This window comes from Massilia glaciei, from assembly GCF_003011895.2.
Lineage (GTDB): Bacteria > Pseudomonadota > Gammaproteobacteria > Burkholderiales > Burkholderiaceae_D > Telluria_A > Telluria_A glaciei.
Window position 1 is genome coordinate 1 of the sequence record NZ_PXWF02000247.1, and the last position, 41,814, is coordinate 41,814.

General features: G+C 67.3%; 37 protein-coding genes and 1 pseudogene. 26 read left to right on the forward strand and 12 right to left on the reverse strand.

The genetic code is table 11. The annotated features are described in order from the left end of the window. The coding region (locus C7C56_RS16870) for a glycoside hydrolase family 1 protein (protein WP_146204524.1) at positions 1-1,343 on the reverse strand (1,343 nt) is incomplete at its 3' end. A gap of 187 nt (positions 1,344-1,530) precedes the next feature. On the opposite strand from C7C56_RS16870, the gene C7C56_RS16875 reads away from it, so the two are divergent. The 3 genes from C7C56_RS16875 to trpS all read left to right on the forward strand — a co-directional run bounded on the left by C7C56_RS16875 (position 1,531) and on the right by trpS (position 3,754). Then, a complete protein-coding gene (locus tag C7C56_RS16875; protein ID WP_106758541.1) occupies positions 1,531-2,061 on the forward strand; it encodes a hypothetical protein in 531 nt (176 codons plus the stop codon). A 17-nt stretch (positions 2,062-2,078) separates the two neighbouring features. After that, positions 2,079-2,498 carry a hypothetical protein gene (locus tag C7C56_RS16880; RefSeq protein WP_106758542.1) on the forward strand — a complete coding sequence of 140 codons (420 nt, stop codon included), beginning with the start codon at positions 2,079-2,081 and terminating at the stop codon, positions 2,496-2,498. Between the two features lie 221 nt (positions 2,499-2,719). Then, on the forward strand, positions 2,720-3,754 hold the full coding sequence (gene trpS / locus C7C56_RS16885) for a tryptophan--tRNA ligase (RefSeq protein ID WP_106758543.1): 1,035 nt from the start codon (positions 2,720-2,722) through the stop codon (positions 3,752-3,754). 486 nt (positions 3,755-4,240) lie between these two features. Here trpS and C7C56_RS16890 read toward each other — a convergent pair whose 3' ends face one another. Continuing rightward, on the reverse strand, positions 4,241-4,624 hold the full coding sequence (locus tag C7C56_RS16890) for a DUF3597 domain-containing protein (protein WP_106758544.1): 384 nt from the start codon (positions 4,622-4,624) through the stop codon (positions 4,241-4,243). 205 nt (positions 4,625-4,829) lie between these two features. Next, a complete protein-coding gene (locus C7C56_RS16895; RefSeq protein WP_181373213.1) occupies positions 4,830-5,354 on the reverse strand; it encodes a hypothetical protein in 525 nt (174 codons plus the stop codon). Positions 5,355-5,500: 146 nt separating this feature from the next. On the opposite strand from C7C56_RS16895, the gene C7C56_RS16900 reads away from it, so the two are divergent. The 8 genes from C7C56_RS16900 (at position 5,501) to C7C56_RS16935 (ending at position 16,167) form a co-directional block, all read left to right on the forward strand. After that, complete coding sequence (locus tag C7C56_RS16900; RefSeq protein WP_106758545.1) at positions 5,501-5,869, forward strand: DUF1294 domain-containing protein; 369 nt, start codon at positions 5,501-5,503, stop codon at positions 5,867-5,869. Between the two features lie 11 nt (positions 5,870-5,880). Then, positions 5,881-6,666, forward strand: a complete 786-nt coding sequence (gene ugpQ, locus C7C56_RS16905) for a glycerophosphodiester phosphodiesterase (RefSeq protein WP_106758573.1) — start codon at positions 5,881-5,883, stop codon at positions 6,664-6,666. Positions 6,667-6,741: 75 nt separating this feature from the next. Further along, the gene (alaS, locus tag C7C56_RS16910; protein ID WP_106758546.1) at positions 6,742-9,351 is read left to right on the forward strand and encodes an alanine--tRNA ligase; all 2,610 of its coding nucleotides are present in this window, start codon (positions 6,742-6,744) and stop codon (positions 9,349-9,351) included. Positions 9,352-9,720: 369 nt separating this feature from the next. Continuing rightward, positions 9,721-9,948, forward strand: coding sequence for a sulfurtransferase TusA family protein (locus C7C56_RS16915; protein WP_106758547.1), 228 nt, complete (start codon positions 9,721-9,723; stop codon positions 9,946-9,948). 205 nt (positions 9,949-10,153) lie between these two features. Next, a complete protein-coding gene (locus C7C56_RS16920) occupies positions 10,154-10,903 on the forward strand; it encodes an electron transfer flavoprotein subunit beta/FixA family protein (RefSeq protein WP_106758548.1) in 750 nt (249 codons plus the stop codon). A 51-nt stretch (positions 10,904-10,954) separates the two neighbouring features. Further along, entirely contained in the window at positions 10,955-11,887 is a 933-nt protein-coding gene (locus tag C7C56_RS16925; protein WP_106758549.1) for an electron transfer flavoprotein subunit alpha/FixB family protein, read from the forward strand. Between the two features lie 84 nt (positions 11,888-11,971). Beyond that, entirely contained in the window at positions 11,972-13,762 is a 1,791-nt protein-coding gene (locus C7C56_RS16930) for an acyl-CoA dehydrogenase (protein ID WP_106758550.1), read from the forward strand. A 461-nt stretch (positions 13,763-14,223) separates the two neighbouring features. After that, positions 14,224-16,167, forward strand: coding sequence for a hypothetical protein (locus C7C56_RS16935; RefSeq protein WP_106758551.1), 1,944 nt, complete (start codon positions 14,224-14,226; stop codon positions 16,165-16,167). 136 nt (positions 16,168-16,303) lie between these two features. On the opposite strand, the gene C7C56_RS16940 is transcribed toward C7C56_RS16935, so the two are convergent. Continuing rightward, positions 16,304-16,726: an NINE protein gene (locus C7C56_RS16940; protein ID WP_106758552.1), complete on the reverse strand. Its 423-nt coding sequence runs from the start codon at positions 16,724-16,726 to the stop codon at positions 16,304-16,306. A gap of 324 nt (positions 16,727-17,050) precedes the next feature. Here C7C56_RS16940 and rpsP point away from each other — a divergent pair, with 324 nt between their 5' ends. The 11 genes from rpsP to C7C56_RS16995 all read left to right on the forward strand — a co-directional run bounded on the left by rpsP (position 17,051) and on the right by C7C56_RS16995 (position 28,563). Then, positions 17,051-17,305, forward strand: a complete 255-nt coding sequence (gene rpsP / locus C7C56_RS16945; protein ID WP_106758553.1) for a 30S ribosomal protein S16 — start codon at positions 17,051-17,053, stop codon at positions 17,303-17,305. Then, positions 17,262-17,870, forward strand: a complete 609-nt coding sequence (gene rimM / locus C7C56_RS16950; RefSeq protein WP_370660218.1) for a ribosome maturation factor RimM — start codon at positions 17,262-17,264, stop codon at positions 17,868-17,870. The genes rpsP and rimM overlap by 44 nt, the downstream gene beginning before the upstream one ends. A 23-nt stretch (positions 17,871-17,893) precedes the next feature. Continuing rightward, complete coding sequence (gene trmD / locus C7C56_RS16955; RefSeq protein ID WP_106758555.1) at positions 17,894-18,652, forward strand: tRNA (guanosine(37)-N1)-methyltransferase TrmD; 759 nt, start codon at positions 17,894-17,896, stop codon at positions 18,650-18,652. A 108-nt stretch (positions 18,653-18,760) separates the two neighbouring features. Further along, complete coding sequence (rplS, locus tag C7C56_RS16960; protein WP_106758556.1) at positions 18,761-19,147, forward strand: 50S ribosomal protein L19; 387 nt, start codon at positions 18,761-18,763, stop codon at positions 19,145-19,147. Positions 19,148-19,238: 91 nt separating this feature from the next. Then, on the forward strand, positions 19,239-19,901 hold the full coding sequence (locus C7C56_RS16965; protein WP_106758557.1) for a CoA pyrophosphatase: 663 nt from the start codon (positions 19,239-19,241) through the stop codon (positions 19,899-19,901). 113 nt (positions 19,902-20,014) lie between these two features. After that, complete coding sequence (locus C7C56_RS16970; RefSeq protein ID WP_106758558.1) at positions 20,015-20,974, forward strand: CobD/CbiB family protein; 960 nt, start codon at positions 20,015-20,017, stop codon at positions 20,972-20,974. Positions 20,975-21,130: 156 nt separating this feature from the next. Then, positions 21,131-21,472 (forward strand): DUF3579 domain-containing protein, encoded by a 342-nt coding sequence (locus C7C56_RS16975; RefSeq protein WP_106758559.1) that lies wholly within the window; start codon positions 21,131-21,133, stop codon positions 21,470-21,472. Between the two features lie 122 nt (positions 21,473-21,594). Further along, positions 21,595-22,044 (forward strand): CBS domain-containing protein, encoded by a 450-nt coding sequence (locus C7C56_RS16980; protein WP_106758560.1) that lies wholly within the window; start codon positions 21,595-21,597, stop codon positions 22,042-22,044. Positions 22,045-22,442: 398 nt separating this feature from the next. Further along, positions 22,443-24,941, forward strand: a complete 2,499-nt coding sequence (locus C7C56_RS29970) for a PAS domain-containing hybrid sensor histidine kinase/response regulator (protein WP_106758561.1) — start codon at positions 22,443-22,445, stop codon at positions 24,939-24,941. A gap of 32 nt (positions 24,942-24,973) precedes the next feature. Continuing rightward, the gene (locus tag C7C56_RS16990; protein WP_106758562.1) at positions 24,974-25,429 is read left to right on the forward strand and encodes a response regulator; all 456 of its coding nucleotides are present in this window, start codon (positions 24,974-24,976) and stop codon (positions 25,427-25,429) included. Beyond that, positions 25,426-28,563, forward strand: a complete 3,138-nt coding sequence (locus tag C7C56_RS16995; protein WP_181373214.1) for an EAL domain-containing protein — start codon at positions 25,426-25,428, stop codon at positions 28,561-28,563. Before C7C56_RS16990 ends, C7C56_RS16995 begins: the two co-directional genes overlap by 4 nt. Before the next feature lie 51 nt (positions 28,564-28,614). Here the strand turns inward: C7C56_RS16995 and C7C56_RS17000 are convergent, their stop codons facing one another. From C7C56_RS17000 to C7C56_RS28945, 8 genes are all read right to left on the reverse strand, one after another. Then, positions 28,615-29,355 (reverse strand): GntR family transcriptional regulator, encoded by a 741-nt coding sequence (locus C7C56_RS17000; protein ID WP_106758563.1) that lies wholly within the window; start codon positions 29,353-29,355, stop codon positions 28,615-28,617. A gap of 208 nt (positions 29,356-29,563) precedes the next feature. Next, complete coding sequence (locus C7C56_RS17005) at positions 29,564-30,889, reverse strand: hypothetical protein (protein WP_106758564.1); 1,326 nt, start codon at positions 30,887-30,889, stop codon at positions 29,564-29,566. A 210-nt stretch (positions 30,890-31,099) separates the two neighbouring features. Beyond that, complete coding sequence (gene nagZ, locus C7C56_RS17010) at positions 31,100-32,590, reverse strand: beta-N-acetylhexosaminidase (RefSeq protein ID WP_106758565.1); 1,491 nt, start codon at positions 32,588-32,590, stop codon at positions 31,100-31,102. A gap of 66 nt (positions 32,591-32,656) precedes the next feature. Further along, entirely contained in the window at positions 32,657-33,667 is a 1,011-nt protein-coding gene (locus C7C56_RS17015) for an SIS domain-containing protein (RefSeq protein WP_181373217.1), read from the reverse strand. Beyond that, complete coding sequence (nagA, locus tag C7C56_RS17020) at positions 33,660-34,835, reverse strand: N-acetylglucosamine-6-phosphate deacetylase (RefSeq protein WP_106758566.1); 1,176 nt, start codon at positions 34,833-34,835, stop codon at positions 33,660-33,662. The genes C7C56_RS17015 and nagA overlap by 8 nt, the downstream gene beginning before the upstream one ends. A gap of 3 nt (positions 34,836-34,838) precedes the next feature. Further along, positions 34,839-35,711 (reverse strand): glucosamine kinase nucleotide-binding domain-containing protein, encoded by an 873-nt coding sequence (locus tag C7C56_RS17025; RefSeq protein WP_106758567.1) that lies wholly within the window; start codon positions 35,709-35,711, stop codon positions 34,839-34,841. Positions 35,712-36,011: 300 nt separating this feature from the next. Continuing rightward, entirely contained in the window at positions 36,012-37,358 is a 1,347-nt protein-coding gene (locus tag C7C56_RS17030; RefSeq protein WP_106758568.1) for a GIN domain-containing protein, read from the reverse strand. A gap of 217 nt (positions 37,359-37,575) precedes the next feature. After that, complete coding sequence (locus tag C7C56_RS28945; RefSeq protein WP_181373215.1) at positions 37,576-37,848, reverse strand: hypothetical protein; 273 nt, start codon at positions 37,846-37,848, stop codon at positions 37,576-37,578. A gap of 191 nt (positions 37,849-38,039) precedes the next feature. Here C7C56_RS28945 and C7C56_RS17040 point away from each other — a divergent pair, with 191 nt between their 5' ends. From C7C56_RS17040 to C7C56_RS17055, 4 genes and pseudogenes are all read left to right on the forward strand, one after another. Beyond that, a complete protein-coding gene (locus C7C56_RS17040; protein WP_106758570.1) occupies positions 38,040-38,957 on the forward strand; it encodes a LysR family transcriptional regulator in 918 nt (305 codons plus the stop codon). 489 nt (positions 38,958-39,446) lie between these two features. Continuing rightward, entirely contained in the window at positions 39,447-39,959 is a 513-nt protein-coding gene (locus C7C56_RS17045) for a hypothetical protein (RefSeq protein ID WP_106758571.1), read from the forward strand. Between the two features lie 27 nt (positions 39,960-39,986). Beyond that, positions 39,987-41,609 carry an ExeA family protein gene (locus C7C56_RS17050; RefSeq protein WP_106758572.1) on the forward strand — a complete coding sequence of 541 codons (1,623 nt, stop codon included), beginning with the start codon at positions 39,987-39,989 and terminating at the stop codon, positions 41,607-41,609. A 1-nt stretch (position 41,610) separates the two neighbouring features. Next, a pseudogene (locus C7C56_RS17055) lies at positions 41,611-41,814 on the forward strand (general secretion pathway protein GspB); the annotation flags it as partial.

Here is a 41,814-nt window from a genome sequence, read left to right on the forward strand (position 1 = left end):
GCGCCGCCGATGCCCGCGGGCGCGGCCTGCGTGGCCACGGGCGGGCACAGCAGGCGGCCCGGGCGGCGCCACCAGCCCTGCCCGTGCAACACGGGGTGGGACGGGGCGCGCCCGGCGGCCAGTTCGCGCATCATGGACGCCACCGCGGTCGGGCGCGGCAGCGGCGAGCGCAGGTCGAACGGTCCCGGCTCGTAGTAGCCCCTGGCCTCGGTGACGAGGCTGTTCCAGTCGTACGAGCCGAGCAGCGACCAGACCGTGACCGCGCGCAGGTCGATGCCGTCGGCCCGCGCCTGGGCGCCGGCCTGCCAGATCTCGAGCAGCCAGCGCAACTGGTCTTCGCGGTTGGCGGCGAGGTGGGCCTCGGTCACGGCCAGCGGCAGCCGGTAGCGCTCCCAGATCTCGCGCAGCAGCGGGCCGATGCCGGGTGTGGGCGTGGCCAGCGCGCGCGCCGTCTCGAGGTCGGCGCAGGCGCGCCCGCCGGCCTCGCCGCGGAAGTGGCCGGGGTAGCGTCCGGGCCGGTGGTCGAGCCAGCGCTCGCTCGTGACGTAGTAGTTGACGCCGACGATGTCGGGCGCGCAGGGGTGGTCGCGGAACCAGAGCACGGCGCCCGGATCGGTGCCGTGCTCCATCAGGTAGTCCCACATCGGGTGGCCCTGGTCGACCATGCCGCACAGCAGGTCCCAGGCCAGCCAGCGCCGCTCGTTGTAGAACTGGGCCACGCCGGCCATCTCGGGCGTGCTGTAGGTCTTGCCCAGGTCGTCCGTCTGCACCAGCGCGGCCTGCGGGTTGACCCGCCGGATCGCGCGCATGGATAGCACCACCGCCTTGCATTGGGTGAACAGGGCGGCGATGAAGCAGCGGTCGTCGCGCCCGTGCGGATACCACAGCCCGTACAGGCCGCTGAAGCGGGCGGTCGTGAGCGTCTCGTTGACGGGGGTGTAGTGGCTCAGCCAGGGGTAGCGCGCGGCGACCGCGCCGGCGAATTCGGCCAGTTGCGCGGGGAAGGCCGGGTCGACCAGGCTGGTGTGGGGCGGGCCGCTGCCGTGGTGCACCAGCCCGGCGATCGGGGTGATGCCGGCCGCGCGCAGGGCGGGCAGGCGGGCGTCGGGCCAGGACCAGTCGGCGGAGGCGACGCCGGCGGGGGCGGTGCGCTCCCACAACACCGGATAGCGGATGGCCGTGATGCCGAGCGAGGCGAAGCGGGCGATGTCGTCGTCGCGCGTGGCATGGCCGTTGCGGTCGAGCTGGCTGAAGTAGTTGTCGCCGACGCGGTTGACCGTGCATTCGAGCCCGCCCCACAGCGCGGGCGGCCCTTTGGGGAAAGTGCCGTGTTGTTTATCCATGAATTCCACCAATTTTTGTTAGTTCATAGGGAACTTGTTGGAACAGAAACGGAACATCTTGCCCGGTTAGAGGTGGATGCAAACTGAAAAGTTCGCTTGGCGATTGCGGCGGCACGGATTCGGCTTCATACTCTCGAGAAACATTGCCTCGGCGTCAGGGCCGAGCGTGTCAACAAAAAGGAAAAAAATGATCATTCAAAGCGTGCGCGGCGTGGCGGCCGGATTGTCCCTGTTGGTGTGCGCAGGGGTCCAGGCCGGCAACAATCCGGCGTGCGACGACGCCGCGTTCGCCGAAAAATTCGCGGCCGCCTACCGGACCGACTACAAGGCGATAAGCGCCAAGATGGAGGGCGACGAACTCGGCCATGCACAACAGGTCGAAGCATTCACCGCCGCGCTGATCAAGGGGGGCGCGTGGAGCTCGCCCGAGGCGGCGGCGCAGTACCTGGCCAATGCGCGCAACGTCGACGCCGATGCCGTGGAACTGGCGGCCGCCAAGAAAAAGCACGAGCGCGATATCCTGCTGCAACTGACGGTGCTCGATTCATTCGAATTCATCGCCAGCGCAAACAAGGAGGTCGCTGCGCGGGCGAGGTGCAATCTGGCGGACGGATTGATCGCGCACGCGCGGCTGCTGGCCGACGCCACCGGACGCGCCTCGGCGCTGCTCGAGACGAAGTTGCGCCAGGTCGCCAAAGAGAAAAAAATTCCTTTATAGTGGGCAGTTGCCAGGACATGAAAGAAAAGATTTTCGCCAACGCGGCGCTGGTGCGCAGCGTGGCCGCAGAACAACTCGGCGTGGTGGTCGGCTACGACGCGCGCGGCGTGCAATGGCTCGACCGTTACATCGACGGCCAGCACGCGCAGGCCACCCCCGAGGTCAAGGAAAAGCTGGTGCACACGCTCGGATCGTTCCTCGGCGAATGCATCCGGCAAACCTATGGCGGCCAGTGGGTGGTCGAGCCCGAATCGCCGTACTGGTTCATCCGCTTCTCGGACGACAACGCGGCCTACCCGTTCAGCAAGGTGAGCAAGCAGTTGCGGCATGGCGCGGACGAGTCGGTGCTCGGTTTCTTTGTGGCGATCGGGGCGATGGGGCTGACCGGCCCGAAAGCGGCCGCGCAGGCGGCCAAACCGTGGTGGCGTCCGTGGTGACGCCCGCCCCGGCCGGCCAAGCAAAGTAGTTGACAGAGCGCGGCTTAACTGTGACCATGCGGCATGAATTTTTCGTCATTCCATAACGCACGTTCGAATTGGTGGCACTGCTAAAGCAAGCGGCCAGGAACAGTCATGTAGTTTGAATTGTCAACGCCGCCCCGAATCAGGTGGCGTTTTTGCTTAACGGCCACCCTCGGGGCGCACACCCGGAGTCCCCGATGAGCATGTCAACACCCAGCACCGCCCCAGCCCCGTCCCCGGGCGTGATCCTGACCGGCGACCGTCCGACCGGCCCGCTGCACCTCGGCCACTATGTCGGCAGCCTGTGCAACCGCGTCAAGTTCCAGCACACCCACCGCCAGTTCATCATGCTCGCCGACGCCCAGGCGCTGACCGACAACATGGACGACACCGGCAAGGTGCACCGCAACGTGATGGAGGTCGCGCTCGACTATCTGGCGGCCGGCATCGACCCGTCGCTGTCGACCATCCTGATCCAGTCGCAGATCCCGGAGCTGGCCGAGCTGACCTTCTATTACCTGAACCTGGTCACGGTGGCGCGCCTCGAGCGCAACCCCACGGTCAAGCAGGAGATCGCGCTGCGCGGCTTCGAGCGCGACATTCCGGCCGGCTTCCTGACCTATCCGGCCAGCCAGGCGGCCGACATCACCGCGTTCAAGGCGACGTTGGTGCCGGTGGGCGAGGACCAGATCCCGATGATCGAGCAAACCAACGAAATCGTGCGCCGCTTCAACCGCGTGGCCGGGCGCGAGGTGCTGGTCGAGGCGAAGGCGCTGGTGCCCGAGGTGGGGCGCCTGCCCGGCATCGACGGCAAGGCCAAGATGAGCAAGTCGCTTGGCAACACGATCAACCTGGGCGCCAGCGCCGACGAGATCCGCGCCGCCGTCAAGAAGATCTACACCGACCCGCTGCACCTGCGCGTGGCCGACCCCGGCCATCTGGAGGGCAACGTGGCCTTCATCTACCTCGACGCCTTCGACCCCGACCAGGCGGGCCTGGCCGAGATGAAGGCGCACTACGTGCGCGGCGGCCTGGCCGACAGCCTCGTCAAGGCGCGCCTCGAAGCCTGCCTGCAGGAACTGATCGGACCGATCCGGACGCGCCGCGAGGCGCTCGCGCAGGACCGCGGCCACGTGCTCGATCTGCTCAGGGCGGGCACCGCCGCGGCGCGCGAGGTGGCCGCGCGCACCGCCGACGAGGTCAAGGCGGCGCTCGGCCTGCGCTATTTTTGAATGGAAAATGCCCTTGGTGTAATTCAAAACAGCCGCGTACGAAACTAAAAGTAACAATCAATTAAAAATCGGGGTCTGACCCCGATTGTTAAATTATTTGGTATTAATCAACGTCGTAGCCCTTGCGGGGGCCAAAAATTTGCAAAAATTCCGCTAACCGGGGTCAGACCCCGGTTACGAAATTTTTCTAATTGGAAATAAATTTTCGGGCGATGGTCGCGTTGCTGGAAATGGCGATAGAAAACGGGGAATTGGTGGTAATCCGGGGCAGGGGGGCTGAACCATGCAAAATTGTATGAGCAGAACTCGGCTATACATTTTTGAATGGCAGGGGCGGGCCCGGCGTCGCGGGGACGAGGTAGACGATACGGCGACCGCAAAGATGGAGCGCAAAATTTAAAAACCCGTAACGTCCCGGCGCAGGCGAGGACGATACAGGTTTGATGTCCCGCTCAGGGCGAGCAGGGACTGGGGAGCAGGGACGGATTAGTCCTTGAGGTCGGCCGGCACTTTGCCGCCGTTGGCCGCGAGCTTGTTCATGACCTGCCGGTGCAGCCAGATGTTCATGCTGGCCGAATCGCTGGTGTCGCCCGAGTAATTGAGCTCCGCAGCCAGCTCCTTGCGCGACTGCAGGCTGCTGTCGAGGTCGAGCAACTTGAGCAGGTCGACGATCGAGCTGCGCCAGTTGAGCGGCTGCCCGGCCGACGCCGCCATGTTGTTGAGGATCGCCTCGACATCGACTTCGGAAATGGCTGCCGGCCTGGTGATTTGCGTCGGCGCATTAACCGACCCTGGCGCTGGCGCCGGTGCGGCTTCGGCCGTTTTGGACGATGGAAAGATTTTGCGGAAGATATTGGCCAGAATGCCCATGGAATGCCTCTTTTTAGTGTTGTAACGGTTGGAATGAGGGGCGTGCGTGTAACTGTGCTTCGACGCGCGCTTTGCTGTGCGCTTTAACGTGCGTTTTAACGTGCGCTTTTACGTACGCTTTTTTACGTGCGTTTTTACGTGCATTTTTACGTGCATTTTTACGTGCGTTTTTACGTGCATTTTTACGTGCGCTTTTACGTGCGTTTTAATGGCGCTGCCGGATGCCCTGCGCGATGCGGCTCAGGGCGAACGCGAGCGCGGCGCCGCCGATGGCCTTGACCAGCGCCGGGTTCTCGGCGTAAAAATCGCCCATGCGGTCGACGATGCCGGGATTTTCTTGCTCGGCCTTTTCGGCGATCTCGCGCACCTGCTCGGGCGTCATCGTGGCCGCCTGCTCGGGCGTGATCGGCGCCGGCGTGTCGCGGCCGCGGAACAATGAGCCGAGGGTGCCGCCGGCGAGCGAGGTCAACAGCGTGGGGCCGAGTCCGGCGATCAACTGGTTGAGCATGCCGGCGCGCTGGGCAGGGTCGCTTTTGTCGAACATCTGGCCGACCATTTCGGGGAACGGCGGGGTCTGGTCCGAGCGCAACGCCTCGGTCACGCCCCGCGCGACGGTGGCGCGCGGCGCGTTTTGGGCGACCTGGTCGAAATCGTCCTCGGCGCGATCGTGTTTGAGGGCGCCGTCGCCACCGAGGTACTGCTGTAAGAGTGAACCTAAATCAAATGCCATTTCGGACTCCGTGGGGTGGGGAAGGTGTAGCTGTCAAGATTAGTGGCGCACGCGACGATGGTCTGTTCGGCATCGCACGGTGGATGAATCAAAGCATCGGGCGGCCATCGACTGGCACGATGCGCCGCCGCCCGGTATGATTCCGCATGCCCTACATTCCAATCGCCGTCCTCGTGCTGTGCTACCTCGCCATCGGGGCCACCCTCGGCATCTCCCATCTCGTCGGCGCGCTGTATTTGCTCATGAGCGTGGCCTGTTTCGCCGCCTACGCGCGCGACAAGGCCGCGGTGAGGGCGGGCGCCAGGCGCACCAGCGAGGCCGTGCTGCTGATGTTGGGCGCCGGCTGCGGCTGGCCGGGCGCGGTGCTGGCCCAGCAATGGCTGCGCCACAAGACGAGCAAGGCCTCGTTCCGGCTGCGTTTTTTCGCCACCGTCGGCGCCAACCTTGCCGGCTTCGTGCTGCTCGCGACGCTGCCGGCGTCGCGCGCGCTGTTCCGGCTTCTTCCCACACCATGACCGGGCGCGCCATGTGGCCCTATCCCAAAGTGGTGGCCCACCGCGGCGGCGGCAAGATGGCCCCCGAAAACACGCTCGCCGGCTTGCGCGCCGGTTTGGCGCACGGCTTCCAAGCGGTCGAGTTCGACGTCATGCTGGCGCGCGACGGCGTCGCCGTGGTCATGCACGACCCGCATCTGGGGCGCACCGTGGCCGGGGCCGGCAATGTGTTCGACTACGACGCGGCCGAGCTGGCGCGCATGGACGCCGGCTCCTGGTTCGGCCCGCGCTTCGCCGGCGAGACGGTTCCCCTGTTCACCGACTTCGTGCGCTTTTGCCGCGACCACGCGATCTGGATGAATATCGAGATCAAGCCGGCGCCCGGCTTCGAGGCCCGCACTGGCGCCGTCGTGGCCAGGCTGACCGGCGAGCTGTTCGCGCGCGAGGCCGCCGCCGGCGACCCGGCGCGCCTGCCGCTGCTGTCCTCGTTCAGCATGGAGGCGCTGGCGGCGGCCCGGGCGGCGGCGCCGGACGTGCCGCGCGCCTGCCTGTTCGAGCGCGTGCCGCCGGACTTCGCCGCGCAGGCGCGCGCGCTCGGCGCGCTGGCGGTGCACACCAACCAGAAGCACCTGGGCGCGGCGCAGGCGCGGGCGGTCCGCGACGCCGGATTCGGCCTGTTCTGCTACACCGTCAACGATCCGATCCGCGCGCGCGAGCTGCTGTCGTGGGGCGTCGACGGCTTCTGCACCGACCGCATCGACCTGATCGGCCCCGATTTCGCCAAACGCGCGCCCGGCGGGCCGGCCGCCCCCGTATAGCCGGGGAATGTCGACGCGAATGACTACGCTATAATCGTTCTTTAAGCATGCCGCCCCTCTACGCCCAACCACAACATGAAATCATCCGAAATCCGCGACAAATTCCTCAAGTTTTTTGAATCGAAGGGGCACGCGGTCGTCCGCTCGAGCTCCCTCGTTCCCGGCAACGACCCGACCTTGTTGCTGACCAACAGCGGCATGGTGCAGTTCAAGGACGTGTTCACCGGCACCGACAGCCGCCCGTACGCGCGCGCGACCTCGGTGCAGCGCTGCGTGCGCGCCGGCGGCAAGCACAACGACCTCGAGAACGTCGGCTACACCGCGCGCCACCACACCTTCTTCGAAATGCTGGGCAATTTCAGCTTCGGCGACTACTTCAAGCGCGACGCCATCAACTACGCCTGGGAGCTGCTGACCAAGGTCTACGGCCTGCCGGCCGACAAGCTCACCGTCACCGTCTACTTCGAGGACGACGAGGCCTACGACATCTGGGCCACCGAGATCGGCGTGCCGCGCGAGCGCATCATCCGGATCGGCGACAACAAGGGTGCGCGCTACGCGTCCGACAATTTCTGGCAGATGGCCGACACCGGCCCGTGCGGACCGTGCACCGAGATCTTCTACGACCACGGCACCGACATCGCCGGCGGCCCGCCCGGCTCGCCCGACGAGGACGGCGACCGCTTCATCGAGATCTGGAACCTGGTGTTCATGCAGTTCAACCGCGACGACGCGGGCGTCATGCACAAGTTGCCCAAGCCCTGCGTCGACACCGGCATGGGCCTCGAGCGCCTCGCCGCCGTGCTCCAGCACGTGCACTCGAACTACGAGATCGACCTGTTCCAGGCCCTGATCAAGGCCGCCGCGCGCGAGACCGGCGCGCCAGACCTCGAAAACAAATCGCTGCGCGTGATCGCCGACCACATCCGCGCCGCCGCATTCATGATCGTCGACGGCATCATCCCCGGCCCCGAGAGCCACGGCTACGTGCTGCGCAGGATCATCCGGCGCGCGCTGCGCCACGGCCACAAGCTGGGCCAGACCAAGCCGTTCTTCTACAAGCTGGTCGAGGACCTGACGATCGAGATGGGCGCGGCCTATCCCGAGTTGGCGGCGGCCAAAGACGGCGTCGCCAAGATGCTGCGCACCGAAGAGGAGCGCTTCGGCGAGACGCTCGAAAACGGCATGAAGATCCTCGAGGCGCAACTGGCCAGGGACAGCAAAAAGCTCGACGGCCGCACCGCCTTCCTGTTGTACGGCACCTACGGCTTCCCGCTCGACCTGACCGCCGACATCTGCCGCGAGCGCGGCATCGAACTCGATCTCGCCGGCTTCGAGGCGGCCAAGAAGGAGGACCAACTGCTCGGCAAGGCCGGCAGCGGCTTCAAGCATCTCGACACCATCGAGTACAAGGGCGAGAAGAACAAGTTCGTCGGATACGACAGGCTGGCGCACGCCAGCGAGGTCGTCGCGATCTACGTCGGCGGCGTCTCGGCCCGACAGATCGAGGCGGGCCAGCACGGCATCGTGGTGCTGGACACCACGCCGTTCTACGCGCAGTCGGGCGGCCAGGTCGGCGACCAGGGCGTCCTCACGAGCGGCGCGGCCCTGTTCCAGGTCGACGACACGCTCAAGGTCCAGGCCGACGTGTTCGGCCACCACGGCACGCTCGCCTCGGGCGCGCTCAAGGTCGGCGACTGCGTCGAGGCCAATGTCGACGAGGCCAAGCGCGGGCGCACCATCCGCAACCACTCGGCGACCCACCTGATGCACAAGGCCCTGCGCGAGGTGCTCGGCGCCCATGTGGCGCAAAAGGGTTCGCTGGTCGACCCCGACAAGACCCGCTTCGACTTCTCGCACCACGCGCCGCTCACGGCCGACGAGATCGCCAGGGTCGAAACCATCGTCAACCGCGAGATCCTGCAAAACCAGGCGGTGGTGGCGCACAACATGTCGTTCGACGCCGCCGTCAAGCACGGCGCGATGGCGCTGTTCGGCGAAAAATACGGCGACGAGGTGCGCGTGCTCGACATCGGCTCGTCCAAAGAGCTGTGCGGCGGCGTCCACGTGGCCCGCACCGGCGACATCGGCCTGTTCAAGATCGTCGCCGAGGGCGGCGTGGCGGCCGGCATCCGGCGCCTCGAGGCGGTCACCGGCGAGGGCGCGCTGGCCGTGGTGCAGTCGCTTAACCGCCGCCTGCACGAGGCGGCCGCCATCCTCAAGACCAACCCTGACGAACTGACCGCCCGCGTGGCCCAGGTCCAGGACCAGCTCAAGGCGATGGAGAAGGAGCTGGCCACGCTCAAGTCGAAGCTGGCCTCGGGGCAGGGCGACGAGCTCGTCACGCGCGCGGTCGAGGTCAACGGCATCATGGTGCTCGCGGCCACGCTCGAGGGCGCCGACGTGGCGCGCCTGCGCGAGACCATGGACAAGCTCAAGGACAAGCTCAAAACCGCCGCCATCGTGCTCGCCAGCGTGGCCGACGGCAAGGTGAGCCTGATCGCCGGCGTCACGGCCGACGCCACGGCCAGGGTCAAGGCGGGCGAGCTGGTCAACTTTGTGGCCCAGCAGGTGGGCGGCAAGGGCGGCGGGCGTCCCGACATGGCGCAGGCGGGCGGCACCGACCCGACCAACCTGGCCGCGGCGCTCGCCGCCGTGCCGGCCTGGATCGGCGCGCGCGCTTGAGCCAACGCGCCTCGCCGCCGCCGCGCGGCGCAGGCGCCAACATCTACACTCAAGAAAATTAAACCAACATCGTCCCCGCCTGTGCGGGGACGATGTGGTGGTTTATATGCCGCGCGTTCACTGTCCGCGCGTTCCGCGCCATCGCAAGTATGGCGTGATGTAACACTTGCCGCGGTTTCCCGCGAGTGCCCCATACCTGAATGTTGAAGATTGCACCACTACTATTTTGGTTGCGGCAACGCAACACAAAAGAAAAATTTTGGTGCGGTGCGTCAAATTTGTCGATTTGGAGTAGACTCATAAGTCGGTGAGCACAACAACCAACAAAGCAGGTATTTGATGAGCAGCATTACACTCGACAGCGAAACCATGGACTTCGATAAAGATCTCGACGCGCGCGGCTTGAACTGCCCCTTGCCCATACTGAAGGCCAAGAAAGCCCTGGCCGAGATGGCGACGGGCGAGGTGCTGCGCATCGTGGCGACCGATTCGGGCTCGGTGCGCGACTTCCAGGCCTTTGCCAAGCAGACCGGCAACGCCCTCGTTTCGCACACCCAAAACGGCTACGAATTCGTATTTTTGATGCGCCGCAAATAAGAAAAACATAAGAAAAACAACACCGGTCGGGCCGCGCAGCGCGGCGCCGGTCCCGAAATTACTACATCAACAGTGCCGTTCTTTAGGCGGTTTCCTCTAACTAAAAATCGCACGATCGTGCTTAAATTCAGTGGGGAAGGCGTTTTTCTCATATAATCTAGGCCACTTTAAGCCACCCCATTCCACTTTTTCCAAAGGCACCCCCATGAAAGTCTTGGTACCCGTCAAACGCGTGGTCGACTACAACGTCAAAGTGCGCGTCAAAACCGACGGCAGCGGCGTCGATATCGCCAATGTCAAAATGTCGATGAACCCGTTCGACGAGATCGCGCTCGAGGAAGCGATGCGCCTGAAGGAATCGGGCAAGGTCACCGAGGTGGTGGCGGTGTCGTGCGGCGTGACCCAGTGCCAGGAGACCCTGCGCACCGGCATGGCCATCGGCGCCGACCGCGGCATCCTGGTCGAGACCACCGCCGAACTCGAGCCGCTGGCCGTGGCCAAGCTGCTCAAGGCGCTGGCCGACAAGGAGCAGCCGCAGCTGATCATCCTCGGCAAGCAGGCGATCGACGACGACTCCAACCAAACCGGCCAGATGCTCGCCGCCATGCTGGGCTGGCCGCAGGCGACCTTTGCCTCCAAGGTCGTGCTCGAAGACGGCAAAGTGACGGTCACGCGCGAAGTCGACGGCGGCCTCGAGACGCTCGCGCTGACCCTGCCGGCGATCATCACGACCGACCTGCGCCTCAACGAGCCGCGCTACGTGACGCTGCCGAACATCATGAAGGCCAAAAAGAAGCCGCTCGAGGTGGTCAAGCCCGAGGACCTCGGCGTCGACGTGAGCGCGCGCCTCAAGACGCTCAAGGTGGTCGAGCCTGCGAAACGCTCGGCCGGCATCAAGGTGCCCGACGTGGCGACCCTCGTGGCCAAACTGCGCAACGAAGCCAAAGTTATCTGATCGCGGCCTGGCCGTCACATAAACAAAGATATATCAAGAACGGGAACCACCATGGTCGCATTAGTCATCGCCGAACACGATAACGCCTCCCTCAAGGGAAGCACCCACCACACCGTCACCGCGGCCATCGCCTGCGGCGGCGAAGTCCACCTGCTGGTCGCCGGCAGCAACTGCGGCGCCGCCGCCGCGCAGGCGGCCACCATCGCCGGCGTCGCCAGGGTGCTCGTGGCCGACGCCGCGCACATGGCCGACGGCCTGGCCGAGAACGTCGCCGAGCAAGTGCTGGCGCTGGCCGGCGCCTACTCGCACATCCTCGCGCCGGCGACCGCCTACGGCAAAAACATCCTGCCGCGCGTGGCCGCCAAGCTCGACGTGGCGCAGATCTCCGAAATCACCAAGGTCGATTCGCCCGACACCTTCGAGCGTCCGATCTACGCCGGCAACGCGATCGCCACCGTGCAGTCGCTCGATAAAATCAAGGTCATCACCGTGCGCAGCACCGGCTTCGACGCCGCCGCCGCCACCGGCGGCAGCGCCGCCACCGAGAGCGTCGCCGCGGTCGCCGATTCGGGCAAGTCGAGCTTTGTCGGGCGCGAGCTGGCCAAGTCGGACCGCCCCGAGCTGACCGCCGCCAAGGTTATCGTCTCCGGTGGCCGCGGCATGGGCTCGGGCGACAACTTCAAGATCCTCGAGCCGCTGGCCGACCGCCTCGGCGCCGCCATGGGCGCCTCGCGCGCCGCGGTCGACGCCGGCTTCGTGCCGAACGACTGGCAGGTCGGCCAGACCGGCAAGATCGTCGCGCCGAACCTGTACATCGCGGTCGGCATCTCCGGCGCGATCCAGCATCTGGCCGGCATGAAGGACTCCAAGGTGATCGTCGCGATCAACAAGGATCCGGAAGCGCCGATCTTCTCGGTGGCCGACTACGGCATCGTGGGCGACCTGTTCGAGATCGTGCCAGCGCTGGTGAAAGAACTCGGCTAAGCAGATTTTTATATGTGACACGCAAGCCGCGGCTGGCCAGGCATTCATGCCAGGCCCCCGTGGCTTGTTTTTTAGGAGAACAAGATGAGCTACAAAGCCCCGCTGAAGGACATGCTGTTCGTGATGAACGAGCTGGCCGCGCTGTCGACGATCAACGCCTTGCCCGGTTGCGAGGACGCGACCGCCGACACGGCCGAAGCCGTGCTCGAAGAGAACGCCAAGTTCTGCGGCTCCGTGGTCGCGCCGCTCAACTACGCGAGCGACAAGGACCCGAGCTTCTGGCACGACGGCCAGGTCAGCACCGCCAAGGGTTTCAAGGAGGCGTTCAAAAGCTTCGCCGAAGCCGGTTGGCAGGGCGTGCAGCATCCGCAGGAGTTCGGCGGGCAGGGCCTGCCCAAGCTGGTCGCCACGCCGTGCATCGAGATGCTCAACGCGGCCAGCATCAGCTTCGCGCTCGTCGCGCTGCTCTCGGACGGCGCCATCGAGGCGCTGCTCACGGCCGGCAGCGACGCGCAGAAGACGACCTACCTCGAGCCGCTGATCTCGGGCAAATGGACCGGCACCATGAACCTGACCGAGCCGCAGGCCGGCTCCGACCTGGCCGCCGTGCGCACCCGCGCCGTGCCGCAGGGCGACGGCACCTTCAAGGTGTTCGGCACCAAGATCTTCATCACCTACGGTGAGCACGACATGGCCGAGAACATCGTCCATCTGGTGCTCGCGCGCACCCCGGACGCGCCGGCCGGCGTCAAGGGAATCTCGCTGTTCATCGTGCCCAAATTCCTGGTCAACGCCGACGGTTCGCTCGGCGCACGCAACGACGCCCACTGCGTCTCGATCGAGCACAAGCTCGGCATCAAGGCCAGCCCGACCGCGGTGCTGCAGTTCGGCGACCACGGCGGCGCCATCGGCACCCTGGTCGGCGAGGAGAACCGCGGCCTCGAATACATGTTCATCATGATGAACGCGGCCCGCTTCGGGGTCGGCCTGCAGGGCATCGGCCTGGCCGAGCGCTCCTACCAGCAGGCGGTCGCGTTCGCGAAGGACCGGATGCAGTCGCGCGACCTGGCCGGCTCCGCCGGTCCGGTGGCCATCATCGCCCATCCCGACGTGCGCCGCATGCTCATGTCGATGCGCTCGCAGATCGAGGCGGCGCGCGCGCTGGCCTACGTCGGCGCCGGCATCAGCGACATCGCGCACCACCATCCAGAGGCGGCCACGCGCGCGGCCAACCTGGCCGTCTACGAGTACCTGGTGCCGGTCATCAAAGGCTGGGCGACCGAGATGTCGCAGGACGTCACGCGCGACGGCGTGCAGGTCCATGGCGGCATGGGCTTCATCGAGGAGACCGGCGCCGCCCAGCACTACCGCGACGCCAAGATCCTCACCATCTACGAGGGCACCACGGCGATCCAGGCCAACGACCTGGTCGGGCGCAAGACGGTGCGCGACGGTGGCGCGGTCGCCAACGGCATCATCGCGCAGGTGCGCGCCACCGAAGCCGAGCTGGCCGCCATGGACGGCGCCGACTTCGCCGCGATCCACCGCCAACTGGCCGAGGGCAGCGCCGCGCTCGAAGCCGTGGTCGCCTACGTGGCCGCCAACATGAAGAGCGACATCAAGGCCGTGTTCGCGGGCAGCGTGCCGTACCTGCGGCTGGCCGGCATCGTGCTCGGCGGCTGGCAGATGGCGCGCGCGGCGATCGTCGCGCAGGGCAAGCTCGACGCCGGCGCCGGCGACGCCGCCTTCTACCGGGCGAAAATCGGCACCGCGCGCTTTTTCGCCGACCACATGCTGTCGCAGGCGTCCGGCCTGCGCAGCGCCATCATCGACGGCAGCGCCGGCGTGCTGGCGCTCGGGGTCGACGACTTCTAAGAGGCTGAGAGTTTTTCGGGCGTGTCCGAGCAGCCCGCCAGAAAGCGGCAGATCGAGGCGCAAAGCACATCCATAGCGGGCTATGGCGAGCATTTGCAACGACGAACTGGCGCTTTCTGGCGTGCTGAGCGGGCATGATCGATAGACTCTCAGCCTCTAAGCCCGCGACCGGTCGGGGCGCGGCGCGCTCCCCGCCCGCCGGCCCGCCTTCATGGCGGGTTTTCCCCGCCATCGGCGAAGCGTCGCTTTCCAGGCGGATTCGCGCCGAATTTACAAACGCTTACACAATCGTGGCAACCCCCTGTCACCGCACTGTCGCGCCCGGCCGTTACTGATGCGCACGGTAGAAAATTTGCTGTACCGGGATCAGAAATCGTGTTTAATGGAACCATTGCTCAATGACAGGAGAATTTGCCTGTCAAAATGAATAACACTATCTCCGCCCGACTGGAAAAGCACCCATGACTACGACCGCGATCCTCCGCGCGCCCGCCGCGCTCCTGATTGGCACCTTGCTCGCCTCCTGCGGTGGTGGTGGGGGTGGCACGACGCCGCCTCCGCCGCCCCCGCCCGCGGGCTGCGCGACGCGCATCGTCGCCGACACCAGCGTGGCGGCGGGAAAAACCGCCAGCGCCTCCGTGCTCGGCTGCGCCTCCTTCCTCTCGACGGTGACCTGGACCCAGGTCAGCGGCCCGGCCGTCACCTTGCAGGCCGCGCGCAGCCCGACGGTGGCGTTCGAGGCGGCCGCCGCCGGCACCGTGCGGCTGCAGGCCGACGCCCGCTACGTCGACGGCAGCAACTTTGTGAGCACCACCGACGTCGTGGTCGGGGCGGCCCCGGCGGGCAGCTTCGTGACCGCGCGCGCCGACCATTCGGTGCGTCCCGGCACCGACACCTCGGTGCGCGCCTGGCCGACCCTGGCCGGCGGCGCGACCTTGAGCGCGATCAACTGGACCCAGCTCGAGGGCCCGAACGTCAACATGGACACGAGCCGGGCCCGCGTGCTCATGTTCAAGGCCCCCGTGGTCAACGTCGACACCGTGCTCAAGTTCCGCGCGACCATGACCACCAGCGCCGGCACCGACACCGACGACATCTCGATCCTGGTCGAGCGCACTCCGGCGGCCGCGAACAACGCCTATTTCGACGTCGCCGCGCGCGTGCATCCGTACCGCATGATGGGCGCCTATGCCGGCGTGTTGGCCTCGTGCACCTACACCAACGCGCTGTACTACAACTCGTCGACGAACACCAATTTCTGCCCCGTCAGCAGCCTGCCATTGATCCAGGCAGAAACCGTGACCGGTGGCACGCCGACCGTGTCCCAGGTGATGAACCGGGTGCTGGTCACGCACGACTTCCTGGGTGCCAACTTCGAGCAATTCCTGACCACCCAGGACACCAATGGCGACTTCCGGCGCCTGCTGGCCGGCGCCACCGCGGTCGTGATCGGTTCGCACGTGCGTCCGAGCTTCTACACCTCGGCCACGGGCGCGATCTACCTCGACGCCAACAACCTGTGGCTGATCCCCGAGCAGCGCGACGTGGTCACCGAGGTGCCCGACTACCGCAGCTCCTTCGACGACGCGCTCAACTTCACCTCGTTCGGGCGCGCCGTCAAGAACAACAACTACGCCAACGCCAGTTATTCGTCGAGCGCGCGCGTCTCGCGCGACACCTCGGCGCTGGTGTTCAGCCTCGGCCGCCTGCTGTACCACGAGCTGGCCCACGCCGGCGACTTCTTCGAGCCGAGTGTGCGCAACCTGGTCCAGTCGCAACCGATCTACTTGAACGTGGCGGACCGGATCGGCAACCGGACGCTGGTGTCGGACGGGCTGGCCAACCAGTATCCGCTGACCTCGCTGCAAATGAAGGGCCTGGGGCAGGTGATGTTCCAAGGCACGACCGCAAGCGCTACCCAGATCGCCTACACCGCGACCCAGGTCGGCGACTTCTTCGCGGCCGACCGCGCCAACGACGACTACGCCTATTCGATCTCGGGCACCTCCAACTCGCGCGAGGACCTGGCGATGCTGTTCGAGGAGTTCATGATGAGCTACCGCCACGGGGTGCAGTACGACATCGCCTTCACCAACAAGTTCGTCGACGGCATGACGGCCAGCCAGGTGATCGTGGCCTGGGGCACGCGCGGCCGGATCGGGCATGTCAACGTCAAGCCGCGCATCAAGCTGGTGCTGGGCCGGCTCGCGCCATGGATCGACCAGGCCGCGGTCGACGCCCTGCCGGCGCCGCTGATGATGCGGGTCGGCGAGAACTGGGACCAGAACCTGGTGCTGGGCGCCCCGGCCGCCTTCAAGGCCGGCATGCTCGAGGCGGGCGTGAGCGCCGCGCCGATCGACCGCAGCGAGCGCCTGCGCGAGGATGCCGCGCGCAACCACCACTAGCAGCTGGCGTGGCGCCCGGCGACGGGCGAAAAAAGACGCAAAAAAAAGGGCCGGGGATGTTTTCCGTCCCTTTTTTTCGCGTCCCTTTTTTCGCGTCCCTCGTTCACGTCCCTTTTCCACGTCCCGCGTCAAACTGCTAGCCGTCCGCGTTGCCCGTGAAGAGCAGGGCGAACAGGCGCGAAATGGTCCCGATCAGGGTGACCGTGCCGAGCATCATGGTGACCACCAGCAAAAGCGCGAGCACCCAGCCCGAGTCCGATTGCTTGCCAGCGCCGGCGTTGAAGGCGGCGTCGAATTTCTCGTCGGGCGTGAGGCCGATCACGAGCGCCTCGAGGAAGGCGACGATCCACGACACGAGGAAGGGCAGCACGTGGTAGAACGGGTTGGCGTCCTGCGCCAAGCCCCACACCATGCCGGCGATCGGGATGCTGGTCACGTGGAGCAGGCCCAGCCGGTCGAGGCTGCCGCGCAGGTAGAAGCGGTGCGCGCCGATTCCGCCGAGCACCAGCGCGAGGAAGGTGGCGAGTGTCTTGTTCTTGTGGGTCGTTGGGGTGGTCATCTGGGCAAGATCTAAAGCAATAAAGCGAGCAGTATCGGTCATCTGGCCGCGCTTGGCGCTAAAAATTTTCGGACGCGCGATCGGACGCGCGATCGGACGCGCACACCCGGGCCCGTTGCGCGGGGACGCCGCAAACCGCGCCGATTGCCCGCCACAGCGCCGGTTCGCGCATTTATGCTTTGGCAGTGGAGGCCGAAATCGGCGATAATGCTCAACTTCGTCCCGAACTGCGCGCCCTGTTGTCATTACCGCTTGCTGCTGCGCGGCATTGCGCGCTATAATTGTCGGCTTTTTCCGCCCAGCACAACTATTTTTGGAATTATTATGGTCGTTATTCGTTTAGCTCGTGGAGGCGCCAAAAAGCGCCCATTCTTCAACATCGTTGCAACGGACTCGCGCAATCGCCGCGACGGCCGCTTCATCGAGCGCATCGGTTTTTACAACCCGATGGCGGCAGGCGGCGAAGTCGGTCTGCGCATCACCGCCGATCGTCTGGCCTACTGGCAAGGCGTTGGCGCACAATTGTCGCCAACCGTTGCTCGCCTGGTCGCAAGCCAGCCAGCAGTGGCAGCAGCTTAAGTCTGTTCCAGGTTTGACCGATACAGCGGCATCAGGGGTGCAAATCCCCGACGACCTGACGCAAGTCGGGTATGTTTCCGGCGCCTACGGCGTGGCCGGCTCGATCCGGGTAACCCCGTTTTCGACCGATGCCGATGCCCTGCTGAACGTGTCAACCTGGTGGCTCGATAAACCGGGCCTGCATGCCGTCACCGTACGGACTGCGAAAATACACGGCGGCGACGTCGTGGCCCAGTTGGCCGGTGTGGTCGGGCGGGATGCCTCGGAGGCGCTCAAGGGCGCCGCCGTGACCATCCCGCGCAGCCAATTCCCGCAACTGCCGGCAGACGAATTTTACTGGTCCGACCTGATCGGGCTCGATGTAATAAATTTGCAAGGTGAAGCCCTCGGGCAGGTCACCGACATGATGCACAACGGCGCGCAATCGATTTTGCGCATCACGCCCTTGGCAGGCGCGGACGCCACGTCCGCCGCCGAGCGCCTGATCCCGTTTGTGGACCATTTTGTCAAGACCGTCGACCAGGCCGCCCGCACGATCACCGTTGATTGGGGCCTTGATTATTAAGGCGCTCAGCGAGCGATATTTCGATGCAGTTTGATGTCGTAAGCTTGTTCCCGGAGATGTTCGCCGCGCTGACGCAGTCGGGGGTGACCCGCCGCGCGTACGAGCAGCAACGCTGGGGCCTGTCGACCTGGAATCCGCGCGATTTCACGAGCGACAAGCACCGCGCCGTGGACGACCGGCCGTACGGCGGCGGTCCCGGCATGGTGATGCTGGCCAAGCCGCTCGAGGCGGCGATCGGCGCCGCCAAGGGGCGCCAGGTCGGGCTCGGGCTGCCCAGTCCGCGAGTGGTGTTCATGTCGCCCCAGGGGCGCGCGCTCACGCACGAACGGGTCATGCAACTGAAGAACGAAGCGGGTCTGGTGTTGCTGTGCGGACGCTACGAGGCGGTCGACCAGCGTTTGCTCGACCGCTGTGTGGACGAGGAGATCAGCCTCGGCGATTTCGTGCTCTCGGGCGGCGAATTGCCGGCGATGGCGCTGATGGACGCGGTGGTGCGGCAGTTGCCCGGCGTGCTGGGCGACGACGCGTCGGCGCTCGAAGACAGTTTTGTCAACGGTCTGCTCGACTCGCCCCACTACACGCGGCCCGAGGCGTACGAGGGCGTGCAGGTGCCGCCGGTGCTAATCGGCGGCAACCACGCAGAAATCATCAAATGGCGCCGCCTGCGCATGCTCGAGGCGACCCTGGAAAAACGTCCCGATCTGCTCGACAAGGCCCGCGCGGCGGGCTTGCTGAGCAAGACGGATGAAAAGTTTTTGGCAGGTTTAATAAAACCTGTGTAGCAAGCGAGGCCGGGGCGTGTTGCCCCTGTTTTAACCCCATCCTATACTGGGTAGGGAGCCGTAAATAAGCTCCCCATCGCCAGCACGATGGTTATTGGAGTCCTAAAAATGAACTTGATTCAGCAACTTGAGCAAGAAGAAATTGCCCGTCTGGGTAAGACTATTCCTGATTTCGCACCTGGCGATACCGTCATCGTCAGCGTCAACGTCGTCGAAGGCACGCGCAAGCGCGCCCAGGCGTACGAAGGCGTCGTCATTTCCCGTCGCAACCGTGGCCTGAACTCGAACTTCATCGTTCGCAAGATCTCGTCCGGCGAAGGCGTCGAGCGTACCTTTCAGCTGTATTCCCCGCTGATCGCTTCGATCGAAGTCAAGCGTCGTGGTGATGTCCGCCGCGCCAAGCTGTACTACCTGCGTGAGCGTTCGGGCAAATCGGCACGTATCAAAGAGAAACTGCCAATGCGCCGCGTCGTCAGCAAAGCTGCCGCAGTGTAATATTTGCGTCTGTGCTGCACAAACGGGCGCCGCGAGGCGTCCCCAAAAAGGCATCCACGGATGCCTTTTTCGTTTTCCGGAGGACCCTTTCATGGCTAAATTGCCATTCGATCCGCGCGAGCTGCCGATCGACGCCATCGCCGGCGAAAGCGCGGTCGCCATCGAGCGGCTCGCGGCCGCGTGGCTGCGCGCGCGCTTCGCCGCGCCGCCCGCGTGGCAGCCCGAGCCGGCCGAGGCGGTCTGGGCGCCGCGCCCCGTGGTGACCCCGGCCGCCGTGCTGATCCCCCTGGTGCAGCGCGCGCACGGCCTGACCATGCTGCTGACCCAGCGCACCGCGCACCTGACCGACCACGCCGGCCAGATCAGCTTTCCGGGCGGACGCGCCGAAGCCTGCGACGCCTCGCCGATCGAGACCGCGCTGCGCGAAACCGAGGAGGAGATCGGCCTCGACAGGCGCCATGTCGACATCCTCGGCGTATTGCCCGAATACATGACCGGCACCGGCTACAGCGTCACCCCGGTGGTCGCGCTGGTGACGCCGCCGTTCACGCTGCTGCCCGACCCCAACGAGGTCGACGAGATCTTCGAGGTGCCGCTGGAGTTCCTGATGGACGGCATGCACCACCAGCGCCTCTCGTTCGCCCTGCCCGAGGGCACCCGGCGCAGCTTCTACGCGATGCCTTACGAGCGTTTCTACATCTGGGGCGCGACCGCCGGCATGCTGCGCAACCTGTTCCATTTGCTTCGCGCCTGAGACGCTGCTGAGTCCGCCGGCACACCCCGCACAGCAATAAGTTTGATTCCGGCACGTCTGTGCGTTATCGTAGCGGGCATTGCCGCAATGCTTGATTTGACAAAGGACTTCCGATGACATTCCTCTCCATCCTGTGCGCCTTGTTACTGGAGCAACTAAAGCCCCTGCGCGCGGACAACGTGATCTATGCCGGAATCAAGAACCTCGCGGTGCGCATGGAGGGCTGGTTCAACGCGGGCGAGTCGAGCCACGGCCGCACCGGCTGGCTGCTGATGATGGCCGCGCTGATGGTGCCGGCCATCCTGGTCCACTGGCTGTTCGAGCACTACGGCCTGATCCTTTTGTCTTTCGCCTGGAACGTGCTGATCGTCTACCTCACGCTCGGTTTCCGCCACTACAGCCACTATTTCACGTCGATCCAGATCGCCCTCAACGCCGGCGACGAGGCCGGCGCGCGCGCGCTGCTGCGCGAATGGACCAAGATCGACACGGTCGGCATGGAAAGCGGCGAGATCATCCGCATCGCCGTCGAAAAGGCTTTGGTGACGACCCACCGCAGCGTGTTCGGCGTGTTCTTCTGGTTCCTGATGCCGATCGGCCCGGCCGGCGCCATCCTGTACCGCGTCTCCGAATACCTGGGGCGCGCCTGGAACGAACCGGAGCACATGCGCAACGAGGCGTTCGGCCGGTTCGCCGCGCGCGCGTTCTACTGGATCGACTGGCTGCCGGTGCGCCTGACCGCGGTCGCCTTCGCCGTGGTCGGCAACTTCGAGGATGCGATCTATGCCTGGCGCAACTTCGCCAACCGCTGGAGCGACGAGGCCAAGGGCATCATCCTGGCGGCCGGCGGCGGCGCCATGGGGGTGCGCCTCGGCTCGCCCGCCGAGACGGCGCCCAGGATGTCGCTGGCCGACGCCGCCACGGTCGATTCGGGCGACACCGATCCCGACGTCCAGCCGGGCGAGGAGCCGAGCATGCGCGCGTTGCAAAGCACGGTCGGCCTGGTCTGGCGCGCGCTGCTGCTGTGGATGCTGCTGCTGCTGTTGCTCTCGAGCGCGGTCTGGCTCGGCTAAACGCCGGCCGGCCGGGGCGCGGGGCGGGCGCGCCCGCGCTTTCGCGAGCGCGTGTCTTCTATAAGATATAATACCGGGGAGTCAGCAGAACCAGGGGCGCCGCCTGCCGCGCCCAGTTTATCCACCCGCAATAATCTTGTCCGCACAAGCCGTCCTATGCTTGAGTCACCCCCCAGCAAGAAAGAACTCGCCGACGAGTTTTTCATTCTTGGCACCACCAGCACCGGCGCGCAGTTCCGTCCCAGCGACTGGGCCGAGCGGCTGTGCGGGGTCATGTCGCACTTCCGCCCCGAGGGCACGGGCGGCCCCAACGCGCACCTGCAGTTTTCGCCGTACGTGCGCCCGGCCGTGCTCGGCGGCGCCAAGGCCGTCGTGGTCAACAACGCGCTGCGCAAGCTCGAGCCGCTGGCCTACCATTTCGTCGTCAACTTTGCCAAGGACAACGACCTGCAGATCGTCGACGCCTGCCTGGTGCCACTGCCGGGCGAGCGCCGTTGATCCAATCGCCCTTTCGGGCGTGGCCGCCGCTTTGAGCCAGATCAAGGCCGCTGCGGATATCCCGCGTTAGCGTAGTCCTGTCGCGCGCCGTCCTGCTCGCGCGCAAACACCGGGAGAACGCCATGCGCATTGGGGAAATCTGTACCGTCCAAACCATCCACTGTACCCGCGACGAAACGGTGCAAGGTGCCGCCTTGCTCATGCGTAAGCACCATGTGGGCGACGTCGTCGTGGTCGACCAACCCGACGGCGAGCTGATACCTGTTGGCATCGTCACCGACCGCGACATCGTGGTCTCGGTCATCGCGCTCGGGCTCGATCCGGCCAGTCTGCTCGTCGACGACATCATGAGCGACGACCTGCTGACCACCAGCGAGAATGACGACGTCTACGAAACGATCGAGCGCATGCGGTTCCGGGGCATCCGCCGCGTGCCCGTGGTCAACACTGGCGGCGGCCTGACCGGCATCGTCAGCGTCGACGACCTGCTCGAGTTCCTGGCCGAGGAAATGGGCGAATTGTCGCGCATCAGCGCGCACCAGCAATCGCGCGAGAAGCGCGCGCGCCAATAGCGCCCGAAGCAGCGGCCGCCGAAGTCGCGTCCGCCGAAGTCGCGGCCGTGGCCGGCCGGGCTTGGGGGCGGCGAAACGGGCCGGCGAAACGGGCCGGCGAAACGGGCCGGCGAAACGGGCCGGCGAAACGCGCCCCGTGGTCCGCGCCATCGACAAAGTTAATCGACTATCAATGCGCGATAATGATTGACGGTAATCAACGGCAATCTGTCGTAAAAATGGTAGCGAAAATGATGATAAATAGTTCAAACGCTGGTATTCTGTAATTCATTCTTCCGCTCGCCACGACCCCTTATGGTCCCCCGCATGGTCCCGCATGGTCCCGCATGGTCCCGCATGGTCCCGTGTGGCGCGTCAGGCTGGAATTTTTTCACATGCTCGTCTGACCGCGGACCACTATGCCAACAACGTTTTCTGCAGACGGCGGCAACAAGGCGCCAGCTGGCGCCGACGGCAGCATCGAATCGATGCGCCAGGAGAAATTGCTCAAGACGGGCGCGTTGCAGGACGCGATTTTCAACAGCGCCTATTTCTCGAGCATCGCCACCGACGAAAACGGCGTGATCCAGATTTTCAATGTCGGCGCCGAACGCATGCTCGGCTACGCCGCCTCCGATGTGCTCAACCAGATCACGCCGGCGGCGATCTCGGACCCGCAGGAGCTGATCGCGCGCGCCAACACGCTCAGCCTCGAATTCAACACCTCAATCACCCCCGGCTTCGCCGCGCTCGTGTTCAAGGCCTCGCGCGGGATCGAGGACATCTACGAGCTGACCTACATCCGCAAGGACGGCAGCCGCTTCCCCGCGATCGTGTCGGTCACGGCGCTGCGCGACGCGCACGAGGCGATCCTCGGCTACCTGCTGATCGGCACCGACAACACCGCGCGCAAGCAGGTCGAGGCGGCCCAGGCCCGGCTCGACCAGCAGTTGCGCGACCAGCAGTTCTACACGCGCTCGCTGATCGAGTCGAACATCGACGCCCTGATGATGACCGACCCGCACGGCATCATCTCGGACGTGAACCAGCAGATGATCGCGCTCACCGGGCGCACCCGCGACGAGCTGATCGGCGCGCCGAGCAAGAATTTTTTCACCGACCCGGTGCAGGCCGACGCCGCGATCCGCCGCGTGCTCGTCGAAAACAAGGTCAGCAACTACGAGCTCACCGTGCGCGCGCTGGGCGGCGAGGAGACCGTGGTGTCGTACAACGCGGCCGTGTTCCACGACCGCGAACGGCGCGTGCAGGGCGTGTTCGCGTCGGCGCGCGACGTCACCGAGCGCAAGCGCATCGAGCGCACGCTGCAGGAGAAGAACACGCAGCTCGAGCACGCCAGCCGCATGAAGTCCGAATTCCTGGCCACCATGTCGCACGAGCTGCGCACCCCGCTCAACGCGATCATCGGTTTTTCCGAGGCGCTCAAGGACGGCCTGGTCGGCCCGCTCGGCGAGAGCCAGGCCGAGTACATCGGCGACATCTTCACCAGCGGCCAGCACCTGCTCTCGCTGATCAACGACATCCTCGACCTGTCCAAGGTCGAGGCCGGCATGATGGCGCTCGAGCTCGAGATGGTCGACATCGGCAACCTGCTCGTCAACAGCCTGACCATCGTCAAGGAGAAGGCGGGCGCGCAGCGCATCCGGCTCGAGCTCGACATCGGCGACGACCTCGGCATCTCGTGGCTCGACATGCGCAAGACCAAGCAGATCGTCTACAACCTGCTCTCGAACGCGGTCAAGTTCAGCGCCACCGGCGCGCGCGTGATCATGGGCGCGCACCGGGTGCCGCGCGCCGCCGTCGGCCGGCTCGACGGCGAGTGGCCGGTGCATGGCTTCGCGCTGGCCGACAACGAACACAACGAGTTCCTCGAGATCAGCGTTTCCGACAGCGGGATCGGCATCTCGCGCGAGGACATGGCCAAACTGTTCCTCGCCTTCAGCCAGATCGACAGCAGCCTGGCGCGCAAGTTCGAGGGCACCGGCCTGGGGCTGGCGATGGTCAAGCAGATGGCCGAGCTGCACGGCGGCACCGTGGCGGTCGCCAGCGCGGCCGGCGAGGGCGCCCGCTTCGCCGTCTGGCTGCCGCTGCGCGCGATGGAGAACAGCGCCTCGCCCGAGCCGGCGCCGGCGCCGGGCGCGCCCGCGCACGAACGCTGCGCGCTGGTGGTCGAGGACGACGACCGCGCCGCCGACCTGGTGCGCCTGCTGCTCGAGGCCGAGGGCTTCTCGGTGGTGCGCGCGGCCAGCGCCGAGGCCGGGCTCGAGATCGCCGCGCGCCAACCGCTGAGACTGATCACGCTCGACGTCGAACTGCCCGGCATGGACGGCTGGGCCTTCCTGCTGCGCCTGCGCGAGAACGCGGCGCTGGCCAGGGTGCCGGTGGTGATCATCTCGGGCAAGAACCAGGCCAATGTGGGATTGCGCGGGGGCGCCGCGGCGGTGCTGCAAAAACCGCTCAGCCGCGCCGAATTGCGCCTCACGCTCGACGGCCTCGGCCTGCATCCGGTCGAGCAGCGCACCTACACGGTGCTGGTGGTCGACGACGACCCCAAGGCGGTCGAGGTGATCTCGACCTTCCTGCCGGCGCCGTTCTATTCGGTGGTGCGCGCCTACGGCGGCGCCGAGGCGATCCTGCTGGCGCGGCGCCTGTGCCCCGACCTGATCCTGCTCGACCTGATGATGCCCGACATCGACGGTTTCGCCGTCGTCGCCGCGCTGCAGGGCGAGCCCGCCACGGCGCGCATCCCGGTGCTGGTGGTGACGGCCAAGCGGGTCAGCGACCAGGACCGGGCCGCCCTCAACAGTTATCCGGAGACGGTGATCCATATCATCGAAAAGGCGGGCTTCAACCGCAGCGGTTTCCTGGCCGAGGTCAGGCGCGCGATCGACCCAAGATAAACGCAGGCAAACGAAGGCAAGGAAGGCCGAAGATGGCGACAATATTGGTCGTGGAGGACAACCAGGCGAACATGAAGCTGGCCGTGCTGCTGCTCAAGAACGCCGGCCACGCGGTGCTGTGCGCGCTCGACGCCGAGAGCGCGCTGACGCTCGCGCGCGCCGAGCGGCCCGACCTGATCCTGATGGACATCCAGCTGCCCGGCATGGACGGGCTGGCCGCGACCGCGCTGCTCAAGGGCGACCCGGCCACGGCCGCCATCCCGGTCATCGCGCTGACCGCGCTGGCGATGAAGGAGGACCAGGAGCGCAGCCAGATCGCCGGCTGCGACGGCTACATCGCCAAGCCGCTGCGCTACGCCCAGCTGCTGGCCACGGTCGAGAGCCTGCTGGCGCGCACCAGGGCGGCCCAGCCGGCGCGTGACGCCGCGCGCGACCGCGCGGCCGATCCCGCGGCCGATCCCCAGAATCCGTTCGGCGGGACCACATGAGCGCGGCCACGCCCTGCATCCTGATCGTCGACGACGAGCTGATCAACCGCAAACTGCTCGAGGCCCTGCTGCGCCCCGAGGGCTACCGCACCGTGTGCGCCGCCAGCGGCCCCGAGGCGCTGGCGGCGGTGGCGGCGGAGGCGCCCGACCTGATTTTGCTCGACATCATGATGCCCGGGATGGACGGCTACCAGGTCGCCAACGCGCTCAAGTCGCACCATGCGACCTCGAACATCCCGATCATCATGGTCAGCGCCCACGGCGACCGCGGCGAGCGCCTCGCCGGCCTCGACTCGGGCGCCGAGGAATTCCTGACCAAACCGGTCGACCGCGCCGAGTTGTGGCTGCGGGTGCGCAACCTGCTGCGCCTGAAGGCGTTCAACGATTTCCTGGTCGGCCAGAGCTCGATCCTCGAGCAGCAGGTGCAGGCCCGCACCGCCGACCTGCAGCGCTTCCGCACCGCGATGGACGCCACCGCCGACGCCATCATGCTCGTCGAGCGCGCCAGCATGCGGCTCGTCGAGGTCAACGCGACCGCCTGCCGCCTGCTCGGCTACACGCGCGAGGAGCTGCTGCAGCTGGGCCCGGCCGAGCTGGGCGCGGGCACGCCCGAACGGCTGGCCGACGCCTACGACGAGCTGATCGAGGGCGCGGCCTCGAGCGCGCTCTCGCCGGTCGAACTGCGGCGCAAGGACGGTTCGCTCATGAAGGGCGAGGTGCACCGCCAGGCGCTGCGCTCGGGCAACGATTGGATCATCGTCGCGGTGGTGCGCGACGTCACCGAGCGCCAGGCCACCGAGCAGCGGCTGCACCGGCTGGCCCACTTCGACACGCTCACCGGCCTGCCCAACCGCACCCTGTTCTACGCCACGCTCGAAAAAACCCTGGTCCAGGCCAACAGCAACGCCCGCCTGGTTGCGGTGCTGTTCATCGACCTCGATTTCTTTAAGAACGTCAACGACACGCTGGGCCACGCGTTCGGCGACGAGCTGCTGCGCCAGTTCAGCGCGCGCCTGGTCGGCTGCGTGCGGGTGCGCGACACGGTCGGGCGCCTCGGCGGCGACGAGATCGGCGTGATCCTGATGATGCAGAAAACCCAGCAGGACGCGGTCATCGTGGTCAACAAGATCCGCGAGGCGCTGCGCGAGCCGTTTTGCCTGCAGGGCCACGAGATGGTCGTCACGGCCAGCATCGGCATCGCGATCTACCCGGTCGACGCCCAGGACCGCGACACCCTGATCAAATACGCCGACACCGCGATGTACCGCGCCAAGCAGGCCGGGCGCGACACCTACCGCTTCTTCACCTCGCAGATGAACTCCGACGTGCTGGCCCGGCTCGAGCTCGAGACGGCGCTGCGGCGCGCCATCGAGAACGACGAGTTCGAGCTGTACTACCAGCCCAAGGTGCAACTCTCGAGCGGGCGCACCGCCGGCGTCGAGGCGCTGCTGCGCTGGCGCCGCCCGGGCGCGGGCCTGGTCTCGCCGGCCGAGTTCATCCCGGTGCTCGAGGACACCGGCCTGATCGTGAAGGTCGGCACCTGGGTCATCGCCACCGCCTGCAGCCAGATCGGGCGCTGGATCAAGTCGGCGATCGGGCCGCTGCAGATCTCGGTCAACGTCTCGGGGCGCCAGTTCATCGAGGGCGACCTCGACGCCGACGTGCTCGAGGCGCTCGCGGCCAACGACATCCCGGCCAACCTGCTCGAGCTCGAGCTGACCGAGAGCTCGCTTATGGCCAACACCGGGCGCACCATCGCGACCCTGCAAAACCTCAAGCGGCACGGGGTCCAGATCTCGATCGACGACTTCGGCACCGGCTACTCGAGCCTGGCCTACCTGAGGCGCTTCCCGATCGACAAGCTCAAGATCGACATCGCCTTCATCCGCGACGTCACCACCAACCCCGACGCCGCCGCCATCACGCTGGCCATCATCAGCATGGCGCACAGCCTCAAGCTCGAGGTGGTGGCCGAGGGCGTCGAGACGGCGGCCCAGCTGTCGTACCTGCGGCGCCACCACTGCGACCAGATCCAGGGGTATTTTTTCAGCCCGCCGCTGCCGCTCGACCAGCTCGAGCAACTGCTGCGCGAGGAGAAGCGCCTGCCGGCGCAGGACGACGGCGGCGGCCCGCCGCGCCAGACCCTGCTGCTGGTGGACGACGAGGCGAGCGTGCTCAGTTCGCTCAAGCGCCTGCTGCGCCAGGACCGCTACCACATCCTCGCGGCCGGGTCGGCCGCCGAGGGCTTCGAGCTGCTCGCCATGAATCCGGTGCAATTGATCCTGTGCGACCAGCGCATGCCGGGCATGAGCGGCACGGTGTTCCTGACGCGGGTCAAGGAGATGTACCCCGACACCCTGCGCATCGTGCTGTCGGGGTACACCGACCTCGAGTCGATCATGGACGCGATCAACTGCGGCGCGATCTACCGCTTCTACACCAAGCCGTGGGACAACAACCACTTGCGCGGCCAGGTGCGCGACGCGTTCCGGCACCACCGCCTGCTGCACGACAAGGCGCAGGACGAGCGCATGGCGCACGAGGCCAAGACCAGCCTGGGGCGCCCGCACGCGTTCGTGCCGTCGCAGCGCGCGCCGCACACCTTCATCAACCGCAAGCGGCTGATGCCGTTCGCCGCCGCGGCGCCCGCCCAGGGCGCGCCCTGCGCCGTGGACGTGGATGGTGACGGCGACGGCGGCGGCGGGCGGGCCATCGACACGCTCGAGGCCTTCGTGCGCGAGGGCCTGGCGCTGGGCGAGGCGGCGGTGGTGGTGGCGACCGCGCCGCACCTGGCGGCGCTGGCCGAACGGCTCGGCGGCCACGGGGTGGACCTCGACGCGGCGCGCGCCGGCGGCCAGTACGTGCCGCTGGGGGCCGAGGAGACGCTGGCCGCCTTCATGGTCGACGGCTGGCCCGACGACGCGCTGTTCGCCTCCGAGGTCAAGGCGGTGCTGACGCGGGCCCAGGCCGCGGGGCGCAGGGTGCGCGTGTTCGGCGAGATGGCGGCGATCCTGATGGCGCGCGGCGACAGCACCGCGACCATGCGGCTCGATTACCTGTGGAACCAGATGTGCGAGCAGCAATCGCTGTCGCTGTTCGCGCCGCCCGCGCCGTCCGCGCAGCCAGCGCCATAGGCCGCGGCCGGACGGACTCTTCCCCGGCCCGGCCCGCGATCGCGGCGGCCGTCAGGCGACCGACAGTTCGGCGACGAAATCGTACATGTCGCCCCTGAAGTAGGAGCGGCAGAATTCGACCGCGCGGCCGTCGCGCAAAAAGCCCAGCCGCTCGACGCACAGGCCGGCCGCGCCCTCCCTGGTTTGCAGCAGCTTGGCCTGTTCGGCGTTGAGCAGCAGCGCCGACAAGCGCTGCAGCGCGCGCACCGGCCGCTTGCCCGCGGCCTCGAGCGCCTCGTACATCGAGATCCCGACCGCGTCGAGCGAGGGCAGGCAGGACGCCTCGATGGTCGCGTACTCGAGGCACATCGGGAGCTCGTCGGCGAAGCGGATGCGGTCGAAGCGGTACACCGGCGCGCCCGGCGAGAGCGTCAGCCGCAGCGCCTCCTCGGGCGTGACGGTGCCCCCGGCCCGCTTGAGCCAGACGCTGCGCGGGGTGCGCCCGCGCGCCCGCATGTCCTCCGAAAACGAGGTCAGCTTGGCGAAATTCTTTTCGATCCGGGTGTTGATGAAATTGCCCGAGCCGGGCCGGCGCACCAGCAGGCCTTCGCCCACCAGGCCGTCGATCGCCTTGCGCACGGTGATGCGCGAGACGCCGAGGTCGGCGGCGAGCTGGCGCTCGGCGGGCAGGGCGTCGTCGGCCTTGAACAGGTGCTGGTCGATCGCCTCGCGCAGGGCGCGCTGCAGTTGCTGGTACAGCGGCAGGCTGCCCGTTTCGGACAGTTGCTGCATGATGCGGGCCAGGGTGGTCATGCGTCGGTGTGCCTTCTCATCTCGGGTGCGGCGGCGGGCCGCCTTGGCCGGCCCACGTGTGGTCGATGATACCAAATAAAACACCGAAAAAGGCCGGCCCCGGCATGCCGCCCGCCCGGTCCGGGGCCGGCAAATGGAAAGGGCGTCCCGGCCGCGGCCGGGACGCCCTCTGCGAGGCCGCACAGACGCGGGGCGCACCCCGCATCGCCTACTTGGCCGGGGCCGGTGCCGCCGCCGGGGCCGCAGCCGCAGCCGGCGCAGCCGCCGCCGGCGCTTTCAGGTGCATGATCCAGAGGCGGGCCAGTTCGCCCGAGCCGTCGCCGCCCTTGACGCCCTCGAACACCTTGATCGCCTCGTCCTTGCGGCCGGCCCTGGCGTACGACGCGCCCAGGCGCAGGGCCGCCTCGTCCGGCCGCTTTAGGCCGCCCTTGGCCAAGCCCTGTTGCATCAGGCCGATGCCCTTGTCGGACTGGCCCATGGTCGCATACGCGTAGCCGAGGTTGAACAGCGGAAGGCCGTCCTTCGCCTTCAGGGCGGGCGCTTCGCCGGTGCCGATGTTTTTGGCGTCGTCGGCGGCACCCTTGTTGGCGCGCTCGCGCACGTTCTTGTGCTTGGCCGCGTCGGCGCCGGTGCCCAGCACGCCGCCGGCGTAGCCTGCGTCGATCACGTTTTTGGCTTCGGAAAAGTAGCCGGTCTCGAGCGCCAGTTCGGCCAGTTCGACGTAGTCGCCCGGCTCCATCGCCTTTTGCGCGACGATCTTGAGGCGGTAGGCGTCGAGATGCAGACGTTTGTTGAAGGTCGGCTTGATCATCACGCGGTTGAGCGAGTCGTGCCAGAGATCATCGTTCGGGTGGTAGGCCATCATCAGGGCGGTGGCGTCCTGCGTCGCGGCCTGGTCCTTGACCAGCTGGGCCGAGCTCAGATACAGGCGCAGGTCGTCGAACTTGGGCGCCACGCCGGCCGCCTTGGCCTCGGCGATGATCGGGCGCAGGCTGGCCAGCGCGTTGGCGTAGTCTTTGTTGAAGTAGTACGAGAGCATCAGGGTGTCGCGGATCGCGAGCGGGGTCGCGCTTTCTTTCTGGTAACGCGTGGCCCACACGATCGCCTTCGCGTAGTCCTTCTTCTGGTAGTAGGTGTTGGTGATGACCTGGATGAAATTGCTGTTCTCTTTTTCGGCCAGGCGCTTTCCCTCGACGATCGCCTCGATCGCCTTGAGCGTCATCGCGTCGTTCTTGGAGGCGGTGCCGAGCGCGGCGCGCTGGCGCTGCAGGACGAATTGTTCGAACGGGGTCGGGTTCGCGATGGCCTCGGCCTGCGTCAGGCGCAGCTCGACCTCGTCGAATTTCTTGGCCGTCATCAGCGGGTTGATGACGGCCGGATCGATCAGTTTGTACAATTCGGGACGCACGGTTTCTTTCGGCGCGGCGGCGGCGGGCTTGTCCTGGGCGTGGGCGCTCTGAAGCAGGACCGGCGCGGCGTTCAGGCCGATGGCGGCGAGCAGCATGCTGACTCGGGCGAGGCGGATTGTTGACATGGAAAACCCTTATTCAAATAGGAAAGAAGATGCCGGGAAATTATATGTGCGCATCGGCGCTGGGATGCGACGGTCCTGGCGGCGAGGCCGCGCGTAAAACCGGTCCGCATCCGACCCGAGCCATATATTGTCACATAAACTCGTCAAACCAGCTGGGCTAATGTGCAAGCAAATGCTACTTCGCCGGGGCGGCGCGGGCCGCGGCGGCGCCTAGTCGAAGCCGGGCACCGGGCAGCGCCCGGTGGCCTCGAGCGCGCCGGACAACCACAGCCCGACCGCGTCGAGCGCCGGGGCGGCGAAGCCGTAGGTCATCAGGGCCGGGGCGTCGATGTCGAGCGCCTGGTAGGGGTTCCACAGCGCCAGGTGAAGGTCGGGCCTCCAGTTGGCGCGCGCGTTGGGGCCGTAGCGCAGGCGCGAGGTCGAGGCCAGCACCACGAAGCTGCCGTCGGCCGGCAGCGCGCCCCAGTCGAAGGTCTCGGCGTCGGCGTAGGTGACCAGCTCGACCTGGTACAGGCGCGCGAGCGCGTCGGCCACCACCTGCGCCGGCACCCCGGCCTCGGACACGCCGTCGCTGACGACGTCCTGGCGCACCACCAGCCGCACCCTGGCGCCGGGCTTTGGAGCGCGCGGCTGGCGATACGCGGTCAGGGCGCGGCGCCAGCCGTCGGCCATGATCTCGCGGTCGTCGGCGTCAAACGGGTAGTGGCACTGCGGGCACTGCGCGCATTGGTATTTGGTGGCCAGCGCGTCGAGGCGCGCCAGCCGCTGCGCGACCTCGTCCATCGGCAGGGTGCCGTCGGCGATGGCGGCGGCGATCGCGTCGATCGTCGCGGCCTGGATCTCCGGGTTGCCCAGCGCCATGACCATGTCGGCGCCGGCGCCAAGCGCGCGCACCGCCGCCGGCCCGGCGCCATAGCGCCCGGCGATCGCATGCATGTCCATGCTGTCGGTGATGACCACGCCGCGGTAGCGCCACTGCGCGCGCAGCAGGTCGTGCAGGATCGGGCGCGACATCGTGGCCGGGTAGTCGGGGTCGAGCGCGGGATAGACGATGTGCGCGGTCATCATGGCCGGGGCGCTGTCGGCGGCCATGCGGAACGGCGCGAATTCGAAGCGTTCGAGTTCGGCCAGCGGCTTGTCGACGGTGGGCAGGTCGCGGTGCGAATCGACGTGGGTGTCGCCGTGTCCCGGGAAATGCTTGACGCAGCAGGCCACGCCCTCCGATTCGCTGCCGGCCATCCAGGCCAGCGCCAGTTCGGTCGCGCGCCTCGGGTCGGCGCCGAACGAGCGCTCCGCGATGACCGGGTTGCGCGGGTTGTTGTTGAGGTCGAGCACGGGCGCGAAGTTCCAGTTGAAGCCGAGCGCCTTGACCGCGCGCGCCACCGCCGCGCCGACCGCGCGCGCCAGTGGCGCGTCGTCGGCCGCGCCCAGCGCCATGGCCGACGGCGGCGCCGGCACCCAGGTCGAGCGCACCACGGCGCCGCCCTCCTGGTCGAGCGCGATCAGGGCGTGCGGCCCCATGACGGCGCGCAGGTCGGCTGTCAGGCGCGCCAGCTGCGCGCTGTCGACCATGTTCTGGCGGAACAGGCAGATCGCGCGGATGCTGTTGGCGCGCAAAAATTCGGCCGTCGCGGCATCGAGTTCGGTGCCTGGAAACCGGATCATGATCAGTTGGCCGGCGAGTTTTTTGAGTTCGTTCATGGGGCTGCTCCGTCGATGCCGCGCGTGCAAAATGGGGTGGATGGTGGGACCCGCTCCGGGCCGCGCTCAGTTGGTCCTGGTGACTTTGCTCAGGTGGCGCGGACGGTCGGGGTCCATCCCGCGCGCCTCGGCCAGTTGCGCGGCCATCACGTAAAAGGCGTTGATCGCGACGATCGGGTCTAGGTCGGGCGTGGCCGCGACCGGCAGCGTCAGGTCGCGTCCGGCGACGTCGGCGGGCGCGGCCAGCAGCACGCGCGCGCCGCGCCCGCGCATTTCGGCCGCCAGCGCGAGCAGGCCGGCCTGGGTCGGCCCGCGGGTGGCGAAAATGAGCAGCGGGTAGCCGTCCTCGATCAGCGCCATCGGGCCGTGCTTGATCTCGGCGCCGCTGAAGGCCTCGGCCTGCAGGGCCGAGGTCTCCTTGAACTTGAGGGCCGCCTCGAGCGCGACCGGAAAGCCGATGCCGCGTCCGACCACCATGATGTTGCGGGCCGGGGCCAGCACCTCGAGCGCGCCCGACCAATCGCTGCGGGCGGCCTCGCCCAGCGCCCCGGGCAGCGCCGAGAGGCCGTCGTGCAACGCGGGGTCGTCCTGCCAATGCGCCACCAGGCGCGCGCCCGCCACCAGGCTGGTGATGAAGCTCTTGGTCGCGGCCACGCTTTGCTCCTTGCCGGCGCGCAGGGGCATGGCCCATTCGGCCGCCCGCGCCAGCGGCGAGTCGATGTCGTTGACCAGCGCCACGGTGGTGGCGCCGCCGGCGCGGAAGTAGCGGATCGGCTCGACCACGTCCGGGCTCTGGCCCGATTGCGAGATCGCGATGGTGAGCGTGTCGCGCGTGGCCAGCGGCGCGTGGTTGAGCGTGACGAGCGACATCGGCAGCGAGGCCACCACGCGCCCCAGGCGCGCCATGATCAGGTAGGCGCAGTAGTTGGCGGCGTGGTCGGAGCTGCCGCGCGCGATTGTCAGCGCGCTGTTGAACGCGGTGCTGCGCAGCACGCGGCCGAGTTCGGCGTAGCGCTCGGCGTCGTTTGCCAGCTGCAGGGCGACGCAGTCGGCCGCGGATATTGCTTCTTCAAGCATCAGTGAGGTCACACGCTTCTCCTTCGATATAAACGGCTTTGATGTTCAGTTCGCGGTCGAGCACGACCAGGTCGGCGAAGCAGCCGGGCGCGAGGCGTCCGCGCAAGCTCTCTCCGAGGAAATCGGCGGCGTTGGTCGAGACCCGGCGCGAGGCGTCGGCCAGATCGAGCCCGATGCCGACCAGGTTGCGCAGCGCCTGGTCCATGGTCAGCGTGCTGCCGGCCAGGGTGCCGTCGGCCAGGCGCACCCCGCCCATGCATTTGTGGACCTGCTGCGAGCCGAGCATGTAGGCGCCGTCGGGCATGCCGGTGGCGGCGGTCGAATCGGTGACGCAGTACAGCTGCGGGATCGCGCGCAGCGCGACCTTGATCGCGCCCGGATGCACGTGCAGCAGGTCGGGGATCAGTTCGGCGAATTCGGCGTGCGCCAGCGCCGCGCCGACCATCCCCGGCTCGCGGTGGTGCAGGCCGCTCATGGCGTTGAACAGGTGGGTGAAGCCGGTGGCGCCGTGCGCCAGCGCGGCCACGCCGTCGTCGTAGGAGCCGGCCGAGTGGCCGATCTGGACCCGGATGCCGGCGTCGGCCATCGCGCGCACCAGCTGCAGGTGGCCCTCGATCTCGGGCGCCACCGTGACCAGCCGCAGCGGCGCGTGGGTGGCGAAGCGGCGCACCTCGTCGAGCGTGGCCGCGCGCGCGAAGCCGGGCTGGGCGCCCAATTTGCCGGCGTTGATGTACGGGCCCTCGAGGTGGACCCCGAGGATGCGCGCGCCGCCGCGGCGCGGTCCGGCGCAGGCCGCGCCGACCGCCTTGAGCGCGGCCACGATGTCGTCGGTCGGCGCCGTCATGGTGGTGGCCAGCATGGCGGTGGTGCCGTGCCTTGCGTGCAGCCTGGCGATCGTGTGGGGCGCGTCGCCGCCCTCCATGATGTCCTGGCCGCCGCCGCCATGGACGTGCAGGTCGATGAAGCCGGGGATGATGTAGTCGTCGCCGTTGAGGGCCGGGTCGGCGGCGCCGCCTTGCAGCGCGCCGATCCGGTCGGAGAAGCTGACGGCGCCGTTGATCCAGCCGTTTGGCGTGAGGATGTTCCCTTTGAGTGCGCTGTGTGTCTCGTTGCGCGTCTCGTTGCGCGTCTCGTTGTGTGTCTCGTTGCGCGTCTGGGTGGCGGACATGGTTTATTTTTCCTTGAGGTGGCGGACGATCATGCGCAGCGCGCCGCTGGCGGCGTCGCCGTGCGCCTGCACGCTGCGCGCGAGCAGCTCGGGCGGCAGGTGGGGGCGCAGCGGCTCCCCGAGTCCGCCGCACAGCGCCAGCGGCAGCCGTCCGGACGGGTCGAGCGCGGCCGTGATCTCGGCCACCTCGTGGCCGGCGTCGGCCAGGAAGGCGCGCGCCGTGCTGTCGCTGGTGGCGTGCCGGACCACGATCGGGGCCAGGCTGGCGTAGCTGGTCTGGGTGGCCCGGCCGAGCCAGAGCTGGACGGCGTCGCGGTCGCCGCCGCAGGCCGCGATCAGCTCGCGCGCGAACGGGCTGTCCGGGCGGCGCCCGTCGAGCACCTTTTCGATGTGGTTGATCGCACGCAGGCCGATCCAGCCGCCGCCGGCCTCGTCGCCGGCCGGAAAGCCCCAGCCGCCGACCTCGCGCAAGCTGCCGTCGGCGAACAGGGCCTGGCCGACGCTGCCGGTGCCGATCGCGACGATGATGCCGGGCTCGCCCCGGTGCGCGCCGAGCAGCGTGGTGTAACCGTCGTTGTCGAGCGCGAGCGCGCCGTAGCCGGGGTCGGCGGCGGCGAACCGGGCGGCCCACTGCTTGTTGTGCACGCCGGCCATGCCCAGTCCGATGGCGGCCGCGCCGATGGCGGGCCGGTCGATGCCGATCTCGCGGAACGCCTGCGCGACGGCGTCGCCGACCGCGGCCCACGCCGGCGCGATCCCGAGCGACAGTCCGGAGGGGCCGCCGCGGCCCTGGGCCAGCTCGGTGCCGTCGGCCCTCGCGAGGCGCACGCGGGTGCCGGTTCCGCCGCCGTCGACGCCGATTAAATAGTCGATCATGGTCTGCTTTGTGCCTGTGTTGTGCCAGTGTTTGTTGTCGATCGCGGTCCTGCGGCCGCGCTGGAGGTCAGGGCACTATAGGGTTGCACTATTGGCTTGTCAACAGGTATTTAATTGGTATTATTGGAGCATGAATTGGCATTGGCTCAAACGGCGCTCTTGCCATAGCGAATGACCCAAATCGAACAAATTCCGGGGGCGGAAAGTGGTATTGTTTTCTGGCTCAAAAAAAACGACGTTCGGGCCGATGGCCGGAACGTCGCGGTGGTGGATCGCTGCGCCGCGGATGCGGCGCGCGCCTCACAGGCTGGTCTGGCGCGTGCCGCGGCGGTCGACCCTGAGCAGTTGGGTGCCGGTCTCGCCCTTGCCCTTGACGCTGACGAGCGCCTCGCCCGGACCTTGCACGGCGACGTCGGCGCGGCCGGCCACCAGGTCGCGCGCGCGCAGGCCGCCCGAACCGGTCAGCTGCGCCTCGACGCTGTCGACGCTGCCGCGCAGGGTCGCCTCGCCGGGGCCGCGCATCTTGAGCAGCAGGCGCTTGCCTGCCATGCTGGCGTCGAGCGTGCCCGAGCCGTCCATCTCGGCGTCGAGCGTGTCGGCCACGGCCGACAGTTCCACGTTGCCCGGGCCGCGGCTGCGCAGTGTGGCGTTGCGCGCCTTGAGCTGGCCGGCGTCGAGGTCGCCCGAACCGCTCACTTGCGCCTCGAACAGGTCGGTGCTGCCGGCCAGCGTCACGTTGCCGGGGCCGCGCATCCGCAGGCGCGTCTCCTGGGCCTGCAGGCCGCGCACCTCGAGTTCGCCCGAGCCCGAGACCTCGCCGGTCAATTTCTTGATCGGTCCCGCGATGCAGCCGTTGCCCGGCCCGCGCAGTTCGGCCGCCGCGGCGGCGACGGCCAGCGCGCAGCCTTCGAAGTCGCCCGAGCCGCTCATCTCGAGGCGCAGTTCGGCGCTCGAGCCGCTGAGCGTGGCGTTGCCGGGGCCGCGCATGCGCAGATCGAGCTTGCTCAATCTGAGCGATTCGGCCGCGAGGTCGCCCGAGCCGCTGATGGCGGCGTCGAGCCGGCCGTCGACGTCGGCCATGGCGACCTCGCCGGGGCCGGTCATGTCGAGCTTGACGTTGGTGGTCTTGAGACGGCGCAGATCGAGGTCGCCGCTGCCGGCGCTGCTGGCGGCCAGCTCGCGCACGCTGCCGGTGGCGTTCAGGTCGCCGGGGCCGTGGAGCGAGAGCGTGAAGCGCTCGGCCGCGAGCTGCCCGAGCGCGACGTCGCCGCTGCCCGACATCTTCAGGCTGTTGAGGGTTGCGGCCGAGATGCGCAAGGTCGGCATCTGCTTATTGATGTTGACGTCGAAGCGGAAAAACGATTTGCGATCGGCGACCGGGCGCACGGTCAGGGTGCCGCCGCTGACGAAGGTTTCGATCTTCGCCAACTGCTCGCGCTCGCCCGTGAGCGTGAGCCCGTCCGGACCCTGCGCGGTGATGACGACCTTGTAGGGGCCGCTCAGGTTGATCGCGCTGAAGGCGCCGATCTGGCGCGTTTCGGTCACGACGGGCTTGGCGCCGGTGTTTTCGGCGTGGCTGGCGGGGGCCGCGAAGGCGCCGGCGGCGAGGGCGACGGCGAGGGTGGTTTGCTTGAGTGTTGTTCTCATGTTTGTTCTGGCTCCGATGGGACGCCGCGCCGGGTTGCGGTGTCGAGTGGCGCCAGAATAGGGGAAACCGAAAACCCCGGTGCGGGAAAACCGACGGATGTCAAAAAACGCGGCGTCAAATGCACTAGCCGGGGGCCAGAACGCAAACGGGGCGGACCGGCTGCCCGGTCCACCCCGCATCCGGCCGGAGCCTGCGATGCTTATTTTTGCGCGATGCTTAGTTGCTGTACTGCTCGATCAGGATGGCGAAGGCCGTCTTGTGGTTGCGGGCGAACTCGACCGCCTCGGCCTTGGTGATGGCGCGCTTGCTCCAGCCCGGCTGCGAGACCTTTACGGTCTGGACCACCGGGATATTCAGTGTGGCGAAGGTGCTCACGGCGGCGGCGGCGTTGGTCGCGGCGGCGGTGTTGGCGGCGGGCGCATCGGCGGCGAAGGCGGAACCGGCTGCGACAAACACGGTGGCAGCAGCGAGGAATTTTTGTACGTTCATGGTCTTACTCCGGTTTATGTTGTGATCGTCGCGCTTGGCTAAATGCCTGTGCCGCGGCGGTGGGGGACTGTGTCGCGAGTCCATGGAAGCCATTCTATCCATTGCGGCTGATGAGAAAAAGGCGAATAATGGAAATGTACTATTGCTGAATGTGGAATGATTGGGGGTGGAAATGATTGGGGGGAGGTGGAATGGATAGGCTGCAATCGATGCGGGTGTTCGCCAAGGTGGTCGAGCAGGGCAGTTTCGCGGGCGCCGCCACGGCGCTCGAGATGTCGAACGCGGTCGTCACGCGCAATGTGGCCGACCTCGAGGCCCATCTGGGCACGCGCCTGCTCAACCGCACCACGCGTAAGTTGTCGCTGACCGAAACCGGGCAGCAGTATCTGGAGCGGGTGCGCCAGATATTGCTCGACATCGACGACGCCGACGCGCTCGTGAGCGCGACCTCCAAGAACCCGAGCGGCACCCTGCGCATCTACTGCCAGCCCGGCTTCGGCCAGTCGCAGCTGGCGCAGCTGCTGCCGCTGTACGCGAAGGCGGTGCCGGAGGTGGTGCTCGACGTGACGCTGGCCGACCACAACGTCGACCTGGTCGAGGAGGGCTACGACGTCGGCATTTTCATCGGCCTGCAAAAATTCGACGCCAGCATGATCGCGCGCCGGCTGGCCACATCGACCGTGGTGCTGTGCGCCTCGCCCGACTACATCGCGCGGCGCGGCGCGCCGGCCACCCCGGCCGACGTGGCGCGGCACGACTGCCTCAATTTCGCGTTCGAGCAGCTGCGCCACCACTGGCCGGTGCAGTGGGAGAACAAGAGCCTGAACGTGCCGATCACGAGCCGCATGGTGTCGAACAACGGCGCGGTGCTGCGCGAGGCGGCGCTGGCCGGCATGGGCATCATGATCCGCTCCTCGTTCACGCTCGAGGACGATTTCGCCAGCGGCCGCCTGGTGCAGCTGCTCAAGGGGCACCACCTCGGGATCGTCTCGGTGATGATGGTCTACCCGAGCCGGCGCCAGATGTCGGGCAAGCTGCGCAGCTTCGTCGACTTCATGAGCGCGCGCTTTCCGCGGCCCGAGAGCGATCCCTGGCTGCCGGCCGCGTGAGGCCATCGGTTTCCGATTGCTTGTTTTCAATTGCTTGTTTCGCATCGCCCGTTTGCGGTTCGTCGCCCGGTTTCCACAAGCGCGCAAAATAGGTCGAATCAAGCCTGTACATATCCGGGCCGCGTGCTATATTGCACATAAGAACTGAATGTTTCGATGAAGAATCTTCACGGAGGGCCGCCCGCCTTCCGTTCGACCCGGGACAACAACAAAAAGGTTAGTCGAGCTGTAGCTGCTCACTTCCGGAGCCCGCGCCCTGCGCGGGCTTTTTTTCGTCCCTCCCCGGCAAGCTTGTCACATACCGGGCGGCGGGTGGCATAATGTGCGCAGCCCGGGCGCGGCATGTGCCGCCGGGCCTTCACCAGGAGTTGGCAATGAGCAAAGCACAAGACAACAAAAAAGAGACCAAAAAAGAACCGGCTAAGAGCATGAAAGAAAAGAAGGAAGCCAAGAAGGTCAAGAAGGAAGAGCGCGCCCGCCACTGACCGTGTGAGCCGGCACCCGCTTCGGGTTCTGGCCGCGGCCTCGCGCGCGGCCGCGCGCCGCGCCCTGGCGGCGGCCTTGCTGTGCCTGGCGCCGGCGATCGCGGGCGCCGTGCCGTCGACCTTCGGGCCGGTCATCGGCAGCGCGGTGCTGTGCCGCAGCCATCTCGACAACGCCTACTTCTACGCCTACATGGCCAGCACCTTCGGGCCGCACTACAAGCACGAAGGCGGCGCCTACTGGTTCAAGACCGGCCCGGCCAGCCTGTGGGGCGCGACCGTGTCGGACATCATGGTCAGCGACGACACGAGCGAACTCGTTTTTGTGGGCGCCGTCAGCGACGCCGGGCCCGACGCGCTCGAGGCGGCGATCCGCGCGGCGTCGGGGGTGCGCCATTTCAAGGCCGACGCCACGGCGTTCCCGGTGCGCCAGTCGCGCCCGGGCAGCAAGATCGTCTATTTCCTCGACAAGTCGAAAGTCTACTGCGCCAAATACAAGCCGTTGCCGCCAGCCCGCTAGGCGGCGCGGGGCACATCCGGGAAATCCATGTACAAGCATTATTTCAGCCTGAAGCAAGCACCGTTTTCGATCGCCCCCGATCCGCGCTACCTGTTCATGAGCGAACGCCACCGCGAGGCGCTCGCGCACCTGCTCTATGGCGTCGGCAGCGGCGGGGGCTTCGTGCTGCTCACGGGTGAGATCGGCGCCGGCAAGACCACCGTGTGCCGCTGCTTCATCGAGCAGATCCCGGCCAACTGCAAGCTCGCCTACATCTTCAATCCGAAGCTGACGGTCGAGGAGCTGCTGCTGTCGATCTGCGACGAGTTCGGCATCGCGCCGGCGGCGGCGGGGCCGGGCGTGGTCAGCGTCAAGGGCTATGTCGACGCGATCAACGGCTATCTGCTCGCCAGCCACGCGCAGGGCAAGAACAATGTGCTGATCATCGACGAGGCGCAGAACCTGTCGGCCGACGTGCTCGAACAACTGCGCCTGCTGACCAACCTCGAGACCAACGAGCGCAAGCTGCTGCAGATCATCCTGATCGGGCAGCCCGAGCTGCGCGCCATCCTGGCCCGTCCCGAACTCGAGCAGCTGGCCCAGCGCGTGATCGCGCGCTACCACCTCGGGTCGCTCTCGCCGGAGGAAACCGGCAGCTACGTCGCGCACCGGCTGGCGGTGGCCGGGGCCACCGCGCCGGCGCCGTTCCCGGCGCGTCTGATGCCGCACATCCACCGGCTCACGCATGGCGTGCCGCGCCGGATCAACCTGTTGTGCGACCGCGCGCTGCTCGGCGCCTATGTAGAGAACAGCCGCGTAGTGACGCGCAAGATATTGAGCACGGCCAGCGCCGAAGTGTTCGCCGGCAGCGCGCCGCCGGCCAAGGCGCCGGCGCGCCGCTGGCCCTTGCTGGCCGGCGGCCTGCTGGCCGGCGCCGCCATCAGCGCGGCGGCGGCGTGGCAATTGCTGCCGTTCGCTGCGGCGCCGGCGCCGGCCGCGGCGCGGGCGCGTCCCAAACCGGTGGCCGTGGCCAGGGCGCCCGCCCCGGCGCCGGCAACGGTGGCCGCCGCCGTGGCGCCGCTCGGCCATGCGCTGGCCGACGACGCGCTGCGTGAACTGGCGTCCCTGTGGGGCGCCCCCCTGCCCGAGGGCGAACCGTGCGCGGCGGCGATCCGAATCGACCTGCGCTGCAACCAGGGCAGGGGCGGCGTGTACGACCTGCGCCTGCTCGACCGGCCCGCCATCGTGACCCTGCGCGAGGGCCAGGACCAGCGCCACGCGGTGCTGACCCGGCTCGACGACAAGACCGCCACGCTCAGTTTGAACGGCGTGTCGCAGGTGGTCGACCTGGCCACGCTGGCGGCGCGTTTCGACGGCAGCTACACCACCTTCTGGCGCATCCCGCGCAGCTTCCGCGACGAGGTCAGGGCGGGCGAGCAGGGCGCCGATGTCGACTGGATCGCGGCGCGCCTGGCGCAGGCCGCTGGGCAGCCGGCGCCGCCGCCCAACGCCTACTTCGGCAGCGCCAGCCAGCAGTTGCTGCGCGCGTTCCAGAACCAGCAAAACCTGAAAGCGGACGGGGTGGCCGGACCGCGCACCTTCATGCGCCTGAACCAGATGAGCGGGGTCGCAGAACCGCGCCTGCTCGCGCCACCCGTGGCGGGAAAATAATATGTCCTATATCCTCGAAGCGCTTAAAAAGGCGCAGGCCGAACGCCAGCTTGGCAGCACGCCGACCATCCATGCGCCGCCGCCGCATGCGGCGCCTTCGGGCGCCGCCGGCGACTCGCGCAAGCCGCTCTGGCTGATCGGCGCGGTGTGCGCCGTGCTGGCCGTCGCGCTCGCCGCGGTGCTCTGGCAGCGGCAGGCGGCATCG

Bases quoted from the DNA above. Each gene is read 5' to 3' on its own strand.
- C7C56_RS16915 (WP_106758547.1), top strand. From the start codon at position 9,721: ATGGACTTCGATAAAGATCTCGACGCGCGCGGCTTGAACTGCCCCTTG.
- C7C56_RS16920 (WP_106758548.1), top strand. From the start codon at position 10,154: ATGAAAGTCTTGGTACCCGTCAAACGCGTGGTCGACTACAACGTCAAA.
- C7C56_RS16965 (WP_106758557.1), top strand. From the start codon at position 19,239: ATGGCTAAATTGCCATTCGATCCGCGCGAGCTGCCGATCGACGCCATC.
- rpsP (WP_106758553.1), top strand. From the start codon at position 17,051: ATGGTCGTTATTCGTTTAGCTCGTGGAGGCGCCAAAAAGCGCCCATTC.
- C7C56_RS16975 (WP_106758559.1), top strand. From the start codon at position 21,131: ATGCTTGAGTCACCCCCCAGCAAGAAAGAACTCGCCGACGAGTTTTTC.
- trmD (WP_106758555.1), top strand. From the start codon at position 17,894: ATGCAGTTTGATGTCGTAAGCTTGTTCCCGGAGATGTTCGCCGCGCTG.
- C7C56_RS16970 (WP_106758558.1), top strand. From the start codon at position 20,015: ATGACATTCCTCTCCATCCTGTGCGCCTTGTTACTGGAGCAACTAAAG.
- C7C56_RS16895 (WP_181373213.1), bottom strand. From the start codon at position 5,354: ATGGCATTTGATTTAGGTTCACTCTTACAGCAGTACCTCGGTGGCGAC.
- C7C56_RS16990 (WP_106758562.1), top strand. From the start codon at position 24,974: ATGGCGACAATATTGGTCGTGGAGGACAACCAGGCGAACATGAAGCTG.
- C7C56_RS17025 (WP_106758567.1), bottom strand. From the start codon at position 35,711: ATGATCGACTATTTAATCGGCGTCGACGGCGGCGGAACCGGCACCCGC.
- C7C56_RS29970 (WP_106758561.1), top strand. From the start codon at position 22,443: ATGCCAACAACGTTTTCTGCAGACGGCGGCAACAAGGCGCCAGCTGGC.
- C7C56_RS16875 (WP_106758541.1), top strand. From the start codon at position 1,531: ATGATCATTCAAAGCGTGCGCGGCGTGGCGGCCGGATTGTCCCTGTTG.
- C7C56_RS16900 (WP_106758545.1), top strand. From the start codon at position 5,501: ATGCCCTACATTCCAATCGCCGTCCTCGTGCTGTGCTACCTCGCCATC.
- C7C56_RS17030 (WP_106758568.1), bottom strand. From the start codon at position 37,358: ATGAGAACAACACTCAAGCAAACCACCCTCGCCGTCGCCCTCGCCGCC.
- nagA (WP_106758566.1), bottom strand. From the start codon at position 34,835: ATGTCCGCCACCCAGACGCGCAACGAGACACACAACGAGACGCGCAAC.
- C7C56_RS16880 (WP_106758542.1), top strand. From the start codon at position 2,079: ATGAAAGAAAAGATTTTCGCCAACGCGGCGCTGGTGCGCAGCGTGGCC.
- nagZ (WP_106758565.1), bottom strand. From the start codon at position 32,590: ATGAACGAACTCAAAAAACTCGCCGGCCAACTGATCATGATCCGGTTT.
- C7C56_RS16935 (WP_106758551.1), top strand. From the start codon at position 14,224: ATGACTACGACCGCGATCCTCCGCGCGCCCGCCGCGCTCCTGATTGGC.
- alaS (WP_106758546.1), top strand. From the start codon at position 6,742: ATGAAATCATCCGAAATCCGCGACAAATTCCTCAAGTTTTTTGAATCG.
- C7C56_RS16930 (WP_106758550.1), top strand. From the start codon at position 11,972: ATGAGCTACAAAGCCCCGCTGAAGGACATGCTGTTCGTGATGAACGAG.
- C7C56_RS17015 (WP_181373217.1), bottom strand. From the start codon at position 33,667: ATGCTTGAAGAAGCAATATCCGCGGCCGACTGCGTCGCCCTGCAGCTG.
- ugpQ (WP_106758573.1), top strand. From the start codon at position 5,881: ATGTGGCCCTATCCCAAAGTGGTGGCCCACCGCGGCGGCGGCAAGATG.
- trpS (WP_106758543.1), top strand. From the start codon at position 2,720: ATGAGCATGTCAACACCCAGCACCGCCCCAGCCCCGTCCCCGGGCGTG.
- C7C56_RS16925 (WP_106758549.1), top strand. From the start codon at position 10,955: ATGGTCGCATTAGTCATCGCCGAACACGATAACGCCTCCCTCAAGGGA.
- C7C56_RS17000 (WP_106758563.1), bottom strand. From the start codon at position 29,355: ATGACCACCCTGGCCCGCATCATGCAGCAACTGTCCGAAACGGGCAGC.
- C7C56_RS17005 (WP_106758564.1), bottom strand. From the start codon at position 30,889: ATGTCAACAATCCGCCTCGCCCGAGTCAGCATGCTGCTCGCCGCCATC.
- C7C56_RS17040 (WP_106758570.1), top strand. From the start codon at position 38,040: ATGGATAGGCTGCAATCGATGCGGGTGTTCGCCAAGGTGGTCGAGCAG.
- C7C56_RS16940 (WP_106758552.1), bottom strand. From the start codon at position 16,726: ATGACCACCCCAACGACCCACAAGAACAAGACACTCGCCACCTTCCTC.
- C7C56_RS16980 (WP_106758560.1), top strand. From the start codon at position 21,595: ATGCGCATTGGGGAAATCTGTACCGTCCAAACCATCCACTGTACCCGC.
- rplS (WP_106758556.1), top strand. From the start codon at position 18,761: ATGAACTTGATTCAGCAACTTGAGCAAGAAGAAATTGCCCGTCTGGGT.
- C7C56_RS16890 (WP_106758544.1), bottom strand. From the start codon at position 4,624: ATGGGCATTCTGGCCAATATCTTCCGCAAAATCTTTCCATCGTCCAAA.
- C7C56_RS17050 (WP_106758572.1), top strand. From the start codon at position 39,987: ATGTACAAGCATTATTTCAGCCTGAAGCAAGCACCGTTTTCGATCGCC.
- C7C56_RS16995 (WP_181373214.1), top strand. From the start codon at position 25,426: ATGAGCGCGGCCACGCCCTGCATCCTGATCGTCGACGACGAGCTGATC.
- C7C56_RS28945 (WP_181373215.1), bottom strand. From the start codon at position 37,848: ATGAACGTACAAAAATTCCTCGCTGCTGCCACCGTGTTTGTCGCAGCC.